This is a genomic window from Plantactinospora sp. CA-294935, from assembly GCF_050936445.1.
Taxonomy (GTDB): Bacteria; Actinomycetota; Actinomycetes; order Mycobacteriales; family Micromonosporaceae; genus Plantactinospora.
Map to the genome: position 1 here is coordinate 8,495,053 of NZ_JBNJMU010000001.1, position 57,251 is coordinate 8,552,303.

General features: G+C 72.3%; 52 protein-coding genes and 1 riboswitch (1 of these 53 running past the window's edge). Of the genes, 28 read left to right on the forward strand and 24 right to left on the reverse strand.

What is annotated here, in order from left to right; all coding sequences use genetic code 11:
* A protein-coding gene (locus ACQEVC_RS37270) for a TolB family protein (protein ID WP_432887699.1) crosses the window boundary here: on the forward strand, positions 1–791 show its 3' portion. It extends 445 nt beyond the left edge of the window; the window shows 791 of its 1,236 coding nt (coding positions 446–1,236); the start codon falls outside the window, past its left edge; its stop codon occupies positions 789–791.
* 13 nt (positions 792–804) lie between these two features.
* Here the strand turns inward: ACQEVC_RS37270 and ACQEVC_RS37275 are convergent, their stop codons facing one another.
* The 3 genes from ACQEVC_RS37275 to ACQEVC_RS37285 are packed head-to-tail and all read right to left on the reverse strand — an operon-like array spanning position 805 to position 1,774.
* Positions 805–1,236 (reverse strand): Imm1 family immunity protein, encoded by a 432-nt coding sequence (locus ACQEVC_RS37275; RefSeq protein WP_432887702.1) that lies wholly within the window; start codon positions 1,234–1,236, stop codon positions 805–807.
* Positions 1,233–1,490: a hypothetical protein gene (locus ACQEVC_RS37280; RefSeq protein ID WP_432887704.1), complete on the reverse strand. Its 258-nt coding sequence runs from the start codon at positions 1,488–1,490 to the stop codon at positions 1,233–1,235. Before ACQEVC_RS37280 ends, ACQEVC_RS37275 begins: the two co-directional genes overlap by 4 nt.
* Positions 1,487–1,774, reverse strand: coding sequence for a DivIVA domain-containing protein (locus tag ACQEVC_RS37285; protein WP_432887707.1), 288 nt, complete (start codon positions 1,772–1,774; stop codon positions 1,487–1,489). Before ACQEVC_RS37285 ends, ACQEVC_RS37280 begins: the two co-directional genes overlap by 4 nt.
* 324 nt (positions 1,775–2,098) lie before the next feature.
* Here ACQEVC_RS37285 and ACQEVC_RS37290 point away from each other — a divergent pair, with 324 nt between their 5' ends.
* Together ACQEVC_RS37290 and ACQEVC_RS37295 are read left to right on the forward strand one after the other, a co-directional pair.
* Positions 2,099–3,265: a helix-turn-helix transcriptional regulator gene (locus ACQEVC_RS37290; protein ID WP_432887710.1), complete on the forward strand. Its 1,167-nt coding sequence runs from the start codon at positions 2,099–2,101 to the stop codon at positions 3,263–3,265.
* A gap of 8 nt (positions 3,266–3,273) precedes the next feature.
* A complete protein-coding gene (locus ACQEVC_RS37295) occupies positions 3,274–3,996 on the forward strand; it encodes a 5-formyltetrahydrofolate cyclo-ligase (RefSeq protein WP_432887712.1) in 723 nt (240 codons plus the stop codon).
* Between the two features lie 318 nt (positions 3,997–4,314).
* Here the strand turns inward: ACQEVC_RS37295 and ACQEVC_RS37300 are convergent, their stop codons facing one another.
* Positions 4,315–4,893 carry a helix-turn-helix domain-containing protein gene (locus ACQEVC_RS37300; RefSeq protein ID WP_432887715.1) on the reverse strand — a complete coding sequence of 193 codons (579 nt, stop codon included), beginning with the start codon at positions 4,891–4,893 and terminating at the stop codon, positions 4,315–4,317.
* A 317-nt stretch (positions 4,894–5,210) separates the two neighbouring features.
* Between ACQEVC_RS37300 and ACQEVC_RS37305 the strand changes: the two genes are divergently transcribed.
* The 4 genes from ACQEVC_RS37305 to ACQEVC_RS37320 all read left to right on the forward strand — a co-directional run bounded on the left by ACQEVC_RS37305 (position 5,211) and on the right by ACQEVC_RS37320 (position 7,625).
* The gene (locus ACQEVC_RS37305) at positions 5,211–5,882 is read left to right on the forward strand and encodes an alpha/beta fold hydrolase (RefSeq protein WP_432891918.1); all 672 of its coding nucleotides are present in this window, start codon (positions 5,211–5,213) and stop codon (positions 5,880–5,882) included.
* Entirely contained in the window at positions 5,879–6,529 is a 651-nt protein-coding gene (locus tag ACQEVC_RS37310; RefSeq protein ID WP_432887717.1) for a class I SAM-dependent methyltransferase, read from the forward strand. The genes ACQEVC_RS37305 and ACQEVC_RS37310 overlap by 4 nt, the downstream gene beginning before the upstream one ends.
* Before the next feature lie 32 nt (positions 6,530–6,561).
* Complete coding sequence (locus ACQEVC_RS37315) at positions 6,562–7,071, forward strand: DinB family protein (RefSeq protein WP_432887720.1); 510 nt, start codon at positions 6,562–6,564, stop codon at positions 7,069–7,071.
* 203 nt (positions 7,072–7,274) lie between these two features.
* Positions 7,275–7,625 carry a hypothetical protein gene (locus ACQEVC_RS37320; RefSeq protein WP_432887722.1) on the forward strand — a complete coding sequence of 117 codons (351 nt, stop codon included), beginning with the start codon at positions 7,275–7,277 and terminating at the stop codon, positions 7,623–7,625.
* A gap of 70 nt (positions 7,626–7,695) precedes the next feature.
* Here the strand turns inward: ACQEVC_RS37320 and ACQEVC_RS37325 are convergent, their stop codons facing one another.
* Positions 7,696–10,029 (reverse strand): serine/threonine-protein kinase, encoded by a 2,334-nt coding sequence (locus ACQEVC_RS37325; RefSeq protein WP_432887725.1) that lies wholly within the window; start codon positions 10,027–10,029, stop codon positions 7,696–7,698.
* Between the two features lie 212 nt (positions 10,030–10,241).
* Entirely contained in the window at positions 10,242–10,769 is a 528-nt protein-coding gene (locus ACQEVC_RS37330) for a hypothetical protein (RefSeq protein WP_432887728.1), read from the reverse strand.
* Between the two features lie 229 nt (positions 10,770–10,998).
* Between ACQEVC_RS37330 and ACQEVC_RS37335 the strand changes: the two genes are divergently transcribed.
* The gene (locus ACQEVC_RS37335; protein WP_432887731.1) at positions 10,999–14,376 is read left to right on the forward strand and encodes an NACHT domain-containing protein; all 3,378 of its coding nucleotides are present in this window, start codon (positions 10,999–11,001) and stop codon (positions 14,374–14,376) included.
* A gap of 11 nt (positions 14,377–14,387) precedes the next feature.
* Here the strand turns inward: ACQEVC_RS37335 and ACQEVC_RS37340 are convergent, their stop codons facing one another.
* The 5 genes from ACQEVC_RS37340 to ACQEVC_RS37360 all read right to left on the reverse strand — a co-directional run bounded on the left by ACQEVC_RS37340 (position 14,388) and on the right by ACQEVC_RS37360 (position 18,377).
* Positions 14,388–15,278, reverse strand: coding sequence for an ABC transporter ATP-binding protein (locus ACQEVC_RS37340; protein ID WP_432887733.1), 891 nt, complete (start codon positions 15,276–15,278; stop codon positions 14,388–14,390).
* A 26-nt stretch (positions 15,279–15,304) separates the two neighbouring features.
* Positions 15,305–16,105 (reverse strand): ABC transporter permease, encoded by an 801-nt coding sequence (locus tag ACQEVC_RS37345; RefSeq protein WP_432887736.1) that lies wholly within the window; start codon positions 16,103–16,105, stop codon positions 15,305–15,307.
* Positions 16,102–16,827 carry a hypothetical protein gene (locus ACQEVC_RS37350; RefSeq protein ID WP_432887738.1) on the reverse strand — a complete coding sequence of 242 codons (726 nt, stop codon included), beginning with the start codon at positions 16,825–16,827 and terminating at the stop codon, positions 16,102–16,104. The genes ACQEVC_RS37345 and ACQEVC_RS37350 overlap by 4 nt, the downstream gene beginning before the upstream one ends.
* Before the next feature lie 75 nt (positions 16,828–16,902).
* Entirely contained in the window at positions 16,903–17,808 is a 906-nt protein-coding gene (locus ACQEVC_RS37355; protein ID WP_432887741.1) for a hypothetical protein, read from the reverse strand.
* On the reverse strand, positions 17,805–18,377 hold the full coding sequence (locus ACQEVC_RS37360; protein ID WP_432887744.1) for an RNA polymerase sigma factor: 573 nt from the start codon (positions 18,375–18,377) through the stop codon (positions 17,805–17,807). Before ACQEVC_RS37360 ends, ACQEVC_RS37355 begins: the two co-directional genes overlap by 4 nt.
* A 218-nt stretch (positions 18,378–18,595) precedes the next feature.
* Between ACQEVC_RS37360 and ACQEVC_RS37365 the strand changes: the two genes are divergently transcribed.
* From ACQEVC_RS37365 to ACQEVC_RS37380, 4 genes are all read left to right on the forward strand, one after another.
* Positions 18,596–19,933 (forward strand): asparaginase, encoded by a 1,338-nt coding sequence (locus ACQEVC_RS37365; RefSeq protein WP_432887747.1) that lies wholly within the window; start codon positions 18,596–18,598, stop codon positions 19,931–19,933.
* Positions 19,934–20,068: 135 nt separating this feature from the next.
* Complete coding sequence (locus ACQEVC_RS37370; RefSeq protein ID WP_432887750.1) at positions 20,069–20,944, forward strand: AfsR/SARP family transcriptional regulator; 876 nt, start codon at positions 20,069–20,071, stop codon at positions 20,942–20,944.
* Between the two features lie 791 nt (positions 20,945–21,735).
* Entirely contained in the window at positions 21,736–24,582 is a 2,847-nt protein-coding gene (locus ACQEVC_RS37375) for a BTAD domain-containing putative transcriptional regulator (RefSeq protein ID WP_432887753.1), read from the forward strand.
* Between the two features lie 200 nt (positions 24,583–24,782).
* The gene (locus ACQEVC_RS37380) at positions 24,783–26,156 is read left to right on the forward strand and encodes a TrpB-like pyridoxal phosphate-dependent enzyme (protein WP_432887756.1); all 1,374 of its coding nucleotides are present in this window, start codon (positions 24,783–24,785) and stop codon (positions 26,154–26,156) included.
* A 113-nt stretch (positions 26,157–26,269) separates the two neighbouring features.
* Here the strand turns inward: ACQEVC_RS37380 and ACQEVC_RS37385 are convergent, their stop codons facing one another.
* From ACQEVC_RS37385 to ACQEVC_RS37405, 5 genes are all read right to left on the reverse strand, one after another.
* The gene (locus ACQEVC_RS37385; RefSeq protein ID WP_432887759.1) at positions 26,270–28,831 is read right to left on the reverse strand and encodes a hypothetical protein; all 2,562 of its coding nucleotides are present in this window, start codon (positions 28,829–28,831) and stop codon (positions 26,270–26,272) included.
* Positions 28,828–30,162 (reverse strand): SWIM zinc finger family protein, encoded by a 1,335-nt coding sequence (locus tag ACQEVC_RS37390; protein ID WP_432887762.1) that lies wholly within the window; start codon positions 30,160–30,162, stop codon positions 28,828–28,830. The genes ACQEVC_RS37385 and ACQEVC_RS37390 overlap by 4 nt, the downstream gene beginning before the upstream one ends.
* Before the next feature lie 46 nt (positions 30,163–30,208).
* Positions 30,209–30,616, reverse strand: coding sequence for a VOC family protein (locus ACQEVC_RS37395; RefSeq protein WP_432887765.1), 408 nt, complete (start codon positions 30,614–30,616; stop codon positions 30,209–30,211).
* Between the two features lie 68 nt (positions 30,617–30,684).
* Entirely contained in the window at positions 30,685–31,179 is a 495-nt protein-coding gene (locus ACQEVC_RS37400; RefSeq protein ID WP_432887768.1) for an SRPBCC family protein, read from the reverse strand.
* Complete coding sequence (locus ACQEVC_RS37405) at positions 31,176–31,517, reverse strand: ArsR/SmtB family transcription factor (protein ID WP_432887771.1); 342 nt, start codon at positions 31,515–31,517, stop codon at positions 31,176–31,178. Before ACQEVC_RS37405 ends, ACQEVC_RS37400 begins: the two co-directional genes overlap by 4 nt.
* A 140-nt stretch (positions 31,518–31,657) precedes the next feature.
* Here ACQEVC_RS37405 and ACQEVC_RS37410 point away from each other — a divergent pair, with 140 nt between their 5' ends.
* The 9 genes from ACQEVC_RS37410 to ACQEVC_RS37450 all read left to right on the forward strand — a co-directional run bounded on the left by ACQEVC_RS37410 (position 31,658) and on the right by ACQEVC_RS37450 (position 42,591).
* Complete coding sequence (locus ACQEVC_RS37410) at positions 31,658–32,680, forward strand: SMP-30/gluconolactonase/LRE family protein (RefSeq protein WP_432887774.1); 1,023 nt, start codon at positions 31,658–31,660, stop codon at positions 32,678–32,680.
* Positions 32,681–32,741: 61 nt separating this feature from the next.
* Positions 32,742–33,929, forward strand: coding sequence for a sensor histidine kinase (locus ACQEVC_RS37415; protein WP_432887777.1), 1,188 nt, complete (start codon positions 32,742–32,744; stop codon positions 33,927–33,929).
* Positions 33,914–34,552, forward strand: a complete 639-nt coding sequence (locus tag ACQEVC_RS37420) for a LuxR C-terminal-related transcriptional regulator (RefSeq protein WP_432887780.1) — start codon at positions 33,914–33,916, stop codon at positions 34,550–34,552. The genes ACQEVC_RS37415 and ACQEVC_RS37420 overlap by 16 nt, the downstream gene beginning before the upstream one ends.
* A 109-nt stretch (positions 34,553–34,661) precedes the next feature.
* Positions 34,662–36,806 (forward strand): hypothetical protein, encoded by a 2,145-nt coding sequence (locus tag ACQEVC_RS37425; protein ID WP_432887783.1) that lies wholly within the window; start codon positions 34,662–34,664, stop codon positions 36,804–36,806.
* A gap of 33 nt (positions 36,807–36,839) precedes the next feature.
* On the forward strand, positions 36,840–37,622 hold the full coding sequence (locus tag ACQEVC_RS37430; RefSeq protein WP_432887786.1) for an FHA domain-containing protein: 783 nt from the start codon (positions 36,840–36,842) through the stop codon (positions 37,620–37,622).
* Positions 37,619–38,662, forward strand: coding sequence for a serine/threonine-protein kinase (locus ACQEVC_RS37435; RefSeq protein WP_432887789.1), 1,044 nt, complete (start codon positions 37,619–37,621; stop codon positions 38,660–38,662). The genes ACQEVC_RS37430 and ACQEVC_RS37435 overlap by 4 nt, the downstream gene beginning before the upstream one ends.
* Positions 38,659–39,195 carry a hypothetical protein gene (locus ACQEVC_RS37440; RefSeq protein ID WP_432887792.1) on the forward strand — a complete coding sequence of 179 codons (537 nt, stop codon included), beginning with the start codon at positions 38,659–38,661 and terminating at the stop codon, positions 39,193–39,195. The genes ACQEVC_RS37435 and ACQEVC_RS37440 overlap by 4 nt, the downstream gene beginning before the upstream one ends.
* Entirely contained in the window at positions 39,188–41,674 is a 2,487-nt protein-coding gene (locus tag ACQEVC_RS37445) for an Hsp70 family protein (RefSeq protein ID WP_432887795.1), read from the forward strand. Before ACQEVC_RS37440 ends, ACQEVC_RS37445 begins: the two co-directional genes overlap by 8 nt.
* Positions 41,671–42,591, forward strand: a complete 921-nt coding sequence (locus tag ACQEVC_RS37450) for a tetratricopeptide repeat protein (protein WP_432887798.1) — start codon at positions 41,671–41,673, stop codon at positions 42,589–42,591. Before ACQEVC_RS37445 ends, ACQEVC_RS37450 begins: the two co-directional genes overlap by 4 nt.
* Before the next feature lie 17 nt (positions 42,592–42,608).
* On the opposite strand, the gene ACQEVC_RS37455 is transcribed toward ACQEVC_RS37450, so the two are convergent.
* From ACQEVC_RS37455 to ACQEVC_RS37470, 4 genes are read right to left on the reverse strand one after another with little or no spacing between them, the layout of a single operon-like run.
* Entirely contained in the window at positions 42,609–43,382 is a 774-nt protein-coding gene (locus ACQEVC_RS37455; protein ID WP_432887801.1) for an ABC transporter ATP-binding protein, read from the reverse strand.
* Positions 43,379–44,269: an ABC transporter permease gene (locus ACQEVC_RS37460; RefSeq protein WP_432887804.1), complete on the reverse strand. Its 891-nt coding sequence runs from the start codon at positions 44,267–44,269 to the stop codon at positions 43,379–43,381. The genes ACQEVC_RS37455 and ACQEVC_RS37460 overlap by 4 nt, the downstream gene beginning before the upstream one ends.
* Positions 44,269–45,276 (reverse strand): ABC transporter substrate-binding protein, encoded by a 1,008-nt coding sequence (locus ACQEVC_RS37465; protein ID WP_432887807.1) that lies wholly within the window; start codon positions 45,274–45,276, stop codon positions 44,269–44,271. Before ACQEVC_RS37465 ends, ACQEVC_RS37460 begins: the two co-directional genes overlap by 1 nt.
* Positions 45,273–46,448 carry an agmatinase family protein gene (locus ACQEVC_RS37470; RefSeq protein ID WP_432887810.1) on the reverse strand — a complete coding sequence of 392 codons (1,176 nt, stop codon included), beginning with the start codon at positions 46,446–46,448 and terminating at the stop codon, positions 45,273–45,275. The genes ACQEVC_RS37465 and ACQEVC_RS37470 overlap by 4 nt, the downstream gene beginning before the upstream one ends.
* Positions 46,449–46,497: 49 nt before the next feature.
* Positions 46,498–46,613: riboswitch (guanidine-I (ykkC/yxkD leader) on the reverse strand.
* 237 nt (positions 46,614–46,850) lie between these two features.
* On the opposite strand from ACQEVC_RS37470, the gene ACQEVC_RS37475 reads away from it, so the two are divergent.
* The 3 genes from ACQEVC_RS37475 (at position 46,851) to ACQEVC_RS37485 (ending at position 48,772) form a co-directional block, all read left to right on the forward strand.
* Positions 46,851–47,306, forward strand: a complete 456-nt coding sequence (locus tag ACQEVC_RS37475; protein ID WP_432887813.1) for a helix-turn-helix domain-containing protein — start codon at positions 46,851–46,853, stop codon at positions 47,304–47,306.
* Positions 47,299–47,691: a DUF4180 domain-containing protein gene (locus ACQEVC_RS37480; RefSeq protein WP_432887816.1), complete on the forward strand. Its 393-nt coding sequence runs from the start codon at positions 47,299–47,301 to the stop codon at positions 47,689–47,691. Before ACQEVC_RS37475 ends, ACQEVC_RS37480 begins: the two co-directional genes overlap by 8 nt.
* Before the next feature lie 64 nt (positions 47,692–47,755).
* Entirely contained in the window at positions 47,756–48,772 is a 1,017-nt protein-coding gene (locus ACQEVC_RS37485) for a nucleotidyl transferase AbiEii/AbiGii toxin family protein (protein ID WP_432887819.1), read from the forward strand.
* Positions 48,773–48,811: 39 nt separating this feature from the next.
* Here the strand turns inward: ACQEVC_RS37485 and ACQEVC_RS37490 are convergent, their stop codons facing one another.
* From ACQEVC_RS37490 to nhaA, 3 genes are all read right to left on the reverse strand, one after another.
* Entirely contained in the window at positions 48,812–50,449 is a 1,638-nt protein-coding gene (locus ACQEVC_RS37490; protein ID WP_432887822.1) for an ABC transporter permease, read from the reverse strand.
* Positions 50,446–51,336 (reverse strand): ATP-binding cassette domain-containing protein, encoded by an 891-nt coding sequence (locus ACQEVC_RS37495; protein ID WP_432887825.1) that lies wholly within the window; start codon positions 51,334–51,336, stop codon positions 50,446–50,448. Before ACQEVC_RS37495 ends, ACQEVC_RS37490 begins: the two co-directional genes overlap by 4 nt.
* A 160-nt stretch (positions 51,337–51,496) precedes the next feature.
* Positions 51,497–52,816, reverse strand: a complete 1,320-nt coding sequence (nhaA, locus tag ACQEVC_RS37500) for a Na+/H+ antiporter NhaA (protein ID WP_432891921.1) — start codon at positions 52,814–52,816, stop codon at positions 51,497–51,499.
* A gap of 299 nt (positions 52,817–53,115) precedes the next feature.
* Here nhaA and ACQEVC_RS37505 point away from each other — a divergent pair, with 299 nt between their 5' ends.
* Genes ACQEVC_RS37505 through ACQEVC_RS37520 form a run of 4 tightly spaced genes read left to right on the forward strand, consistent with a single transcriptional unit; the run spans position 53,116 to position 55,873 of the window.
* Positions 53,116–53,514 carry a VOC family protein gene (locus tag ACQEVC_RS37505; RefSeq protein WP_432887828.1) on the forward strand — a complete coding sequence of 133 codons (399 nt, stop codon included), beginning with the start codon at positions 53,116–53,118 and terminating at the stop codon, positions 53,512–53,514.
* A 14-nt stretch (positions 53,515–53,528) separates the two neighbouring features.
* Positions 53,529–53,870: a YciI family protein gene (locus tag ACQEVC_RS37510; RefSeq protein WP_432887831.1), complete on the forward strand. Its 342-nt coding sequence runs from the start codon at positions 53,529–53,531 to the stop codon at positions 53,868–53,870.
* Complete coding sequence (locus ACQEVC_RS37515; RefSeq protein WP_432887834.1) at positions 53,867–55,060, forward strand: RNA polymerase sigma factor; 1,194 nt, start codon at positions 53,867–53,869, stop codon at positions 55,058–55,060. Before ACQEVC_RS37510 ends, ACQEVC_RS37515 begins: the two co-directional genes overlap by 4 nt.
* A 51-nt stretch (positions 55,061–55,111) precedes the next feature.
* Entirely contained in the window at positions 55,112–55,873 is a 762-nt protein-coding gene (locus ACQEVC_RS37520) for an FkbM family methyltransferase (protein ID WP_432887837.1), read from the forward strand.
* A 144-nt stretch (positions 55,874–56,017) separates the two neighbouring features.
* Here the strand turns inward: ACQEVC_RS37520 and ACQEVC_RS37525 are convergent, their stop codons facing one another.
* Positions 56,018–56,989 (reverse strand): sugar phosphate isomerase/epimerase family protein, encoded by a 972-nt coding sequence (locus tag ACQEVC_RS37525; RefSeq protein WP_432887840.1) that lies wholly within the window; start codon positions 56,987–56,989, stop codon positions 56,018–56,020.
* Positions 56,990–57,251 lie beyond the last annotated feature (262 nt).

Consider the following 57,251-nt stretch of genomic DNA (forward strand, 5'->3'; position numbering starts at 1 on the left):
GGGGCAACGACGACCAGGTGATCACGTACGGGCCGGACAACCAGCAGCTCAACGACCCGGCGAGGCCGGACGACCTGCTCATCGTCGACCCGTGGAGCGGGGCGGAGCGGGTGCTGCCGGTCGGCGTCTTCGACAGTCACAGCGCGGCCGCCTGGTCTCCGGACGGCTCGCTACTGGCCGCGAGCGGCCCGGTGGACCCGGCCGCGCAGCTCGCCGAACGCGAACGGCTGGTGCTGGCCGACCCGGTCACCGGGGCGGTGCGCTGGCAGGTCGAGTTGGGCGACCGGCGGCGGCTGGCCGGGCGGGCCGCCTGGAGCACGGACGGCCGGCGGATCGCCCTGCTGACCCACGACGGCTGCACGACCGGCTGCGCCGACATCGCCGGAACACTCCGGCGCTCCTGGCGGATCGAGTTCCTCGACGCGGCCACCGGTCGCCCAACGGGAGCCCCGGTCCCGGTCCCCGGCTCCGCCACCGAACTGGTCTCCTGGCGGGGCGGGGACCCGGTGGTGGAGCGGCAGTCGCCGGAGGCGGAGGACGGGAAACGGCGGACGGCCCTCGCGGCGATCTCCGCAGACGGTCGGGAACAGGTGCTACTGACCGCCCCGACCGGTGTCAGTGACCTGGAAGTGCCCGGGGACCTGCTGGGCCGTGCCGCGTTCGGCGGTCCGGATCCGCAGCCCTCCCCGTTCGCCGCGCCGCCGTGGTTGGCCGCCACTCTCGCCGTGGCGGTGCTGCTCGCCGTACTGCTGCTGATGCGCTGGCGGCGCCGACGCGCCAGACTCCGCTGATTCCACGCCTCGGCTAACCGTCGCGCCAGCAGACCCGGGTCGGGCGCTTCCCCGTCGCGGCGTACTCCAAGGCGGCGTCCCGGACGGCGCCCGGTGTCACGCAGGCCAGGTTCGGACCGCAACCGATCCGATCGTCACCGTAGTCGAACTCGATCTCCGGAATGCCGTCCGGCCAGGGCGGCAGGTCCGCCTCGTAGCCGAGGACGCTGGCCGGACCGGTCCAGTAGAGGAACCCGCGCGCCGGATGCCCGAGCCCGAGCTGCAACGACGGCGACGTCAGCAGCTCACCCGGTCGAAGATCCGGCTTCAGGAACCTGGGTGGATACACCCCGACCACGTGCGGCCCGATCGAGATCGTCGCCAGGCCGGCCAGCAGGGCATCCAGTTCGGCGATACCGTCCACCGCGCGCCATCTCCCCCGACCCCACACCAGCGCCACGATCACCCGGCTGCTCCGGGTGCCGCCGTGGACCCGGCGCCGCCGTGCCAGACGGGTCCTGGCAGGTCGTCGCGCCGGCCGGCCAGGACCAGGCGTTCGTAGGCCCATCGCCACTCGTCGCAGCGGCTCCGCCCGCACCGGACGCACACCCCCGTCACCGGATCGTCGGCGTGGGTCAGCATCGTGTCCCGGAAGTGCGCGGCCATCTCCTCGGACACCTCGACCGCCGCCGACGGCCGGTCACCCGGTCGCCCCGTCACCGTCGATCACTCGGCCAGCGGGCGTCGGCAACCCGGGCGTTGCGGGTCTGCCAGGGCCGCAGCGCCGCCTTGATCCGATCAGCGTCCCCGCGAGCAACCTGGACATCGCGCCGCAGCAGGTCCACCTCGTCGGCCAGCCGGGCGAGGAACCCGTACACCTCGTCCGGGTCCAGCCCGCGCCGCCACGAACCCCGCCCGAACCGTACGGACCGAATCTCCGCCGAGGTCAGCCTCGGACAGACCGCACCCGCCGCCGAACCACCATCCGATCCGGGTACGCCCACCAGCTCCCCAGGCGCACCGTCACCCCACCCCGCCCTCCGGGCGGCTCCCGCAGCCGAAGACACCTCTGCCCCTTCCGACGTTCCGAACCCTGTCGACTGGATCGGCACCGAGGCGGGCGGGGTCGGCATCCCGCCACGCCGACCTGGCGGAAACCGTTGGCCACAGCACCCGCCCCGGGCCGTACCACCAGCCTCTCGAGCAGTGGTACGACGGCACAGCGTGCGACTTCCGCAAAAGGGAAGCAGAAATGTTGCATCCCGCTACTGCATGTGGATGACTGTTCAGGTCGGGTTCGGACAGAGTCACGACGGGAGGCATTCGCAATGGCCCTGAGAAGACGGCGGCTGGCCAGCCGGCGGAAGTCGACCGGGCACACGCAGGAAAGCCTCGCCGAAAAGCTGAACGTCGATCGCACTACTGTCGTCCGCTGGGAGCGCGCCGAGTCGGAGCCTCAGCCGTGGGTCCGACCTGGCCTGGCCAACGCGCTCCAGGTGACGCTGGAGGAACTCACTCAACTGCTAGACGACGTCGAGGAGGCGAATACGCGCCAGGGTGATCGTCTCGCGTACGTGTTGAAAAATCCACGGACAGCCGACCTCGCCACCGTTGCCTACCTTCGCCACGAGCTTGACGCACTCACCGAGACCTACGACACCACACCGTCCACGTCGCTGCTTCCGACCGTAGGACGCCTGCACGGCGAAATCGCTCTTCTCCATTCTTCGGCCTCGATCGGTGGGGTTCGGCAAGCATTGGCCACCCTACATGCGGCATCGGCGACGCTCATGGGGCAACTCGTCTGGGATGCTTCGCAGCGTCGAGACCGCAGGACGGCCATCAGGTACTACGAACAGGCAGTCGCCGTCGCCAGGCAGAGCAATGAAATCCTCCACGAGGCGCATGCACGACTTCGCACCGGCTTTGTTGCGCTCTACGCCGACCGCGACCCGAAGCGTGGCCTGTCTCAGGCTGCGCACGCCGCTCATCTGGCAGCCGACTTCGGCAGCGGCGCCCTGGCCGGCCTGGCCATGCTGCACGTCGCTGAGGCCTACGCCATGGTGGGCGAGCGGTCTGCGTGTCACCACGCACTCGGCCAAGCAGGAGATCGAATCGACAGCGTAGACACAACCGACCCGGCTCACCGGCTCGTGACGGCCGGCCAGTTCGACCGGGTAGTGGGCTCCTGCTACCTGGCGCTGGGCGACCCTCGGAAGGCACAGCCCGTACTCGAAGCCACATCGTCCGTCCTGCGTACGCGAGAGAAGTCCCGATCTATCGTTCTCGGGAATCTCGCCCTGGCTCATATTCGACAGCGCCACGTTGCGGAGGCCACCGCCGTCCTGCACGAGGCGATCGATGTCGTCGAACGGACCCGGGCCGGGGGCGGCCTGAACGTCCTGTTCAGAGCGAGCCGTGAACTACATCGCTGGCGCAACCGCCATGAGGTCTACCAGGTCACCGACCGGATACTTTCGCTTATCGCCAGGTGAGGCACAGCATGGATATCGATCACGAGAAACAGAAGGTACGGGTGGAGGTCTGGGACCGGTTGGAGCGAGCCGGTGCCACAGGCTCCCACGGTGCACACGGTCGGATTCCGAACTTCATCGGCGCCGAGCTGACCGCCACACGACTCGCAGGCATCTCCGCGTGGCGACAAGCCGAGGTCGTCAAGTCCAATCCCGACAAGGCCCAACTTCCGGTCAGGGTGCAGGCACTCGACGAGGGAAAGCTGCTGTACATGGCGGTTCCCCAGCTCGCCGACGTCCGACCGTTCTACCTACTGGAGGCTGTCAAGCTCGCGGCTCCGCCCGCTGAGGTCGCGACCGGTTCCGGGGCTGCCGCACACGCCGGCAAGGTTGGGACCGACGAGATGCAGGCGATCGACCTGGTGGTCTGCGGTAGCGTCGCGGTCAACCGCGACGGTGTGAGAGTGGGTAAGGGGGCAGGCTACTCGGACCTGGAGGTCGCCCTCCTGACCGAGGCCGGTCTGATCGGCCCGTCCACCGTGCTTGTGACGACGGTCCACCAGCTTCAGGTCCTTGACAGGCCCCTACCGGAGTCACCGCACGACTTCAGTGTCGACCTGATTGTCACCCCCGAGGAGGTCATCTGGTGCGCTCCGCCTCGGCGTCCTCGTGGAATCTACTGGGACGTGCTCAGCGAACAGAAGATCGGCGCAATTCCAGCTCTTTCCCTCAATGCCGGGCGCCCGAGGTGATCGGCTAACTGTTCACCTGGGACCCAGGACCGAGATCGACCGAGCCGCGGGCGGCGTAAGGGCGTCGCCCACAGCCCGCACGACGCATTACTTGCCGACCGCCCCGAGCCACGGGCAACCCTTCTTGCCGAGCCCCATAATCAGCCGACCCAAGCCGCGTACGCCTCCTGGGGTTGGACCAAAGTTGCCGAGCTACGTCCGGGTTGGGATAACGCGCCTCTCTACGACGTACCCATGAAAGAGAGCGTAGGCTCTGATTCCAGCCGATCAGCGCGACGTAACGGACTACCTGGGATGGTCGCATTGCGGTCAAGCGGGTTAGTGCTTTTGTGGTGACAAGTGGGCGCGTTCGCCTTGTGGGCCGAAGAGGGTGAGCAGTTCTGCGGGTTGGGTGTCGGCGCTGCCGATCCAGTGGGGTGTTCGGGTGTCGAATTCGGCGGCTTCGCCGGGGCCGAGGTGGAACTCCTGTTCGTCGAGTACGAACCGGACGCGCCCGTTGAGGACGTAGAACCATTCGTACCCGTCGTGGGTCTGTAGGTTCATCGTGGGCGCCCGGCCGGCGGGCGGATAGATCACCTTGTACGCCTGGATTCCCCCGGCCCGCCTGGTCAGGGGCACCACTGTCAATCCGGACCGGCGCACGGGCCGCAGGTGGATGCGGGGGTCGCCGGTGGGCGGTGCGGCGACCAGATCGTCGAGCGGGACGCCGTGCGCTCGGGCCAGCGGGAGTAGCTGCTCCAGGGTGGGGCGGAGTTTGCCGTTCTCGAGGCGCGACAGGGTGCTGGCCGTCAGGCCGGTCTCGGCTGCCAGGTCTGCCAACGTGGCGCCACGGGCCCGGCGCAGCGCATGCAGCCGCGGCCCGACCCCGGCGAGCACGTCCTCTTCCGCTCTACCCATGCAACCATGATGCGGATCGGCAACTTTTCTTGCAAGTGCGGAACGACTGCGGCGACGCTGGTCGCGGAGGTGACAAGCCGATGGCCACAACGACCGGAACTTCGACGACCGGACCACGGTGGTTGCGCAGCGCGGCAACGCTCGCGGCCGCACTCACTTTGACCACCGCTTGTACGGCGGGAGACGGGCAGGCGCCGCATGCGACACCGGGTCGAACGGTCGCCGCGGCTTCCTCGGCCCTTGATTCCGCCACCCGTGACGACCCCGAGTTCAACCGCCAGTTCCGCCACGAGACGGCCGAGGTCGACGGCGTGACGATGCACTACGTCACCGGCGGGACCGGTGCGCCGCTCGTCCTGCTGCACTGGCCGCAGTCCTGGTACCAGTGGCGCCGGATCATGCCGTCGCTCGCGCAGCGATACACGGTGTATGCGGTGGATCTGCCGGGACTCGGCGACAGCCGTGGAGCGCCGCCCAGCTACGACAAGGCCACCCTCGCCCGATTCGTCCATGCCCTGCTCGCGGACCGGCTCGGACTGCGCGCCATCAACCTCGTCGGGCACGACCTGGGCGCGGGCGTCGGATTCCAGTACGCCGTGCAGTTCCCCGACGAGGTCGTCAGGTACGCCCATCTGGACTACCCCCTGCCGGGTCCTGCCCTTACCGCCGACAAGTACCGGTCACTGAGCTGGCACGAGTTCGCCCGCACCAACCGCCGCCCGCAGGTGCTGACCGGCGGATTCGAGCTGTACCGAACCCTGGAACAGGACGAGCGTGACAATCTGGCTGCCGCACCGATCACCATGCCGGTGATGCTCATGACCGCTGAGGGACTGCTCGACTTCACCCGGTCGACGGTCGACCCCCGGATGACCCGCATCACCCGGGCCGTCGAAGTACCCGGGTCCGGCCACTGGCTGCCCCAGGAGAACCCGGCGTTCGCCACCGCTCGGCTGCTGGACTTCCTCGCCGCCGGAGGAACCCGGTGACCGCGCGCGAACCCGTTCGGCAGCCGCACACCGAAGCCGAGTCGTTCTGGGAGAAGCACTACCGCAGCCGGCGGACCTGGGGTGGGCGCGCCAACCCCCTGCTCGTCGAGACCGCCGCGGCACTACGCCCCGGCACAGCCCTGGACCTGGGCTGCGGTGCCGGCGGCGACACCCTCTGGCTCGCCCAGCACGGCTGGCAGGTCACCGCCGTGGACATCTCCCATACCGCCGTCGAACAGGTGCGTGCACGCGCCGAGAATCTCGGTGTCGGCAGCTACGTCACCGCCGAACAGCACGATCTGGCCCGGAGCTTCCCGACCGGAACATTCGACCTCATCTCCGCGCAGTACTTCCACACCCCCTTTCCGCTGGACCGCAGCCGGATACTGCGCACCGCCACACACGCCCTGCGCCCCGGTGGTCTGCTCCTGGTCGTCGACCATGGCTCCACCGCGCCCTGGTCGTGGAACCAGGACCCCCACGCTCACTACCCCACCCCCGGTGAGATCGCCGCCGACCTCGACCTCGATCCCGAGCAGTGGCCCGCCCTCCGCGCCGACATGCCTCGACGCCGGGCCACCGGCCCCGGCGGCCAGACCGCCACAGTCACCGACAACGTCCTGCTCATCCAGCGGACCGGCAGTTGAACACCCACCGGAAGCCGGTACCGGAGAACTCGATGCCACCCGACCGACCGCACAGACGCAGGCCACGGGCGAAGGACACCGGACCGCCATGGACCGGCGCCGACGAGAAGGCCACCCTGCTGGGATTCCTCGACTACCTCCGAAACGCGATCGTGGACAAGGTCGTCGACGTGCCCGAACCACAGGTCCGCACCAGCGGCGTACCCTCCGGCACCAACCTCCTCGGGCTGATCAAGCACCTGACCTGCGTCGAGCGGTTCTATTTCCTCGGCGAACAGATCGACAACCTGCGTCGCACGATGCAACCCACCTCCGACGAGACGGTCGACGGCCTGGTCGCCGAATACCGGAAAACCGTCGAACGGGCGAACAAGATAATCGCCACCTGCCCGGACCTGGCCCTCCCTGCGCCCCGGCCGCCGGGCCGCGGACTCGCGCCGTCGATGCGGTGGGTCCTGACACACATGATCGAAGAAACCGGGCGGCACGCCGGCCACGCCGACATCCTCCGCGAACAGATCGACGGCTCCACCGGCCGCTGACCACTTAGGACGATCTCGGCGACACCTGCCCTCGGGCGCCCTGTGCCGCCGGCCTCGGCACGTCTCGGCCTGGGCCCCGGGGTCTTCGCACCAATGGAATGGTGGTTATCGGTTCGACCGGATGGCAGTGATAAGGTCGGATTCCCAGTGACCGGCCCTAGGATCAGGCCGCCCGGACGCGCGTCTGGTATCGGAGGAAAGCCGTGGGCTACAAGGAACGACGGGTCAAGATCATCGCCACCCGGGCGGCGCCGTATCTGGAGCCCGGCGAGCAGATCCAGACCGGATTCATCACGGTGACCGGCTCGGGGATCTTCACGGTGCCGGCCGAGACGTTCGTGGTCACCGACCGCGCGATCCTCATCGTGGGCCGGGCCGAGGCACAGCGCCTCCCGCGCGACTTCTGGTTCGGCAAGCCGACCGGGATATACCACAAAATCGAGCTCGACCGCACATACAAGGTGCACCGGCAGTGGTACCAGGAAGTCATCGCGGCCGACGACGCACTGCGCGACATGCAGACCCCCGACGATCCGGCGGCCGGCCAGCACTGAACCGGGAACCCGGACTGGCTTCCTACCGGTAGTCATGACCGCGCGAAGGGCCTGGCCTGGGCCCTGGACATCACTTGAAGAGACCGACCGTCTCTGCCCCGCTCGCGGCGACGATCCCGCCACCGACGTATTCGGGGCGATCCTTCAGCGGCAACTCCCAGGCCTTCTTCCCTGACGCCATGTCGTATCCAACCGTGAGATAGGGCAATTGCGGAGTGTCCTCGATATAGGTGTAGACGAGCCGCAGGCCGTCCGACTCGATCCAATACGGTTCCACCGCAGTCTTCCTCGTCATGTCGATCGGCGGCGACATGGGTTCGCCGGTGATGCAGTTGTACACGCGGACGAATTGCCGGCCGGTCGGTTCGGGCAGGCTCGTGGAGTCACGAGGCATGTCCGGGTCGGCGACCTCCACGATGAGTTGTTCGCCCACCGTCGCCATCTGCGTGGACAACTCCGGCCCGGACAGCCGCCACAGCAGGTGTCCGGTCTGTGGATTCACTCCGGCGACCGTGTTCCTCTCCGGATAGTGCGGAGCCCTGTCGCCGAGTCGGGCGAGCAGTGGCAGCGGCGAGGCCGAGGCGTAGCGGTTTTGGTAACGTGCCGGCTCCCAGCCCGCCACGGACGACATCTTCGCCCCGTTGAGATCGTAGATGTCGGTACCCGTCCAATCCTGGTTCTGGATCGCGATGCCGCCACGAAAAATGTTCCAGTTCAGATCGCGTTTCGCGCTGACCCGAGCGGACCGGAGGACTTCACGGCCATCCGCCGTACTGACGAACACGACCTCGTCGGCGTCGTAGGCGGTGTCGACCAGTATCCCCTGACCGGCCGCCACGTACATGTCGTTGTGCCCCTCGCGCGCCCACACCTGGTCACCTTCGGTGGTGTATCCGACGGCGAACCCGCCCTCCTTGTCGAGGGTTCCCGTCGTGGCGACGAAGCGATCGCCGGCGACCACCATCGAACGCAGCTCCTGATTGGGCACCTTCACGGTTTTCAGGATCCTGCCGCTGCCGGTGTCCAGGATGAAGACCGTGGAGTCCGACCCGCTGCCGGCGGGTGCCACACACCCGATCCGGTCATCCCGGACAGCGCACGAGGCGGCGGCGTCGGGCAGGTCGACGTAGGGCCAGCGTTGCCCGCCCGTACGCATGTCGAGGCCCAGCAGGTAGGTCCCGGACTGAAGCATGACGATGCTGGAGTCGCCGCCGACGATGTTGGTGCTGCCGCCCCTGATCGGGGTCGTCCACACCGGCTTCGGCGTACCGGCCGTCAGCTCAAGAAGCTCGTCGCGCAACGACACCCGGAAAATCGACGGGATCTCCTGTGGATACACGGTGTCATCCCGTGCCGCCAGATCCTGCGGACCGGCCAACCTGGCGGTGACGAAGACCGCCGCCACAACCAGGACTACGCAAGCCACCAGCGCCGCAGCGATTATCGCCCACCGGGTACGTCCCGAAGAACTCGGCGGGCCCGGCTGACCCGGCTGGTAAGCGGGAACGGGTTGGGGCGCGACCGGCACCGGTGCGGCTGGCCGTTGTTGCGCGGCAGCGGCAGGGGCGGGAATACTGGCGGCGAGGCTCGCCGAGAGGGCGTTGGCAAACTCGCCGCAGGACGAGTAGCGATACCGCGGGTCTTTGGCCATGGCGCGCCCGATGACCGCGTCGACCCCTGGAGCCAGATGCGGATGAAACCGTCGAACGGACGGCACCGGTTGCCCCAGATGTGCGGCGATGACGGCCACCGGATTGGCGTTCTCGTACGGATCATGACCGGTGAGCAGGCGAAAGACCGTACATGCCAGGGAGTACTGGTCAGAGCGCCCGTCGAGGTGGCCACCCTGAAGCTGCTCGGGAGAGGAGTACCGCACCGTATCCAGCGTCACCCCGGCGCCCGCCGGGCTCGCCTGGTCGTGCGCCAACCGCGAGATACCGAAACCGGTCACCGCGACCTGCCCCTGGGAGCTGGTCAGAATACTGGCGGGTGTGACGTCCCGATGGAGCACACCACAACTGTTGGCATAGTCCAGCGCGCCGGCCACCGCGACGGCGGTGTGGCTGACCTGCGCGGCGGGAAGTCCCGCAGGCGAACTGCGGAGTGTCTCCGCCAGCGACGGACCGTCGACGAGATCCATCGCGAGCCACAGTCGGCCGTCGAACTCGCCACGGTCGTGCACTGCCACGATGTTCGGATGCCGCAGTCGGGCGATCGCGTCCACCGTCTGCTCGAACCGCTGCCGGTAACCCGACCCACCATCGCGGTCCGCAGCCAGCACCTTGAGCGCGTCGCTGCGCGACAGCCGTGGGTGCCGCGCCGCGTACACCTCGCCGGTGCCACCTGACCCGATGAGCCGCTCGATGGAGTACCCGGCGAAGACCGACCCCTGTTCCAGCGTCACAGACCCTCCCTTCGGGGAACCACTCGGGCGAGCGTCCCGACGGTAACGCACGGCCTCGCCGGCAGAGCACAGCAGCGAGCCCTCGAACGCGGCTGCCGGGCATGCCACCCCTGACGAGCGGACCCACCCCGTCGCAAGATCACCCTCAATGACCTTATGCCGGTGGGAGAGCTTCGGGGCGTGCCGCCCGAGCAGGTCGGGAAGAGGTACGGCTATCGGACGCCCAGGGTGTCCGCGATCGCGGCCGCGATCTGCTCCGCATCCAGCTCTTCCGAGTTGAAGGTCCGGTCAGCGGGAATCGTTGGCAACATCTCCCGAAAGCGGCGGTGTGCGCGGTGGTGGAACCCCGGGTCGCGCGAGAGTCCGCGTCCCGGATCGGCCTGCGCGCGTGCGAACGTCACGGATACCGCAGCGTCGATGACGATCCACAGCACGGCCGCGTCGTCCGGGAGCATGCGGGTGAGCGCCGCCTGTTCCTGGTCCGTGTGGAATGGTCCGACCGCCACGACGTACTCGACGTTCGAGCGCATCCACTGGCCGACGAGCGCACCGTGTGCCTCGTGGGCCGCGAACCACAGGCCGACCCGGCCCGCGCCGGGCGGGCCCACCATCGCCGCCACCTCGTCCACGTCGGCGACCACGACGGTACGGCCACACCGGGTCAGGTGTTCGGTGAGCCTGTCCGCGACGGTGTTCTTGCCCGCCGCGATCGGGCCGGTGAGGATCACGAGCTGGGGCACGGCCCTGATCCTATGGCGACACGTCGCCGCCTCGGTATCGACACAGGTTCACCTCGGTCAGCGCGTGCCGGCGGGTCTGCGGCACGTCCTCCACGACGTGCGTGTTCAGCAGCACCGTGCGGTGCCCGGCCAGCCCGGCCAGCCGGGTCCGGAAGCGGCCGCGTCGGCTGACGGTTTCATGACACGTCGGCGATACCCGTCCGGCCGTCGGTTCGACGATGATGGCCCGGTGGCTGACACGTTCTCGTACGCCGATGCCGTACGTCTGCTCGGCGGTGGGAACAGCCCGGTCGTCACCGCCCTGGACAACCTGGCCGGCGGGGTGCTGCTCGGCGGGTCGCTGCTGGTGCCCGGCATGCTCGCGCTCTTCGATGCCAAGGCGGAATTCGCCCGGCTGAGCCGGGAACTGGTCGGCAAGGCCAACGAGCAGTGGCACCGGTTGGGCCGGTACGACCGTACCGAACGGCTCGCCGCCGCGCACTCCGTGCTCGTGGTGACCGCCTTCTTCGAGGCACTGGCCGAATCCGATCTGCCGTTCTCCTTCGCCGAGCTGAAGCTGACCCGCGACGAACAGCTACTCCTCAGCGGTCACGAGTTCCAGGGCGCCGTACGGTCTCCGCTCACGGCGCTGTTCGCCTCCCCGGTGCCCCGGCCGGCGCCGCACGAGCCGTACGACGATTTCCGCGCCCGGCTCGGTCTGATGTACGGCACGGTCACGGGGCGGCTGTGGAACTTCGTGCCCGGCCTTGCCGTCTGGGAAAAGCTTCGGCTCCCGGAACGGGCCGCCTTCGCCAAGCTCCGAGAGCCGCTGCCCGAGCGGGCGATGCGCCGGTACGACGAGCTGTTCGGGCGACTTGCCGCTGACTTCCCCGAGGTGGCCTTCTGGGCGCAGGTCCGCGAGCACGAGGGCACCCGAGCCGACGTTCGCGAGGTCCTGACGGTGCTGCGCGACGCGCAGACCGGCGTACGCGATCTGGGTACCTCGCTGGCCGGCTTGGAGCGGGTGCTGGCCCGCGTCGCGGCCGGCCGGGACGCCGCCGACCTGCCGGACGCCCTGCGTCGCGCCTACACCGACACCCTCAACGACCCGGTCGTCGAGTCCGGCGAAGTGCCGGACTGGCTTTCCGTGCCCGCCCTCGGCCAGGCGTACGTCCCGCCGCTGTGTCGAATCGCGGAATTGACCGGGGACGACTCCAAGCCCAGCGACGAGTCGTGGTGGATGCGTGCGCCGGTCCGTGCCGACCTGCCGGAGTTCCTGCTGGGCTACCTCACCTCGCCGCGCGCCACCCGGGCGCCGCTGCTGGTGCTGGGCCAGCCCGGCTCCGGCAAGTCTGTGCTGACCCGCACGCTCGCGGCACGGCTGCCGGCCGCCGACTTCCTGGTGGTGCGGGTCGAGCTGCGGAACGTATCAGCCCTCACCGACCTCCAGGACCAGATCGAGACTGCGGTCCGGGACGTCACCGGTGAGCGGATGGACTGGCCGGCGCTGGCCGGAGCGGCCGGCGGCGCCCTGCCGGTGATCCTGCTGGACGGCTTCGACGAACTGTTGCAGGCCACCGGGATCAGCCAGTCCGACTATCTGGACCGGGTGGCCCGGTTCCAGCGCCGCGAGGGCGTCCAGGGCCGGCCCGCAGTGGTCGTGGTGACCAGCCGGACCAGCGTGGCCGACCGGGCGGTGCCGCCGGACGGGACGGTCGCGGTACGCCTGGAACCGTTCGACGCGGAACGGGTGGGGGCCTGGCTGGACGTGTGGAACGCCGTGAACGCCGAGAACTTCGCCCGGCGCGACGTGGCACCGCTGGCCCCCGACACCGTGCTCGCGCACGGGAAGCTGGCCGAGCAACCCCTACTCCTGCTCATGCTCGCGCTCTATGACGCGGACGGCAACGCGCTGCGCGACGCGGGCCAGCTACGCCGCGACGAGTTGTACGAGCGGCTGCTGGACCGGTTCGCCCGCCGCGAGGTGAGCAAGCACCGGGCCGGACTGGACCGGTCGGAGTTGGACGCGGCGATCGCAGCCGAGCTGTACCGGCTGTCGGTGGTCGCGTTCGCACTCTTCAACCGGGGTGCGCAGTGGGTCACCAAGAAGGAGTTGGACGACGACCTGGTCGCGCTGCTCGGCCCGGATCCCTCCGGTCGGCCCGCCGACGACCGTCGCCCGGCGCTGCGCCCCGCGGAGGTCGTGCTCGGCCGGTTCTTCTTCGTCCACCGCTCCCGGGTGACCGACAACGCCGCATCCAGCGACGACGATCTGGAGACGTACGAGTTCCTGCACGCGACCTTCGGCGAGTACCTGGTGGCTCGCCTCGTCTGGCACGTCCTGAGCGGCATGGTGGCCGCTCGGCAGGCGGCGGCCGGCGCACCCTTCGGGATGCCGTTCGGCGACCCGCAGCCGGTGGACGACGGCCGGCTGCACGCGCTCACCTCGTGGGCCGCGCTGTGCGGCCGGGCACCGGTGGTCGAGTTCCTGACCGGGATGATGTCCACGCTGAACCAGGAGCGCCGGGACTTCCTGGTCGAGCTGCTGATCGGGCTGTTCCGGGCGGCCAGCTGGCCACGCACCGAGCACCGGTACGACCGGTACCAGCCCCGCCCGCTGCCGGTGCCGGCCCGGCATGCGGCGTACTCGGTCAACCTGTTGCTGCTCGCCGTCTGCGCCGCCGGAACGCTACCCGGCAGCACCCTGTACGGCGCCGGCGTCGACGTCGTGCCGTCCTGGCACCGGCACGTGTTGCTGTGGCGCTCCCAACTACTCTCGGCCGACTGGACCAGCTTCGTCCGGACCATGGCGCTCGACCGGATCGGTATGGGCGAGAGCCGGGACATCCACCTGCGGCTGGCCGGGCCGGACGAGACGCCGCCACCGATCGACCTGGCCTGGACGATGGGCCCCGCCTGGCCCGACCAGCAGCCGGACCATGTGCCACGCGTTGTCAGCTTCCGGTGGGGTGCCCGCGAGGTCAACATCCTCTGCGGTGTGGGCGAGGACATGACCCAACACGCGCTCGACCCGCTGGTCGCGCGCCAGCCCGACGCCGTCAAGGTGGCTCGCGTCGGGCCCGCATCGCCGTTGCGTTCCGAGGCGCACGAGCTGATCGCGCTCCTGCTGACACCGCTCTCCGAAACCAGCCCGACAGAGCGTCTCTCCGTTTACCAGCGGTGGCTCCGCGTGTGCGACTTCCGCCTCCATGAACCGCTGCCGCTGACCCTGTTGCTGGAGCGGCTCGCTGCCGACACCGACCTGCCGGCACCCGTCGCGGTCGCCTTCCTCTCCGGCGTCACGGGACGGGCACGGCAGGGGTTCGCCACGGTGCGCCGGCTGCCGCCCGAGCCGTACCTGCGCTGTGTCCGGGCCTGGCTGGGTCGGGACGAGGACGCCGACCGGGAGCTGGCCCGGCTGGTACGGCCCTTGCTGTCGGATCTGCTGCACGAGCCGGATCGCCCGCAGCCGGGAGCGCCGGTGGCCGTACACCTCAGGGCAGTCCTCGACGAGTTGGAACGACTCGACCTGCTCGACGAGGCCGGCGTGGACGCGACCATCCCACCGATCCAGCGGCTCATCGACACGATGGCCGTCGGCGCGACCGAGCCCACCCCGCCCGGGTGACCAGGCTGTGGTCAGCCCGTCCGGGTCGTGGCCGGCGAGGTGGTGGCCCGCTGCATCAGGGCGACGTAGCCGTCCTCCAGTGACGGTGGCACCGGCACCGCGTCCGGGCTCGGCCGGGTCGGGCTGACCACCCGGTAGTGGGTACCGTCGGTCCGGCTGATCGCCGATACCACCACCCCGGTCGTCGGCGCCGGGCCGGAGCTGGTCACCTCCCAGGTGGCGCCCTCGCCGACCCGGACCAGGTCGGTGACCATCCCGGTGTAGACCACCCGGCCGCCCGCCATCACCGCCGCGTGCTGGCAGGTCTGCGCCACGTCCTCCACGATGTGCGTACTCAGCAGCACCGTACGGTTCCCGGCCAGCCCGGCCAGCAGGGTCCGGAAGCGTACCCGCTCCTCGGGGTCCAGCCCGGCGGTCGGCTCGTCCACCACGATCAGCGCAGGATCACCGAGCAACGCCTGCGCGATGCCGACCCGCCGCCGCATCCCACCGGAGAAGCCCTTCATCCGCCGCCCGGCCACCTCGGTCAACGCCACCAGCTCCAGCAACTCGTCGACCTGCCGCCGACGGGCCCCCGTGTCGTCGAGCCCCTTGAGCAGACCCACGTAGTCCAGGAACTCCCGGGGCGACAGGTCGGGATAGAGGCCGAGGTCCTGCGGCAGGTACCCGAGCCGGCGCTGCACGGCCAGCCGACCCGCCCCGGTGGTCAGGTCGTGGCCGCCGACCCGCACCTGCCCGCCGCTGGGCGGCAGCACGCCGGCGAGGATCCGCATCAGTGTGGTCTTGCCGGCACCGTTCGCGCCGAGCAGGCCGTACATGCCGCCGGGGATGGCCAGGTCGACCGAGTGCAGCGCGGTGACCTTGCCGAACCGGCGGGTCAGACCCGTGGTCTGGATGTCCATGCGAGGTGAGCCTTTCTCAAGACGCGTCAGGCGGCGTGCCGGCGACGGGACAGGACGGTGTGCGCGACCAGCAGGGGCAGCAGGCCGAGCAGGAGGAGCAGGGCGACGCTGAGCAGCGCGCTGCCGGCGCCGGGTTCGGGGCGCAGGAAGGAGAGCCAGCCGGGTACGCCGGCAAAGAACGCCAGCTCGCCCGAGAGCCAGCTCGCCGGATAGTCGCCGATCGGCGTGACCAGCGTGCCGGACAGCGACGGCAGGAAGTCCGGGGGAAGCATGTTGCCCCAGAACCAGTACCCGACGAAGAGCACCCGGAACAGCGGCGCGGAGATGGCCAGCGGGCAGGTCAGGGCGAACCCGGCGACGAAGACGAGCCCGGGCAGCGTGACAACGGCGAACGCCAGTACCGCCCAGCCGAGCATCAGCGGCTCGCCCCGGTGCACGGTCTCGTAGCCACCGGCGACCAGCATCGCCAGCAGCACCGGCAGCCCGGTCGCGGTGAGCCCGCCGAGGTACTTCCCGGCCAGCAGCAGACCCGGCCGGACCGGCAGGCTCTCCAGCAGCGGGGCGGTGCCGAGCCGGCGGTCCCGGACCAGCCGGTCCGCCAGCACCATGCCGAAGCCGAGCGGCACCAGGATGCCGAAGAGCAGCGCCCAGCCGGCCATCACCTCCGGCGCCGTCGCGTCCGCCGGCAGGTAGCGGGGCCCGCGCGGGCCCTGGAACACCCCGACCACCGTCGCCAGGACCAGCATCGTCAGCCACAGCGACCGTTTCCGGGCCTGCATCCGGAACTCGTACCGGCCGACCGCGAGCAGTTCCGACATGCCGCTCACTCCTCCTCCTCGGACAACAGCAGATGGGGCCGGCGCAGCAGCAGCGCGACCGTGCCGGCGAGCAGCAACCCGGTGAGGGTCAGCACCAGCCGGTTCGTCAGCCAGCCCTCCCCGGTCCCGATCCGGGTGGTGGCGAACAGGTAGAGCGGGCGGGTCCAGTCGTGGCCGGCCAGTAGGGCCGCGAAGGCCTGCTCGCACAGCCACAGCCCGGCGACCGCGCTGGTGGCCATCACGACGCTGCGACCGAGTACGGCCAGCAGCACCGCCAGGGCGGTGAGCCAGATCGTCGGTGGCGCCCAGACCAGCGGTGAGGCGAGCGGGCCCGGCCCGGTCCACCAGCCGGTGAGCCCGAGCCCGGCCGAGTAGACCAGCGCGGAGAGCGCGGCGGCCAGCGCCAGCACTCCGAGCCGGCGACCGAGCGTGCGGGTGTACCGGGTGGGGAGGGCGAGTTGCAGCTCCCGGCAGCCGTCCCGGGCCACCAGGGTCACCGCAGTCATCGCCACCGCCAGCGGCAGCAGGGCTTCCAGTCCGGTGAGCAGCAGGTCGCCGACCTGCCGCCGCCCGGCACCGTTGTTGCCGGCGAGCAGGGCCATCGCGACCGCGACCAGCAGCGTCGCCGGTGGCGCGAGACCGGCCGCCCAGCCGGCGCGCCGCGCCTCGTACCGCCACAGTTGGCGGGACCCGGCCCGCAGCAGTGGAATGTGCCAGGAATATTGGGCCATCACGCAACTGGGTGGGCCGGCGAGCCGGCGGGGTTCACCGGCACGCGGGTGACCCGGGCCACATTCCGGCGCCGGTCACCGGCCGTAGGCGCGGCTTCCGGCTCCGGCCGGCAGGTGCGGCAGCAGTACGACCGTGCCGGCCATCAGCAGCGCCGCCACCAGCAGCAGCGGTCCACTGGTCCGCCACAGCGGCTCGACCAGCCGGTCCACCGTGCCGTCCAGGGCGTTGGAGCCGGCGAGCAGCCGGAGCACCCAGAGGCCCATCGCGACCCCGATCCCTACCGCCGGCCGCCACAGCACCGACAGCGCGAAGCTGACCGCCGAGAGCAGCGCCATCGGCCCGAGCCAGGCGGCGAAGAGGCCCACCGGCGCACCGGCGTCGAACCAGACCAGCCCGAGGGAGGCGGCCGAGGCGGCGCCGAAGATCGCGCCGAGTACCAGGGTGAGCCGGGCCAGCAGCACCGCGCGTACCCCGGTGAGGCTCGCCGCGACCAGCTCGCCGGCCTCGTCCGTGCCGCTGCCGCAGGCACCGGCCACGCCCAGCGCCGCGACCAGGGGTACCACGATGGCCAGGACCTGCTCGGAGAGTCCCGGCGGCGCCCAGCCGGCGAGAGCGGTGCCGGCCGCCAGCACCACGGCGGCGACCGGCCAGACCCGCCGGTCGACCAGGCGCCGCTGGGCGGCCAGGATCCGCACCGCCCGGCGCGCGGCGGCGCCGCCGAGCGGAGCCGCATACCGGGGTACGACCGGCGTGCCGTCCCGGGACGGCGCCAGCCGGGACAGCACGGCGCCGAGCAGTCCGGGCGGCGGCGGGGCGACCGCCGCGACCCGGTCACCGACGGCGCCGGCCACCCGCCGCCAGGCGGTCAGTTCGGCGGCGCAGCCGGGGCAGTCGGCGACGTGCCGGGCCACCTGGCCGGCCCGGTCGTCCGGCAGGGTGCCGGCGGCGAACCCTGCCAGCAGGTCACTCGGGTGGGTCATCGTCCCGCCTCCCGTCCGGAAACCCCGACCGCCGCCGCGTCGGGCAGTGCCCGGGCCAGCCCGGCCCGGGCGTGGAACAGCCGGCTCTTCACGGTGCCGACCGGAATGCCGAGCACCTCGGCGATCTCGGCGTGCGCGAGACCGGCGCCGAACGCCAGGTCCAGCACCTCCCGGTGCGCCGGAGCCAGCTCGGCCAGGGCGGCGGCCACCGCCCGGGCGTCGGCCCGGGCCAGGGCCACCGCCTCCGGGCCGGGCTCACCGGCCGGCACCTCGGCGGCGGCCTCCATCGGCAGTGGCGCCGGCCGGCGTCCGGCCATCCGGCTCAGCGCCTGCCGCCGGCAGATGCCGAACAGCCAGGTACGCACCGTGGATCGCCCCTCGAACGAGGCTGCGCCCCGCCAGGTGGCCAGGAAGGTGTCCTGGAGCGCCTCCTCGGCCCGGCCACGGTCGCCGAGCAGCCCTTCGGCGTACGCCAGCAGCGGCTGGCCGTGCCGGGCGTACAGCTCCTCGAAGGCGCGCTGGTCCCCGGCGGCCACCCGGTGCAGCAGCCCGTGGTCGACGTCATCCATCCCGTCCTGGGTAGCCCGCCGGGCCGCCCGGGTTCACCTACCGGCGGTGAATGTGCCGATCGTCACAGCCGGATGTGCCGTACCTCAGACCGAAGGCGGCCAAACCGGTAGCTTCCACCCCCGGAAATAGATCGAATAGCGGCTATGGATCGGGCGCGTTCCGAACGGTGACGACGGGAAATGATCTTGTAACGCCGAGGAAAACCGGAGCTCGCACGATGCCCGTTACCCCCATCCCCCAACTGGAGGTCGCATTGTCCAGCCTTCCGGGTCGGCTCCGGCCGACACCTCGGCGCCTGGCCGCCGTACTGGTTCCGGTCCTCACCGCGGCACTCACCGCCACGCTCGTCTCGGTCGTCAACCGCTCCCCCGAACCGGCGGCGGTGGCGCTGCCCCCGACCAGTGGCGTCGTCTCCGGAGTCACCGGACCGACCGAGATCCGCAGCGTCGCGTACGCCCAGGCGGTGGCTGCGGCGAAGGCGAAGAAGCCCAAGGTCACCGTGATCGGCACCGGCGGCACGATCTCCGGCGTCGCCACCTCCCGGAGCAGCTTCACCGACTACCAGTCCGGCCGGATCGCCATCGGCGACATGGTGGCCCGGCTCCAGCCGGAGATCGGCCAGGTCGCCGACGTCTCGACGGTGCAGTTCGGCAACAAGGGCTCCGGCGGCTACACCATCGCCGAGTTCCACGCCCTCACCCTGGCCGTCGAGACGGCACTGAAGAAGTCCGACGCGGTGGTGGTGACCAGCGGCACCGACACCATGGAGGAGTTCGCGTACTGGCTGGACCTGACCGTGCAGAGCCGCAAGCCGGTGGTACTCACCGGCGCGATGCGGCCGTGGGCGGCGGTCACCCCGGACGGGCCGCAGGTGATCGGCGCCGACGGTCCCGCCAACCTGTACAACTCGATCGTGCTGGCGGCCAGCCAGTCCACCTACTGCTACGGCACGGTGCTGCTGCTCGGCGACGAGTTCCACGCCGCCCGGGACGTCACCAAGACCAGCTCCTACCGGATGGACACCTTCCAGTCCCGGGAACTGGGCGTACTGGGCTGGGTCGACGGGCCGAACATCAAGGTCGGCCGGGCGCCGGCCCGGGTCGAGGAGTGCGACGCGAAGAAGCGCTGGCTGACCCCGTTCGACCTGTCGAAGGTCGCCCCCACCGCAGTGCCCCGGGTCGAGGTGGTCTACGGCTACCAGCAGGCCGGTGGGGAGGCGATCACCGCCTTCGCCGACGCCGGGGTGAAGGGCATCGTCACCGCCGGCACCGGTGCCGGCGGCATCTCCTCGGCGCAGAGCAGCGCCCGGAGCGCCGCCGCGGCGTTGGGAGTCGTCTTCGTCAGCACCACCCGGACCGGCTCCGGCTCCGTCTACGGCGGCAGCACCACCTCGCCGATCATCGCCGGGGACGACCTGCTGCCGCAGAAGGCACGACTGCTGCTGATGCTCAGCCTCGCCTTCGCACCGGCCGACGTGGCCAAGGTACGGACCTGGGTCACCACGCTGGGCAACCCGGAGTGGAACACCGCCCCCAAGGGCAGCCCGAAGAACTGACCAGCGTACCGGCGGTGCCGGGCGGACGACCGGATGCCCGGAGTCCGCCCGGCCCGCCGTCGCCCGGGGCTCGGCAGTACGGCCGGAAGGCTGGCGGAAGGTGGGCGGAAAGTCCGGTGGCTCAGGCTGGTCGGCATGTCACCGCCACCCAGGGGCCGCCTTCGGCTGCGCTTCGCCCTACTCGGTCCCGTCCGCGTGTGGCGGGACGGCCGGCCGGTACGGGTGAACGGCGTCCGGCCACGAACACTGCTCACCGCCCTGCTGCTGGAGCCGAACCGACCGGTCTCCCTCGACCACCTCATCGAACTGATCTGGGAGGGTCCGCCGCCGGTGTCGGCCGTCGCCAACCTGCGTACCTACGCGACCCGACTCCGTACCTCGCTGGGCGGCTCGCCGGAGGCCGGCCGGAGCCGGCTGGCCACCACCAGCGGCGGTTACCTGCTCCGGGTCGGCCCGGAGGAGCTGGATCTACAGGTGTTCGCCGACCGGCTACGGCTGGGGCGTACGGCGCTCGCCGCCGGTGACCCGGCCCGGGCCGCGACGCAGTTGGCGGCGGCGCTGGCGCTGTGGCGCGGTGACGCCGCCAGCGACGTACCCCGCAGCCCGGCCCTGGCCGCCCGGCTCAGCGCCCTCGACGAGTCGCGGCAGCTCGCGATCGAGTGCCATCTGCGGGCGCGTCTCGGCCTCGGCGGCAGCGAGGACCTCGTCGGCGACCTGCGCCGGCTGACCCTGGTCTATCCCACCCGGGAGACCCTGTGGGGACAGCTCATGGTGGCGCTGTACCGGCGCGGTGACGTGGCACCGGCGCTGGCCGCGTACGGACGGGCTCGCGAGGCCCTGCGCGAGCAACTGGGCGTGGAGCCCGGACCGGAGCTGATCGCCCTGCACCGGGCGATCCTCAACCGCGATCCCCGGCTCGGCTCGGCACCGCAGTGGCTGCCCTCGGTGATGGCGGACGGCCGGCACTGCGCACACTGCCAGCGGCCCGAACAGCCCGCCCGACCCGGCTGACCGCCGGGACCGGAGCACGGACCCCGAACGCCGGACCGGACCCGGAACGCCGGACCCGGAACGCCGGACGCCGAACCGGACCCTGAACGCCGGACCCGAGCACGGATCCCCGAACGCCGGACGCCGAACCGGCTCCGGAACGCCGGACCCGAGCACGGACACCGGACCGGAGCATGTTCGGCGAACTTGCCGACCGCGATCAGGTCCGCCGGTCCTGCCCCGGCCTTCGCAGCGCGGGCACCTGCCGCCGGTGCGGGTGTAGCTCCCCCAACGGTCGGCGGCTGATCGACCCGGCCTGGCCGCGCGGCTGATCTGCCGACCCCGCCGGGACGGACCGGCGGGACCCGAGCTGCCGTCGCCCGGGGCGGGCGCGAACCCCGCCGACCGGGCTAGAGCCGATTCCCACGGCGTGGCCCGACCTCCGACCGGCCCGGCGCACCTCTGCCGGACGCGCCGCGCGAGCGCCCCGGTGGCCGCCAGCTCGCCTCCGGAGAATGCGCGTCAACCCGTCGGCCCGTTCCCGCTGCCAACCGGCACCGCGCCGGACCGCCGGACACGGCGAAGACCCGGACTCCACCACCGGCCGGGCGGCGTTGCCCCGCATCCGCTCCAGGCCTCCGGTGCGGCCGGTGACGCCGTCCGTCCGGAAAGTAGTCGGGACGTGCAGGCAACCAACGGATCCCGCCAGTTGTCAACCCTGTAGATCCTAGGGGGACGACCTACACCGGACACTTCTGTCTGGTACACAGGGATTGTTGATCACAATGATGAATTTTCGGATCCTCGGTCCTGTGCGGGCCGAACATCGCGGGACGCCGGTGGCCGTGGGTCGGCGCCGGGAACGCTGCCTGCTCGGACTGCTGCTCCTGGAGGCGGGCCGCCCGGTGCCGATCCACCGCCTGGTCGACCTGCTGTGGGACGGAGACCCGCCCGACACCGCTCCGGCCGTGCTGAGCACCTACGTCTCCCGGCTGCGCACCGCACTCAACGCGCCCGGAGACGGCAGCGGCGAGGCACTGGTCCGGCGCGGCGACGGGTACGCGATCGAGGTCGACGCCGAGGCGGTGGACGCGCACCGGTTCACCCGGCTGGTCGAGCGGGCGCGTTCGTTGACCGGGGTCGGCCGGGCCGACCTGCTCCGCGAGGCGCTCGACCTCTGGCGCGGTACACCGCTGGCCGACGCACCGGAACCGCTGCGGGAGCGGGTCTGCGCCGGACTGGAGCGGCTGCGCGGCTCGGCGATGCTGCTGCGGATCGAGACGGACCTGGCGCTCGGCGCTCACGAGGAACTGCTCGGCGAGCTGACCGAGCTGGTGGAACGCGACCCGTCGGACGAGACCCTCGCCGGTCACCTGATGGTCGCGCTCTACCGCACCGGGCGACGCCAGGACGCGCTCCAGACGTACCACCGGACCCGGCGGCGGCTCGCGGACGAGTTGGGCCTGGACCCGGGGGCCCAGCTCAGCGGACTGGCCCGGGCCGTCCTGCGGGGTGATCCGGTGCTGGACCTCGAGCACGGCAGCGACGACCAGGCGGAGCCGCCGGCCGACGACCAGCTCGGGACGAAAGCCGACATCCCGCCGGCCCAGCCGGTGGTGCCGGCGCAACTGCCGCTCAACCTGCCGGTCTTCGTCGGCCGGACCGCCGAACTCGACCGGCTAGACGCCATCCTGTTGCCGACCGGCGACTCGCCGCCGGGGTCTCCGGTCGCGGTGATCTCCGGAACCGCAGGGGTCGGCAAGACCGCCGTGGCGGTGCGGTGGGCACACCTCCGGGCCGCACGCTTCCCCGACGGCCAGTTGTACGTCGACCTGCGCGGCTTCGATCCGGCCGGATCGGCGCCACCACGGCCGGACCAGGCGATCCGCGGCTTCCTGGGCGCGCTCGGGGTTCCACCGCAGCACGTACCGGCGGATCTGGCCGAGCAGGCGGCGCTGTACCGCAGCCTGCTCGCCGGCCGGCGGATGCTGGTACTGCTGGACAACGCCGCCGACACCGCACAGGTCCAGCCGCTGCTGCCCGGCTCCCCCGGCTGCGGCGTCATAGTGACCAGCCGGAACTGGTTGTCCGGTCTGGTGGCTGGGGTGGGCGCCGAGCCGCTCGCCCTCGACCTGCCGCCGGTCGTCGACGCCCGGCACCTGCTGGCCCGGCGGATCGGTGCGGACCGGGTGGCCGCCGAGTCGGACTCGGTCGACGAGATCATCTCCCGGTGCTCCCGGCTGCCGCTGGCGCTCGCCCTGGTGGCCGCCCGGAGCGCCGCCCGGCCCGGGTTTCCACTTCGGGCCCTGGCCCAGGAACTGCGCCGGCCCGACGACCGGCTCGACGGGTTCGGCGACGGTGATCCGGGTACGGACGTGCGGTCTGTCTTCGCCGGCTCCTACCACACCCTGTCGGCGGGGGCGGCGCGCCTGTTCCAGCTATTCGGACTGCACCCGGGGCCGGAGATCGGTGTCGCCGCCGCAGCCAGCCTGCTCGGGGTGCCACTCGGGCAGGCACGCCCGGCCCTGGCCGAGCTGGCCCGGGCGAGTCTGCTTGTCGAACGCTCCCCCGGCCGGTACGGCTGCCACGACCTGCTCCGTGCCTACGCCGGCGAACTGGCGCGCGATCGGGAGCCCCAGCCGGGACGGCAGCAGGCCGTACGCCGGCTGTTCGACCACTACCTGCACACCGCGTACGCCGCCGCCCGACTGACCCACCCGCACCGGGACGAGATCAGCGCCGCTCCGGCCGAGCCGGGGGTGACCGTCGAGACGTTCCACAGCCCCGAACAGGCGCGGGCCTGGTTCGGCACCGAGCAACCGGTACTGCTCGCCCTGCTCGGCGAGAACTCCCCTGTGGACTTCCCGCACGCCTGGACCCTCGCCTGGACGTTCGCGCCCTTCCTCGACGAGCACGGCCACTGGCCCGACCTGGTGGCCGTACTGGAGGGCGCGTTGGCCGCGGTGCGCCGACTCGGCAACCGGCCCGACCAGGCGTACGCACTGCGCTATCTCGGGATCGCCTACCTGCGGCTCGGCCGGCACGACGACAGTCACTCGCACCTGCGGCAGGCCCTCGCGCTCTTCGCGGAGCTGGACGACCCCGTCGGCCAGGCACAGGTGCAGCACAACCTGGCCCTGGTCGCCGAGCAGCAGTCCCGGTACCGTGACTCGCTGCGGCACGCCGAGCAGGCGCTGGAGCTGTTCCGGGCGGCGGGACACCGAATCGGCCAGGCCCGGGCGCTCAGCTCGGTGGGGTGGTGCCGGGCCCAGCTCGGCGAGTACGAGTCCGCCCTCACCTCCTGCTATCTGGCCCTGGCGGAGCAGCAGGAGCAGGGCGACCGGCCCGCCGAGGCGCACACCTGGAACAGCCTCGGGTACGCCCACCGGCACCTCGGCCAGCTCACCGAGGCGATCGCCTGCTACCGCCGGGCCCTGGAGCTGTTCCGCAGCCTCGGCAACCGTCCCGCCACCGCCGACACGCTCGTCCGGCTCGGCGACGCGCGGTATTCCGCCGGTGGAGTGGAGACCGCCCGCCACACCTGGCGGGAGGCCGTGGAGATCTTCGACGACCTCCACCACCCGGACGCCGACCGGGTGCGCACCCGGCTGCGACGGCTCGGTACCGGACAGGTCCCGTACGGCCCGGCCCGGCTCTGACACCCGGGCACGGTTGGCCAGCGGGATCGACCGCGGTTTCGGCGACGCTTCGTCGGGCCGGCCGTCGTCGCCGGGCCGGCCGTCGTCGCCGGCCGCCGGCGCGGACGTCGAGCCGCGCAGGTACGCCAACCCGCCCGCCCCTGCCGGGACGGCACGGCGATCGTGGACATCACCGCCTCGGGACGGTTCAATTCGTGCCCATGGGTGAGCCGAGCAAGATTCTGCTGGACGAGTCGGAGATGCCGCGTCGCTGGTACAACGTCGTGGCCGACCTGCCCGCCGCACCGCCGCCGGTGCTGCACCCGGGCACGCTGGCGCCGGTCGGTCCGGACGATTTGGCGCCGCTGTTCCCGACGGCACTGATCGAGCAGGAGGTCACCGCCGAGCGCTACGTGGACATACCCGAAGACGTACTGGACGTCTACCGACTCTGGCGGCCGTCCCCGTTGTACCGGGCGCACCGGCTGGAGCGGGCGCTCGGCACCCCAGCCAAGATCTTCTACAAGTACGAGGGCGTGTCGCCGGCCGGGTCGCACAAGCCGAACACGGCGGTGCCGCAGGCGTACTACAACGCGGCGGCGGGAATCCGCCGGCTGAGTACCGAGACCGGTGCCGGCCAGTGGGGAACCGCGCTCGCCTTCGCCTGCTCGCAGTACGGCCTGGACTGCGAGGTGTGGCAGGTGCGGGCCTCGTACGACCAGAAGCCGTACCGGAAGATCATGATCGAGACGTTCGGCGGGGTCATCCACCCGTCGCCGTCCGAGCTGACCGCGGCCGGCCGGGCCGTGCTGGCCAAGCAGCCCGACTCACCCGGCTCGCTGGGCATCGCGATCTCCGAGGCGGTCGAGGTGGCCGCCGGCAGCTCGGACACCAACTACGCGTTGGGCAGCGTGCTCAACCACGTACTGCTGCACCAGACGGTGATCGGTGAGGAGGCGATCGCCCAGTTCGGCAAGGTCGGGTTGACGCCGGACCTGATCGTCGGCTGCACCGGCGGCGGCTCCAACTTCGGCGGACTCGCGTTCCCGTTCCTCCGGGAGAAGCTGGCCGGCCGGATGGAGGTGACCATCCGGGCCGTCGAGCCGGCGAGCTGTCCGTCGTTGACCCGGGGCGTCTACGCGTACGACTTCGGCGACACCGCCGGGATGACCCCGCTGATGAAGATGCACACTCTCGGACACGACTTCATCCCCGACCCGATCCACGCCGGCGGGCTGCGCTACCACGGGATGTCACCACTGATCTCGCACGTCTACGAGCTGGGGCTGATCGAGGCGGTGGCGAAGGGCCAGCGGGAGTGCTTCGAGGCGGGCGTGCGGTTCGCGCGTACCGAAGGGATCGTGCCGGCCCCCGAACCCACCCACGCACTGGCCGCCTGCATCGAGGAGGCGTTGCGGTGCAAGGAGACCGGCGAGGAGAAGGTGATCCTGACCGCGCTGTGCGGGCACGGGCACCTGGACCTCGCCGCCTACGGCGCCTACCTCGCGGGCGACCTCGCCGACCACGAACTCTCCGAGTCGCAGCTACGCACCGCGACCGCCGGGCTGCCGTCGGTACCCGCCGGTCCGGCGTAGCCCGCGTCCGGTGAACCTTTCTCCACCCGCACCGCGCGACGCACGCGCCGGGACCTCCACCTGCGGCCACGACGGACCGCATGGGGTTGAGAGAGGTTCAGCGGTGGCCGGCGCTATCCGGTCGCCGCGGCGGCCGGGTGGCCGAGCGCGGCGACGAGGCGGCGGGCCTCGGTCGAGAGCCGGCTCGCCCCCCGGCGGGCGGCCACCTCGGCCAGCCCGGGGACGGCGATCGGGACACCGGTGGCGGTCGCCGTCTCCGCCGCCAGGGTCAGCAGGTCGGATACGCCCGGGCGTGGCTTCGGCGCGGCCAGCAGGGCCGGCAGGGCGGCGGCGAGCAGTCGCCAGGTGCTGAGTCGGGCACCGGCCAGGGCCAGGTCCCGGAGCGGCTCGACCGTCCGGGTCAGGGTGACCATCCCGCCCGACGCCAGCTCCCCGAGTTGCCGACCCACGGAGGCGGCATCCCACTCACCTGCGGCGGCGAGCACCAGCAGGGCGTCGACGGCGGCAACCCGGTCGGCCCGGTGCCGTGCGGCGAGCCCGTACGCCAGGGCCAGGTCGAGCGCCGTCCCACCGTCCCCGGTGCTCTCGGCGAGCAGCGGCAGTATCTCGGCACCGCCCCGGAGGTCCTGGTCGGCGGCGCCGGCGATGTCGTTCAGCGCGTACGCGGCGACCAGTCCCCGATAGCCGGGCAGCACGTACGGCCAGAGCCGGGACCATCGCGCGCAGTGGTTGTCGAACCGGGCCACCCGACCGGTGAGCAGCCCCAGCGGGTCGTCGAAGTGCTGCGCGCCGGCCTCCTGCGCCGTGCCGACCTCGACCTGCACCCGCTCGACCGGGGTGGCGTGTTTACCCGAGTAGTAGTAGGTGACCGGCTTGAACTTTACCCTGACGGGCCGGAACGTCGGCGGCGGCAGCCCGCCGGAACGCAGCCAGGCGGCGAGCCGGTCCCCGCCCGGGGTGCGCAGTGCCTCGGCGCGTCCCGCCAACGTGTCGTCACCGCCGGGCGGCAGCCGGAGCAGCGCCTGGGTCAGGTCCCAGCGCCACGGCTGTGCCTCGCCGAGCGCGGCCAGCCGGTCGTACAGCGCGGACGGGTCGAGCGCGCCGTTCGTCGAGGTGGGCGTGGCGAGCAGGACCACACCTGGGGACCGGCCGAGGTAGGTGCCGATCTCGGCGAGCCGGACCCGGAGCAGCCGGTGCGGCGGGGCGATCCGCGGGTCACCGGCCAGTTGGGACCTGTACGCGGCCGAGAGCAGCCCCACCCACCACCTGCGCAGCGTACTGATCTGGGCCGGGCCGGCCGCCGCGCGCAGCAGATCCTCGACCGGGCCGTGCAGGCAGGACGGCGACCAGCGGTGCTCACCGGAGCCGTGCCGGTCCAGCACCGGCGCCAGCGCCCGGGTCAGGGCCGGCTGGTCGGTCGTGGTCAACCGGACGGCCGCGTCCAGCACCCGCTCCAGCGGCAGCGTGGTGAGCCCGGTGCTGAGCAGCGTCGCGACCTCCTCGGCCAGCTCGTCCGGGTCGGTGATCGGGGGTGGGACCGCCGTCGACGCCGGCGCGGGCGGCAGGTCGTCGCCGGAGCGCGCGACCACGCTGGCCGGTGCCGGTGCCGGTGCCGCGCCGTGCCTGGCGGCCAGTGCCACGGCTCGGTCCCGCAGCTCCACCGCTGGGTGCTCGGCCGCCGCGCCGAGCACGTCGGCGATCTCCGCGGCCCGCTCGGGCCGCTGCCGGGCAAGCTGGTCCAGCCAGCGAAGCTGGGCGCGTACCAGGCCCTTCTCGGGGCGGATCAACACCGCCCGGGACGCGTCGAGCAGCTCCTCCAGCTCGACGTCGGCGGCTCCGCGCAGCGCCTTCTGCGCCATCGACGCTACCGGCCCCGGGCCGTCGGCGAGCAGCCTGAGGTAGTCGCCGGCCCGGTCGGCGCGCTCGGCCGGAGTCGGGGCGAGCAGGTCGTGCAGGACGAGGAAGGGGCGCAGCGCGGCTGCCCGGTCGCCCCGGACCAGCCGGTCGACGCAGCCGCCGAGCAGCACCGCCCGGTCCACCCGGCCCTCGGCGGTGAGCTGGACGAGGGCGTGCGGCAGGGCCATCGCCGCCCCGGTGTGGTAGTCCTCGAAGCCGAGCCGGCCGCCCAGCCCGTCCACCTCGAAGAGCCGGGGCAGCAGCGGGTCGAGGAAGGGGTCGGCGCGCAACCGGTCGGGCAACGGGGGTGCCTCTCGCCCGCCGCTTGGCCAGGACATCTCGTCGAGCCAGCCCTCGACGAACCGGTCCCCGGTCGGCGGGGTCAGCTTCTCCTCGACGAAGAGGTAGGCGACCAGACCCCAGCTACCCGGCGGGGTCCCGGTGAGCCGGCCCGCGAGCCGCCGGGCGAGGTCGGGCAGCCAGTCGATGCCCCGGTCCCGGGCCGCCGCCACCACCGGCGGACCGGCCGCCATGTCCAGCTCGACCGCGCGCCGCCCGAGGATCTCGGCCGCCTTCGCCGCGCTGGGCAGGCAGCCGACGGCCGCCACCGCGAGCGCCGCCGCCTCCCGGCCGACCCACCAGTTGTCCCTGAGCCGGCGGACGAAGGCGACCAGTTCGACACCGAGCTGCCGGCGGTCCGGCTCGGACAGCCCGGCGAGCGCGTCGGCGACCGCCTCGACCGCGCGCTGGTGGATGAGGTCGAAGATGCTCTCGGTCACGCCGGGTCCTGCGCCGGTGCGCCGACCATCGACACGGCGAGGGCGTGCTTGCACGGCCCGCGCTGCCCCCGGTGCCGGGCCCACCAGGGACAGGAGCAGGTGTACCGGCCGTCCGGGTGGCTGCGCACCCGGTAGACGTCGGCACCGTTGCGTACCGTCGCGGTGGCGCCGTCGACCTGCACCGCGCCCGCCTCGACCAGGGCCCGGGCGCCGAGCAGCCGGGGGTTGTCCCGCTCGGCCCGGCCGGCGTCGTACGGCAGCACCCGGTGGAAGTACGCCGCCTGCGACACGTCGAAACCGACCCGGCCGGCGGTGCCGAGCTGCGCCAGCGCGGCACGGACCCGGTCGGTGCCGATCCCGGCCCCCTCGGCGAGCGTGTCGACGTCGATCGTCGGATCCCAGGAGAGCAGCGCACCGACCAGCTCGGCGTCGTCCACGACGTCGTCTCCGGCCAGCGCGGCGAGGCTCGCCCCCTCCCCCGAGAAACCCCGGTACGGCTCGGGCGAGAGGGTGAGCGACAGCCGCAGTTCGCCGGTGTCCAGTTCCCAGCCGCTCGGCAACGGCGGGGAGCCGGCCGCGACGGTCGGGCCGTACACCCGGAGGGTTTTCGCGTGGCGCAGCAGTCCGCGCAGCGTGGCCAGCCGGTCGGCCCCGGCCAGGCAGACCGCGCCCGGCACCGGTCGCCCGGTCAGCCGCAACGACCGCCCGGCCGGCACCGCCCAGAGCACCGACCGGTCTCCGGCGCCGGGCAGCCGGCGCAGGAAGGCGGCCGCCTCGGTGGCCGGTATCTCGGCCCGTGGCTCGAAGGCCGCCGCCAGCACGTGCACCTCGGCGAAGCCGCGCAGCCAGCGCCCCGGCAGCGGGACCTTCTTCTCCATCACCGATCCGTCCAGGGTGGAGACGGTGAGGTCGTCCGGCCCGACCGAGAGGTGCAGCGGGTCGAGCCCGCCGACCCGGGCCAGCGCCGCCCGCAGCGGCGGGTTGACGTCGACGTTGGTGGTGCCGTGCGCGACGATCTCGCCGTCGATCCCGGCCGGCAGCGCGTCGAGCCGGGCGTAGACGCCGCAGCAGCCGGAGAAGGACTCGAAGCGCAGCCGGTCCCGACTGCCGGTCACCACCGGGTCGAGGCTGGCCGGGTCGGCCGGCCGGTAGTAGCGGCTGCGGGCGACCTCGGCCACCGCGAGCAGGCCGGCGGCGGCCGCCCGTGGCATGGTCAGGAACCCGGAGAAGAACCGGGGGTTGGCTACCGGCCCGCCACTGGTCTGTAGGGCCAGACCGTCGGGTCGGAGCGTGGAGGGGCCGAGATACCGGTACGTCTGGACGGCGGTCACGGCAGCGGATGCTACGCGGCCGTACCGACATCCGAGGGCCGGCCGGCTATCCCCGGGAGGAGATCTGCTGCACGGCCCAGCCGTTGCCGTCCGGGTCGCTGAAGAAGACGAATCCGACGTTGTCCAGCGGCTCCGCGACGGCCTCCGGATTCTCGCCGAGGACCTGGATCTCGCTGACCTCGACACCCCGCTCGACGAGTTGGGCGCGCGCCTTGGCCAGGTCGTTGACGACGAGTTGCAGCCCGCGCAGCGAGCCGGGCGGCATGTCCGGCACGGCGCCGGTGCCGATCACGATCGAGCAGCCCGAGCCCGGCGGGGTGAGCTGGACGAGGCGTACCTTGTCGCTGATCCGGGTGTCGTGGTCGACATGGAAGCCGAGCTGGTCGGCGTAGAAGGTCTTGGCCCGGTCCACGTCGGAGACGGGGACGACCACCACTTCCAGGGTCCAGTTCACGGTGAGTGCCTCTCTGTGTGTGTCGACATCGGTGCCCGGCCGGTGCCGGGGACCGGCGGTCCTCGGGGTCAGCGGGCCTCGATCCGCTCCGCGAGCAGGTCGTCGAGCCGGCGGTAGCCCTCGGTCACGCCGCGCCGCATCGGATAGCGGAGCACCCGGTCCCGGCCTTCGGGCGTGGCGTAGCGGATCGTGCTGGTCAGGGTGGTCACTCCGGCCCGTTCGGCGAGCCGGTGGCTGATCAGGGTGTCGCCCGGGTACGACTGGTCGTCGTACCGCTCGGTGTAGACCAGCCGCCGGGCCGGCTCGATCACCTGGTAGATCCCGCCGTGCGCCATCTCCTCGCCGCCCGGGCCCCGGGAGCCGAACCGCCACGCGCCGCCGACCCGCAGGTCCACCTGGCAGTCGACGAGCTGCCAGCCGCGCGCGCCGAACCAGCGGCGGAGCAGGTCGGGGCGGGTCAGCGCGTCGAAGACCAGCCCGGCCGGGGCGTCGAAGGCGCGGCTGAGCACGATCTCCCGGTCGGTCGGGGTGGTCACGGTCAGCTCCCGGTCGCCGCTGGTCACCGCCCCTCGCCGCCCTCGGCCTGGAGTTCGGCGAGCAGGCCGTCGAGCCGCTGGTAGCTCTCGGCCCAGTAGTCGCGGTAGTTCTCCAGCCAGTCCAGGGCGGCCTTGAGCGGCCGGGCCTCCAACCGGCACGGCCGGCGTTGCGCGTCCCGGCCCCGGGAGACGAGCCCGGCCCGTTCCAGCACCTTGAGGTGTTTGGAGACGGCGGGTTGGCTCATCGCGAACGGCGCGGCCAGCTCGGTGACGCTGGCCTCGCCGGTGGCCAGCCGGGCGAGGATCGCCCGCCGGGTCGGGTCGGCCAGGGCCGCGAAGGTCGCGTCGAGCAGATCCGCACTCATCTTTTGTAACCTCTCAGTTCTATAACCAGATGGTTTATATCGTTACCCGGCCGGAGCCGTCAAGCCGACCCGCCCGGGCCTGTCCAGGGTGGACGGAACCGGACCGGCGACGGCAACGATCCGGATGGATACCATGAGCCATGGCCAAGCCCCGGATCGATCCCGTCGTGTGGCGACCGGAGCGGGCACCGGCCCGGGCCCGCCAGGACAGCGGCACCGACCGGATGCCACCGGTACGCCTGCACGCCGTGCCCGGCCAGGGGCCGGAGGACGTCGCGGTCGACTCCGCCGGCCGGGTCCACACCGGGCTCGCCGACGGCCGGCTGGTGCGGCTGTCGACGGACGGCACCGGGCCACGGGTGATCGCCGAGACCGGCGGCCGGCCGCTCGGCGTCGAACTGGACCGCGACGACCGGCTGGTGGTCTGCGACGCGGCACGCGGACTGCTCCGGGTCGACCCCGACACCGCCCGGGTCAGCACCCTGGTGGCCGCCGGGACCGTGGTCGGGTCGGCGCCGCTCCGGCTCTGCAACAACGCGGCGGTGGCCGGCGACGGGTCGATCTGGTTCAGCGACTCGTCGCAGCGCTTCGGGCTGCCGCACTGGAAGGCCGACCTGCTCGAACACTCCGGCACCGGACGCCTGCTCCGGTGGCGTCCGGACGGGCGTACCGAGGAGGTGCTGACCGGGCTCCAGTTCGCCAACGGGGTGGCGCTGGCGGCCGACGAGTCGTACGTGGTGGTGGCCGAGACCGGGGCGTACCGGCTGACCCGGGTGTGGCTGGCCGGGCCGCGTACCGGAGAGGTGGACCGGCTGGCCGACAACCTGCCGGGCTTCCCCGACAACCTCGCCCCCGACGACGACGGGCTGCTCTGGATCGCGATGGGCTCGCCCCGGAACGCACTGCTGGACCGGGTCTCGCCGTGGCACCCCGCCGTGCGGCGGGCGGTCTGGGCGCTGCCGGACTTCCTGCAGCCGAAGCCGGCGGACACCGCCTGGGTGCAGGCGGTGGACGCCGAGGGCCGGGTCCGGTACGACCTCCAGGCATGCGTCCCGGGCTTCTCGATGGTCACCGGGGTACGCCGGCACGGCGACACCGTCTGGCTGGGCAGCCTGCACGGCAGTGCCGTCGCGGCGTTCGACCTGATGACCGCAACGTCTTGATCGTGGGAGTCCGCCGCAGAGCGGACTTCCGCGTACTCCCGGGATTTGAAATCTTGGGAGCGTGGCGGGGGTCGACGGGCGGGAACAAGCCGAGCGCGTGCTGGTGCGCGGGTTCGGGGCGCTCCGGCTCGCGCAGTACGCCACGGCCGGGGCGGCCGCCGTCTCCACCGACCGGTCGGCATACCTGCGGCCGGGCGTCGTGTTCGGCCTCTACGCCGTCGCCGCCGTGTGGTCGCTCGTGCTCTACGGAGCCGCGCTGCGCGGGCGGCGCATCACGTCGCTCGCCGTCGTCGTCGACGTCCTGCTCATCGGGGTCGCGCTCGTCGTGATCGGCCGGTCGACCGCGCCCGGTCACGCGATCGGGTGGGCGAACTGGACCGTCGGGCCGGCGAACGCGGCCGGCGTACTCGCCGTCGTGTTCAGCCCGCGCTGGCTGGCCGCACCGTCGATCCTCCTGCTGTCCGGCTGCTACCTCGCCGGGGTGTGGCGGGATCTCGCCGCCGGCTCCTCGCCCCTCGCGTCCGCGACCGGCAACATCGGCTCGCTGGTCCTGTTCACCGTCGCCGCCGGATTCGCCGCCGCCTGGGTACGCTCGTCGGCGCGCGCCGCGGACGAGGCCCACACGTCCGCGCTGGCGGCCCAGCGCCAGGCCGCCGACGCGGCCGCCCGGATGGCGTCGGTCGAGGCCCGGGACTGGGAGCGACGGCGGCAGTACCGGAACCTGCACGACACGGTGCTGTCCACGCTGACCGTGGGTGCGATGGGGCAGATCGACCTCAACACCGAGCAGTTCCGCAGCCAGTGCGAGCGCGACGCGCGGTACCTGCGCTCCCTGATCACCGGGTCGGACGACGCGATGTCGACGGACCTCAGTACCGGGCTCGGGCGCGTCGTGCGTGACCTGGCGGCGCTCGGGCTGCGGATCGACCACAACTCGGCGGAACTGCCGACGGGCGTGCCCGGGCACGTCACCGAGGCGCTACTGGGGGCCACCCGGGAGGCGCTCAACAACGCCCGCAAGCACGCGGGCACCGGGCAGGCGTGGCTGACGACCCGAGGCGACGGCACCGGCGGGGTGCGCGTCACGGTCGTCGACCGGGGCGCCGGCTTCGTGCCCGCGACAGCGCGGAGCGGGTACGGCCTGCTGGGCTCGATCCGGCACCGCGTGGTCGAGGCCGGCGGCCAGTGCGACATCACCAGTACGCCCGGCGAGGGCACCACCGTGGAGATCACATGGAAACCGTCATAACCATCGGCGCGATCGACGACGAGAAGATGCTGCTCCAGTCGTTCGCGAACTGGTTCGGCAGCACGCCCGACATCCGTTTGACGGCGGTGGCCGCGTCCGTCGACGAGTACCTTGCCGGAGCCGACGCTCCGGCGATCGTGCTACTCGATCTCGACCTGGGCAACTTCACCGACCCGGCGCACAACGTGGCGCAACTGACCGCCACCGGCCGCCAGGTGATCGTCATTTCGGTGGTGAAGGACCGCCGCTGGGTGGTCTCCGCGACCGAGGCCGGCGCGGTGGCCTACATCCCCAAGGAACGCGATCTCCACGATCTGGCGGACGCGATTCGGGCCGTGCACCGCGGCGAGACGCCGACGTCGCCCGAGCACGCGTTCCTGCTGAGCGACGACGACCGCCGCGGTCCGTCGCTGACACCCCGGGAACGGCAGATCCTGCTGGGGGTGGCGGAGGGCATGACGCACATCGCCATCGCGCGGCGGCTCGGCATCGAGAGGAGCACGGTGAAGACCCACCTGGAACGGGTCCGACAGAAGTACCGGGACCAGGGGCGACCCATCACCAATCCGGGTGACTACCTCAAGCGCGTCGGCGAGGACCCGATCCGCGGTGATCTGTCCTAGGCCGTACATCTAGTTTCCAACTGTCTTCTGTAGTGTGCGGCGCACGCCGCGACGATCCTGGAAAGCAGATTGATCCGAGTTCGCACTCATGTCGTCCTGGGGAGCCCGAGTGAGTGAGGTGGCGATCGCCAGCCTGCGGGAGCTGGCCGGGCCGGAGCTGTACCGGCGCAACGCCTTCCGGGTCACCGGCCTGCCGGTGGACGTGGACCGGCGCACCGCGCGAGCGCGGCAGCAGCAGTTGACGGCGGCGTTGCGGGTCGGTGCCGACGTGGACTGGCAGGGAACCTCGGCCACCACCGAGGATGTGCGCGCCGCGTTCGACGTGTTGGGCGATCCGCGCCGCCGCCTGGTGCACGAGGTGTTCGCCGTGTGGGGTCCGCCGGACGGCTGCGAATGTCCGGCGGGTGTGCACTACGACCACGACGCCGCGGTGCGCGCACACGCAGCGGCGCTCGACATCGGCCCGTCCGACCTGCTGGCCTCGACCATCTCCGGCGCGCTGCCGGGCCAGTGGACGGCGGCGGCGACGGCCTGGACGAAAACGCTGCGATCGGCGTCCTTCTGGCGGCACCTGCACCACCGTGTGCAGCGGCTGGACGACCGGCAGCTCGACGCGTCCGCCGTGGACGCGCTGCGCGCGGAACTGCCGGTGGCGTTGGTACGCCCACTGCTGCGGCTGGCGGTCTCCGCGGCCTACCCCGCGCCGATCCGGAAGAACCTGGCCGAGTGGCCCGTGCCGGCCCGGGATCGCGACCGGCTGATCGAGGAGGCCGCCGAGCCGCTGTACACGGAGCTGGAGTCCGTCGTGCGCGACCTGCACACCCGGCTGGACTCCGGCGACGCCGACGAGATCGTGACCGAGATGCGCGCCCGGCTGAATCCGCTGCTGGCCCGGCTGGAAGGGTTGGCGCCGCGTGACCGGCACCGCCGAACGGACGCCGCCCGCGACAAGGTCGCGGTGCTGCTCAACAACTGCGCCCTCGCCCGGAACCGGGCCACCGGGCAGTACGAGGGCAAGGTCAAGGGCTGGCTGGCGGAGGCGGAGAAGCTCGCCACCGATCCGGAGACCCGGCGTCGGGTCCGGGAGAACCTGCGCGGCTTCGACGAGGCGGACGAGGCGCTCAACCAGCTCCGGTTCACGGTCGACGAGATCCGGCGGAACCGCGGGCGGTACGAGGCCGCGAGCTTCCTGCGCGGCATCCTCGCCGAGGCCACCGACGAGGCGCTGCTGGCGGCCGTCCGCGAGATGCTCTCCGATCTGGACGAGGGCGCGCCGATCTCGTACCGCCCACCCAACCGGTCGGTCCGGTACGGCTCACGGATGGAGCTGTCCGACTGGGACGTTCAGGTCAGGCGGCAGCGCCGTCGGGCGGTGGCCACCCTCGTCGCCTGCGCGGTAGTGGTCGTGGCGCTCGTGATGATAATCAACGCCGCGACCGGCCCGGACGAGAGCGGGGTCGACATCCACCCGGCCGACTACAACGACGTCCCGCAGGAGATCATCTGCGTCCAGGACGCGGACGACTGGCGCGACGGCGATTCGACGGTGGTGAAGGTGGCCTGCGGGCAGGAGCACGCCGCCGAGGTGTTCGCCTATGTGACGCTGCAGGGCGCGGTCGCCTCCTGGCCCACCGCGGACTACGACTACCTGGCCGGCCTCGCCCGCTTCAGTTGCGGCGAGCAGGCGAACCACTTCGGTCTGTCGGCGGGCAGCGGATACACGACCGACGTCGTCCTGCCCGCCCCGGGCGTCATCACCCAGGCGGACTCACCGTCCAACTACGCGACATGCCTGGTTATGCGTACCGACGTCGAGCGTTGGTCGTTCCGGGCGGCCTCCCAGCAGACCGGGGCCCAGCTCGCCGTACCGCGACCGCTGACGTCCCGGGAAGGCCGGGACCACAACGCACCGGCCGGATACTGTGTGGAACTCAAGCAGGAGCACGACGGTGTGGACAACGTGTGGCCGATCGTGCGCTGCGACGGCCCGCACTGGGCCGAGATTCTCGGCTACGAGATCCTGGCCTGGCCGCCGCCCGGTGCGTCACTCACGGCGGACACGACCCGGGCGCGGCTCGTGCAGGAGGCCGACCGGACGTGCCGGCGGATGGCGAACGAGCTACGGGTGCCCGACACGTTCTCGATCTCGGCGATCCCGTCGGAATGGTGGACCGAGCAGAGTCAGGAGCGGATGTACGCGGCCTGCCTGGCACACCGCAAGGACCACCAGCCCTTTGACGGGCGAGCCCGGTAGCCCGGCAGATGGCGCCCGGACAAGGAGTCGACGGTGGGTGAGAAGACGCGTGCCGACGGGAGCGTGACGTTACGCATCACCTCGCCCGAGGGGAAGACCCGGGGCGTCGAGCTGACGGACGGGCCCGTCACGGTCGGGCGGACCGCGCCGGACCACGCGCCGCACGTGGCGCTGGAGCCGGACCCGCAGCGCTGGGTCGGTCGCCTGCACTGCACACTCGACCTGAGTGACGGCGGCTGGACGGTCACCGACAACGCGAGCGTCAACGGCACCCTGCTGCGCTGCCTGGACGGGCGCACCCAACGCCTGGTGGGAAGCCGCCGCCTGCGGCACGGCGACGCGCTGCTGATCCTCGGCGACATGTCCCCGGACGGTGAACCGCTGTACTGGGAACTGACGCTGCTCGACCCGCACACCACCCAGGCCGCGCCGTTCGAGCCGCCACCGCCGGTGCCGACGCGCGGGCCGGGCCTGCGGTACGACTGGGTGGCCGCGCGGGCGTACCGCAGCGACGAGAAGGGTGAGACCCCGGTCAGCGGGCTGCGACCGCAGGGCCACCAGCTTCTGCGGTACATGGTGGGCCGCAGCAGCGCCGGCGCGGCCGTCGCGTGCGGACACGAGGAACTCGTCACCGCGCTCTGGGGCCCGCGAGAGGAGTGGCCGCCGGGCCGCGCCTACACCCGCGCCGACCTGGCCGGCGTCGTACGCGCGGTGCGTCGCGCCATCGAGGCGGACCCGTCCGCGCCGCGCATCCTGGAGACCATCACCGGCATCGGGTACCGGCTCAACGTCACCGATCCTGAGGAAGACCCGTGAGCCTGCTGGAGAGCGGTGACCGCGTCACCGAGACGCTCGTGGTGGACCGGCTGCTCGGCGAGGGCGCGTTCGCCGAGGTACACCGGGTGCGCCACGAGTACCTCGGCTGGCAGGCCATGAAGGTCTTCAAGCGGGTCGCCTCGCTCGACGAGACCCGCACCCTGCTGGAGGAGGCCCGACTGCTGTCCACGCTGGGCCATCCGAACATCGTGCGGGTGTTCGACGCCGGTACCGTGCGCACGCCGAAGGGCGTCCGGGGGTTCTTCACCATGGAGTACGTGGCCGGGGGCAGCCTGGAGCGGCTGATCCGCGCACACTCGCCCACGATGCCGGTCGGGCTGGCGGTCGAGGCGGCCGAGCAGATCGCCGCCGGCCTGACCGCCGCGCACGAGCAGGAGCCACCGATCCTGCACCGCGACCTCACCCTGGCGAACATCCTCGTCGGCTACGACGGCAGCAACCTGCGGATCCGGATCAGCGACTTCGGGCTCGCCAAGCGCGCCGACCCGTTCACGATGCTGGCCAGCGCCCAGGGCACCTTCGCCTTCATGGCCCCGGAGGTGCTGCGCCGCGAGGGGTACTCGCGGGCGAGCGACGTGTGGTCGGTGGGCACCATCGTGTACCTGCTGCTGACCAGCCGCCTCCCCTACGACGACGGCGGACCCCTGTCGTCGTACTCGCCGGGTCGGTTCGCGCGGGCGCCGCTGCCGCCGAGCCGGTACCACCCGGAGGTGGATCCGGAGCTGGACCGGATCCTGCTGTCCACGTTGGAGGTCGACCCGGCCAACCGGCCGGCCTCCGCCGGTGTCCTGACCGCCGAACTGCGCAACCGGCGGCTCGGCGGCGGCGCTCCCCGCCAGGAAGTCCCGCCCCACCCGCGGGCCCTGCGGCTCGCCGCGGAGGCGCTTGCGCTGGCCCAGCGCGCCGGCCACCTCGACCGCGCGGCGGACCTCATGGCGGAGGCGCTCGACCTGTCGCCGGACCTGCGCGCCCGCTACCTGCCCAAGTTGGCCCTGTGGCGACGAGGAGTGACGATGTGAGACGCCTGAACAGACTGCGCGAGGAGCTTCGCCAGCGCCGGCATCATCGCGAGTTCCGGATTTCCCCTCCGATGTGGACGGAGCGGCAGCGGGCCCGCCTGGAGGATCTGCTGACGGCGGTCCGGGACGCGAAGCCCGATGAAAAGCCCGATGAGGTGGAGACGCCGCCGGCGGGGCCGGACGAGGGGGCCCTCGCGACGGCCGTCACCAACCTGTGGCGGGCCCAGCGGAAGCTCACCGCGGTCGGCGAACGGACCTCGCCCCGCGACCGCCAGGCCGGCCGGTATCTGCGCACGTGTTCCGAGGCGCTGACCGACGCCGGCCTGGTCGTCCAGGACCACGACGGCGACGCCTTCAACGCGGGGCGGGAACTCGAGGTCCTGGTGTACCAGGAGGACCCCGCCCTGACCACCGAGATCGTCATCGAGACCGTACGGCCGTCGGTCTACCTGCACGGCCGGCTCGTCCAGGTGGGCCAGGTCATCGTCGGCACCCCGGCCCCGCCCATCGACGGAAGGAACGACCATGCGTGACACCATCGACTTCGGCATCGACCTGGGCACCACCAACAGCGCGATCGCGGTGGTGGAAGAGGACGGCGACGTCGTCATCATCAAGAGCAACGACGGCTGGGACATCACCCCGTCGGCGGTGTGGATCCCGAAGCCCGGCGTCGTCCATGTCGGGCGGCGGGCGCGCGAGCGGGTGCAGAGCGACCCGGACAACGCGGCTGCCGAGTTCAAGCTGGAGATGGGACTGGCGGACGCCGGCAAGCGGTTCGTCAAGGCCGGCACCACGCTGACACCGCCGCAGCTCTCCGCCGAGGTGCTCAAGTCGCTGCGGGTGGACGCCGCGCACCACAGCGGAAGTGCACCTGAGGCGGCGGTCATCACCGTGCCGGCCGCGTTCTCGCTCAACCAGAACAAGGCCACCCTGGAGGCGGCCTCGCTCGCCGGGCTCAGCGCCGCGTGCCCGCTCGTCCAGGAACCCACCGCGGCGGCCTTCGCGTACGGCTTCCACGACGCCGACGACCGGGCGTACTGGATGGTGTTCGACTTCGGCGGCGGTACCTTCGACGCGGCGGTGGTGAGCAAGCGGGACGGCGACCTGCGGGTGCTGAACCACGCCGGTGACCCGTACCTGGGCGGCAAGCTCATCGACTGGGCGGTGGTGGAGCGGATCCTGGCCCCGGCCGCCGCGTCCGCGTTCGGTCTCGCCGACTTCCGTCGCGACAACCCGGCGTGGGTGCGGAACTTCGCCAAGCTGAAGGGGCTCGCCGAGGAGGGCAAGATCCAGCTCTCCCGCCGGGACACGATCGACCTGACGGAGGAGTTGACGGTCAACGGTGGTGACACCGAGACGTTCGAATACACGCTCCGGCGGGACGAGCTCGACCGGGTCGCCGAGCCGTTCTACGCGCGGGCGATAAACCTGTGCCGCACCGCGCTCGCCGACGGCGGGCTGCGCGCGGAGGACATCGACAAGCTGCTGCTCGTCGGCGGCACCACCCTCGCGCCCGGGCTGCGGGAGCGCCTCGCCGACAGCCGCGACGGCCTCGGCATCGCGCTCGACACCAGCCTCGACCCGACCACCGTGGTCGCCCGTGGCGCCGCTATCTTCGCCAGCACCGTCCGGCGCCCCGATCCGCCGTCCTTCCAGCCGGCCGCCGGGGAGTTCGCGCTGCAGCTCGCGTACGAGCCGAGTGTCACGACGACCACGCCCGTGGTCGCCGGCAAGGTGCACGCCGGCACGCCGGTGGACTGGACCGGGTACGGCGTGACGCTCAGCAATCCGGACGGGCAGCCGCCGTTCCGCACCGGCCGGGTGGCGCTGAACGCCGAGGGCGCCTTCCTCACCGAGGTCGCCATCGATCCGCACAGGACGTCGCGGTTCGCGGTGGAACTCACCGACGGGTTCGGCGCGCCGCAGAAGGTGTCGCCCGACTCGCTGTCCATCACGCACCGGGAGGTCGAGTTCGGCGGTGCCCGGCTGACCCACTCGCTCGGCATCCAGCTCGCCGACCGCGCGTTCGCGCCGCTGCTGCGCAAGGGCGCGACGCTGCCGACCCGGGCGCGCGACGTGTTCCGCACCGCTGCGGCGCTGCGCCGCTCGGACACCGAGTCCGTGATCCGGATCCCGGTCGTGCAGGGCGAACGGGACCGCGCCGACCGCAACCGCCCGGTCGGCATGCTCGAGATCCGCCCGCTGGACGTGCGGATCGACCTGCCCGCCGGCACCGAGGTCGAGGTGACGTTCGAGGTGGACGCCTCCAGTCTCGTGACCGTGGTCGCCGACGTACCGCTGATCCAGGCCCAGTTCGAGGCGGAGATCAACCTCGACGAGGTCCGTACGCCGCAGGCGGACGAACTGGCGAGCGCGCTCGCCGAGGCCGAGCAGCGGATGGCCGCGCTGCACGAGTCGCGCGCGTCGGACGTACCGGAGGTGCGCGACCGGCTGCGGCGGCTCGACGACGAGGGCACTCTGACCACCGCGCGGGAGCAGGTCCGGGCCGCCGCCGTGGACGCGGGCGCTGCCGCCACGGCCGAGGACCGGCTGCGTGAGGTGCAGGCGCAGCTCGACGACATCGAGGAGGCGGCCGACCAACCAGCGCTGGTACGGGAACTGCGTGACCTGCTCACCGAGGCCGGCCGCCTGGTATCCGAGGTGGGGCACCCCGCCGACCGGACGGCGCTGGCCGAGCTCGAGCAGCGTGCGGACGAGGCCATCGGAAGCGGCAGCTCGGCGCGGATCAGGGCGGAGACCGAGCGGGTCACCGAGTTCCTGATCGAACTCGAACGGCGGCAGCCGGGCTGGTCGGTACGCCTCTTCTACGCGCTCTGCGAGCAGCAGGGCCGGATGCAGCCGTCCGGTGAGGCCCGGACGCTCGTCCGGGAGGGCAAGGACGCGCTGGCCGCCGGCGACGAACGCGCGCTCGACGCGGTCAACTCCCGGCTCGTCCGGCTGCTGCCGCGCGACGAACAGCCGAAGATCATCGGGCTGGTCGGCCGGTGACCGCGCCAGCCCTGGGTACCGACCTGGCGGTGAGCCGGGCCACGGCCGCCGCCCGGCGCGGCGACCTGGACGGTGCCGCCCAGATCCTCGCCGCGCTGGAGAGCGACGAGCCGGTCACCCTCGACCTGCTCGCCCGGATCCGTGCCCAGCAGGGGCGCTGGCGGGAGGCGGACGAGTGCTGGGCGACGGTCCAGGCGATCGACCCGGGCCACGAGGGCGCCGCCGCGGGCCGGCGGGCGGTCGCCGCCATCCTCGCCGGTGACCGCCGGCCGCGCCCGGTCGCGCCGCCGGTGCGTCTCGCGGCGGCCGGGGCCGTGGTGACGGTCGCGCTCGCCGCCGGTACGGTGGTCGTGCTCTCGTCGCTGCCGGCCTCGCCGCCCACGAAGCCCGCCGCGTCGACGGGCACCCCGACGCCGGACACCGCGGCGTTGGACGCGGAGCGGCGCCGTGCCGCGGAGTTGCAGGGCCGGCTCCAGCAGATCGAGGCGGATCGGGCGGCGGCCGCCCAGGCGTTGTCCGCCCGGCTCGACGCCATCGCCCGGGGCGTCACCCTGCCCGGCGTGGTGGTGAAGCGCCGCCCGGACACGGTGGAGGTCTATTTCCGGAAGGGCCTGTTCAGCCGCGACGCCTGGCTGACCACGAACGGTGCCGAGATGCTCGCCGTCGTCGGACGCCGCCTGCCCGACCTCGACGTGGCGGTCACCGTGGTCGGACACAGCGTGCCGGTGCCGGGCGGACGCACCAGCGGCGGCTCGGGTACCGCGCTCACCCGGGCCCGGGTCGCGGCGCGGGAGCTGGCGGAGGCCGGCGACCTGCCGCTGACCGCTTTCACCCTGCGCTCCGCCGACCAGTCCCAGGGCCCGTTCCGGGAGCCGGCCCGCAACCGCACCGCGAGCCTCGTCCTCACCCCCTCATGATCAGGAGTAGTCGAGCTTCATGGTGTGTGGTGGAACGTCCGGACCAGGTCCTCGACCCGGGCCCGCAGGGTCAGGAACTCCGGCGTCCGCTTGAGGCCGAGATCCCGATCGTCCGGCAGGTCCAGCGTGATGTCGGCGGCGACCCGGCCCGGGTCGCTGGCCAGCACCACCACCCGCTGCCCGAGGAAGACCGCCTCCTCCACATCGTGCGTGACCATCAGCACGGTGGTGCCGGTGTCCCGCCACACCCGCCGGGTGAAGAGCTGCATGTCCTCCTTCGTCTGCACGTCCAGCGCGCCGAACGGCTCGTCGAGCAGCAGCACGTCCGGCTCGCAGGCCAGTGCCCGGGCGATGGCCACCCGCTGCCGCTGCCCGCCGGAGAGCTGCTTCGGCAGCGCCGAGCGGAGTGCGGTCAGGCCGGTCTCCTCCAGATACCAGGCGACCCGGCGGGCCCGCTCCGCCCGGTCGATCCGGAGCAGTTCCAGGCCGAAGGCGACGTTGCGCTCGACCGTCCGCCACGGATAGACCGCACCGCCCTGGGACACCAGGCCCCGGTCCGGGCCGGGCCCGCGCACCGGGTTGCCGTCGAGCAGGATCTCCCCGCTCGACGGCCGGTCGAGGCCGGCGACCAGGGAGAGCAGGGTGGACTTGCCGGAGCCGCTGGCACCGACGACGCAGACGAAGGACGTACGGGCGATCCGCAGGTGGACGTCGGCCAGCGCGGGGACGTCCCGGCCGTGCCGCCGGAACACCCGGTTGACGCCGACGAGTTCGAGCAGCCCGGTGGTCACGGCACCCACCGCCCGAGCCGGTCCCGGGTGATCCGGAGTATGACGTCGGCGGTCACCCCGATCAGCCCGATCACCACCAGGATGGCGAAGATCTTGTCGGTCTGGGTGAACCGCTGGGCGAGCAGGATCCGCTTGCCCAGACCCTCCTGGCTGTTCACCAGCTCGGCGACCACCACCAGGCCCCAGGCGGCGGCGAAGTTCACCCGTACCGCGTCGACGATCCCGGGCAGCGCGTACGGCAGGATCACCTTGCGCAGCACCTCACCGCCCCGGGCACCGAGCGTGTACGAGACGTTGACCAGGTCGATCGGCACCTGCCGCACCGCGTCGGCGACCATCAGCATGTTGAAGAAGACGGTGCCGATGAAGATCAGCGCGATCTTCGGCGCCTCGCCGATGCCGAGCCAGATCAGCAGCAGCGGGGTGAACGCGGCCGCCGGCAGGTAGCGCAGCAGTCCACTGACCGGCTCCAGGGCGGACCGGGCCGCCGCGAAGCTGCCCATCGCCACCCCGAGCGGTACCGCCACGGCCACGCCGAGCCCGTACCCGTAGAGGATCCGCCGGACGGTCGCCCAGGCATCGGTGAACAGCTCCCCGCTGCCGGCCATCTCGACCCCGGCCGACCAGACCGCGCCCGGCGGCGGCAGGAACCGGGGGTCGACCGCCCCGGTCGCGCCGAGCAGCAGCCAGGTCAGCAGGGGCAGGGCGACCGAGGCGAGCACCAGGACGGTCCGGGTCCGGCCCGACAGCGGGGTACGCAACGCCAGCACCGTGCCCGGTGGTCGGGCCGGGCGGCGCCGGGGCAGCGATCCGAAGAGTTGCCGGGCGGTCGCCGGGCGCTGTGCCGTCGTCCGCTCGGGGGTGTCGGGGCTGACCAGGCGCTCCATCAGGTCACCGCGTGCACGAACTTCGGTTCGAGCAGCCCGTCCAGTGACGGCTTGCCCGGAGCCAGCTCGGTACGGACCAGGAACTCGGCGATCCGGTCGGCCTGGAAGTCCAGGTGGGTCGGGTCCCCGCCCGGGGTGAACGCGGCGATGTTCTGCTCCCGGGTGAAGATCGTGGTGCCGGCGTTGTACGTCCGGTAGTCGGCTTCGCTCACCCCGCCCCGACGGGACATGATCGCCACCGCCTCGGCCTCGTTGGCCGCGATCCACTCCAGGGTGTCGAACCAGGTCTGCACCACCTTCTGCACCTGCTCCGGATGCTCCCGCAGATAGCCGCTGTCGAAGGCGAGGTGGTCCGGGATCGCCCCCGGGAAGTCCTTCGAGGTGGCGATGGCCCGGCTGCCCGCCCGGCCCAGCGCGGTGGTGGTGAACGGCGCGAACACCCCGACCGCGTCGACCTGCCCGGCCACGAAGGCCGCCGCTGCGGCATCGGTGAGCAGCGGGGTCAGGACGATGTCCTTTTCGGACAGCCCGGCTTTTTCCAGGGCCAGGAGCAGTAGGTAGTGGTCGACGGTGCCCTGCTCCACCGCGACCTTCCTGCCGCGCAGCCCGGCCACGTCGTCGATGCCGGGCGCCGCGATGATCTGGTCGTTGCCCGTCGAGTTGTCGTTGACCAGCACGATGGTCTGCTTCGCCCCGCCACTGACCGAGGTGAGGGTGTCGTTCAGGGTCTGGCTGTTGGCGTCGAGGTTGCCGGTGCTCAGCGCCTGGAGACTGTCGGTGTAGCTGTCGAACCAGGTCAGTTCGACGTCGACGCCGTTCGCCTCGAACAGCCCCTTCTCCTGGGCGACCTGCCAGGGAAACCAGCCCGGCCAGGCGCTGAAGCCGAGCCGTACCGTCGTCGACCCGGCGGCGCCGGAGTCACCGCCGTCGCCGCAGCCGGCTGCGGCGCCGAGCAGGGCGGCGCAGGCGGCCACCGCCAACAGCCGGGTCAGCGGGGGTCTTCTCATGACTTCCTCCCGGGGAGGTGGCCGGCGCGCACGAGGCAGCCCAGGGTGTCGCAGATGACCCGGGTGGCGATGAGCGAGGTGATCTCCGCGTTGTCGTACGGCGGGGAGCACTCGACCACCTCGATGCCGGCGAGCGGCCGCTCGGCGATGAGTTGGATGAACTTGAGCACCTCGCGGGGCAGGAAGCCGCCCGGTTCGGGCCAGCCGGTGCCGGGCACGAACGCCGCGTCGAGGCAGTCGACGTCGAAGGAGAGCCAGACCGCCTCCGCGCCGTCCCAGGCGACCTCCAGGGCCTTCTCGGCGGCGGCCTCGATCCCCATCTCGACGCAGTCGGTGACGGTCATGATGGTGGTGCCGCGCTCCCGGCCGACCTTCACCCCGGGCCGGGGCGCCTGCCAGCCGCCGATGCCGATCTGCACCAGGTTCTTCGGCGGCACGTTCGGGATGTCGGTGGCGTGGAACCACGGGGTGGTGTGCATCCGCTCGTCGAGATCGGTCTCCTGGGTGTCGACGTGCCGGTCGAAGTGGATGATGCCCAGGTTGCCGTCCAGGTGCTCGGCGACACCGCGTACGGTCGGGTAGCCGATCGAGTGGTCGCCGCCGAGCACCACCGGGAAGGCGCCCGAGGCGTAGACGTGGCTGACCGCCTTGGAGATCTGGTCGAAGGTCTTCTCGATGTTGCCGGGGATGGTGAAGACGTCACCGAGGTCGGCGATCGTGATCGACTCCCGCAGGTCGACGCCGAGTTCGAAGCTGTACGGCCCGTACAGCGCGGAGATCTTCCGGATGCCCTGCGGACCGAACCGGGTCCCGGGCCGGTACGTCGTACCGCCGTCGAACGGGGCGCCGAGCACGGCCACGTCGTACTCGCCGCAGGTGGTGACGTCCTCGACGTACGGCGCCTTGAGGAAGGTGTTGATGCCGGCGAAGTGCGGTAGCTCGCCACGGGAGAAGGTGGGGATCCGGCGGTCCACGATGGAGTCGGCGCCGGGCAGCCCGAGCCGGAGGCCGCGCTCGACCTCGGCCTCCCAGCGGGTGGTCGGCAACTCCGCCTCCCGCCGCACCGCGTAGCGGGCCTCCGGACCGTAGTTGTCGTGCAGCAGCGGGTCCGGTTCGTCGGGGTGGGCGTGCCGGTGCTGCGGCCGACCGGGATGATCGTGTGCGAAACCCATGGGCACCTCCGGGAAAGGTCGCCCGGCCGGGAACAGCCGGGTGCTGGCTGTCTCCCGGGCTTTTGTCCCGCCGTGGAACGGCGCCGACCGCGCCGCCGGCCCCGCCTGCGCCTCTCGGACCAGTCCCGCCCCGGTCGGGGCGGCGGAACCCTAGGCGCGCCTCAGTGGATGAGTCGCATCGAAACGTAAGGGCCGCGGGTTTCCCGCGTTTTGCCCGCCCGTTGCCGGCAGGTATCGGCCGCGATCGACATCACGCCCGGGTGCCGCCGCGCCGCGCCCCGGCTCCCCGTCGCCGGTGCGGCGCCGACGCCTGCCGTCCGAGCACCCGACGGAACGCGCCGTACGAGTGATGGCGCCAACAAACTTCCCTATCCTGCCCTATCCCAGGTAGGTTAGGTGCTGATGAGTAACGAGATGTACTCGGTCGAGCAGGTAGCCGACCGACTCGGCCTGCACGTCCGGACCGTGCGTGGCTACATCCGCTCGGGCCGGCTCCGGGCGGTACGGATCGGCAAGCAGTACCGGATCGCCCGGGCCGACCTCGACGCGCTGACCGGCGGCGCCGGCCCGACCCGGCCCGGCGGCCCCGCCGCGGTGGAGGTGTCGAGCATCGTGCAGGTCGACGGCATCGACCGGTCCGGAGCCGACCGGCTCGGCACCTTCCTGCTGGCCGGGGCGAACACCAACCACGACCCCGGGCGTCCGCTGCGGGTGCAGACCGTCCACGACGAGGAACGAGGCCGCATGAAGATCGTGATACTCGGTGACGCCGCCGCCACCGCCGAACTGCTGCACCTGCTCGACGCCGTGCTGCGCGGCGACAACGGCCTGCTCAGCGGGGAGGTGGCGGATGCCTGACGAGATCCAGGACCGGGCCGGGGCGTCGGTGCTGCTCTGCGACCCGGGCGGCCCGCCGATCGCCACCGAGCAGGACGCGCTGGACCTGATCGGCGCGGCCTTCCTCGGCGCCACGGTGGTGGCGGTGCCGGCGAGCCGGCTGGACCCGAGCTTCTTCGCCCTCGGCACCCGCTTCGCCGGCGAGGTCATGCAGAAGTTCGTCAACTACCGGCTGCGGCTGGTGGTGGTCGGCGACATCTCCGGGCACCTCGCGACCAGTTCGGCGTTGCGCGCCCTGGTCGAGGAGTCCAACAAGGCCGACCACGTCTGGTTCGTACCGGACCTCGACGCCCTCGACGACCGGCTCCGCGCCCTGACCGACCGGCCGGGTCGCCGCCCGGCCTGACGCCGCCCGCCGACCTTGCCGGGGCGGGACGTGCCCGTCGTACCGGACCGGTAGCCTGCCCGGCGTGGACAGCCCAGCGGGGAGCGGACTCGGGTTGACCGACGAGCGCTCGGCCCGGCGTGCCGTGCTCGACCACATACTCGCGCTGGTCGCGGAGGCACCCTGCGGCGACGCCCTGGTGCTGCGCGGCAGCATGACCATGCGGTCCTGGGTCGGTGACCGGGCCCGCGAGCCCGGCGACCTCGACTGGGTGGTCCGGCCGGGCGCACCGGTCCCGCTCGACGACCTGCACCCGCACCCCTACGTCGACCGCCTCGACCCGGTCCGGCTCTGGCCGGAGGCGGTGCACGGGGTACCCCGGGACGAGCCCTGGATGTTCGAGGACTTCGACACCGGCGGGCTGCCGGCGCGGCTGCCTCCGGAGGGGCTGCACTGGGTCGAGGCCGCCGAGACCGCGCTGCTGTCCAGTCCGCACCAGGACGTCGTCGAACTGCTGCGCCGGCATCCCACGGCCGCCGGCGACCTCCGCGTCGACCCGGACGCGATCATCGAGGACAACACCTGGGGCTACTCGTACGACTCGGGGTACCGCGCCTGCGCCGAGGAGTGCGGCGGCGGCAGTCGGCTCGTCGTGCCCTGGCGGGTCGGCGACGCGCTCTCCGGCACGGTCCAGCTCGATTTCGCGTACGACGAGCGGCTGCCCGAGCCGCCCCGGCTGCTCGCGGTGCCCCGGCAGGACCGGACCGACCCGCCGACGGTGGTCTGGGCGGCGACGCCGGAGCTCTCGCTGGCCTGGAAACTCCAGTGGCTCTGCACCGACCAGGCGACCGACGGGCTGTCGGCCGGAAAGGACCTCTACGACGCGGTGCTGCTCGCCGAACTGCCCGGGGTACGCCTGCCGGCCCGGTTGCTCCGTACGCTGCTGCGCCGGATCCCCGACCCGGACCTGCTGCGGCCGGCGGCGGTCCGGGGCTGGACGGTCGACTGGTCGGCCCTGTCCGGCGCGCATCCGCCGGCCGGGGGCGATCCGGCGCCCTGGCTCGACCGGCTCGCCGCCGCACTGGCGCCGGACCCCCCGTAGTCAGCGTTGTCCGGTGGTCCGGAGACGCCGGGCCGGGGGTCAGCCGCGCAGGTCCCGACGGCGGTAGCCGACCGCGCCGAGCATGGCGAGCACCGCGCCGAGAGTCAGCATGACGATGCCGGCGGAGAGGTTCGGCGGCAGGTCGGGCACCGGGGCGAGGTGGGCGAACGGGGAGAGCTGACCGACCCAGGCCGGCGCGCCGCTGCTCTCGGCCGCGACGTGCAGGAGGAACCCGCCGACCACCGGCAGGGAACCGACCAGCCCGACCGTGTCGGGCAGCCAGCCGAGCGCCAGCACGGCCGCGCCGAGGCAGAGCAGCGCGACCGGCAACACGTTGGCCGTACCGGCGAGGGCGGCGCCGACGCCGAGCGGCGCGTCGACCACCACGGCGCCGGCCCAGGTGGCGAGCCCGGCTGCCAGGGCGAGCACCACCGCGCCACCGGCGGTGACGGCCAGCTCGACGCCGAGGAGCCGGATCCGGGTGACGGGTTGCGCGCAGAGCAGGACGAGCCGGCGGTCCGCCTCGTCGGCGGCGGTGGCGGCGACCCGTGCGGCGGCGAAGACGCCGATCGGAATCGCCGAGAGCGCGAACAGCGCGGCCACGTAGCCCTCGACCGAGCCGAGGCCGACGAAGCCGGCCCCGGCGGCGAGGTCGGCGAACCGGGGGTTCTCGGTGAGGAACCCCGTCATCGACACCGCGAGCAGCCCGATGAGCAGGTAGTACCCGCTCATCCCGGCAACCCATCCGAGCAGCGGACGGCTCAGGCGCCGGGCGGCGAACCCGGTCACCGAGCCGAGCAGCCGGAGCCGGGGCCGGCGGCCTGCCGGCGTACGGAGCAACCCGCCCCGCAGGTCGCGGCGCCGGGCCGCCAGCAGCGCCGCGCCGAGCAGGCCGGCGACGGCCGCCGCGAGCACGGCCAGCGGCAGCGGGCGGTTCGCCGCGTACGGCTGCGCGAGCGCGACCAGACCGAACGGCGACAGCCAGCGCAGCCAGCCGGCCGGTTCGACGCCGTCACCGAGCATCCGGGCCAGCAGCCCGGCACCGAGCAACGCCACGGCTGCCCCGGTCGCCGCCCCACGGCTCGGCAGGAGCTGCGCCGCGAGGGTGCCGACGGCGGCGAAGTACCCGCCGACGAGGGCGAGGCCGGCGCCGTGCAGCAGCGCCCCGGCGGGTGCGGTGCCGACGGCGGCGAGCGCGGCGGCGGTCGAGAGCCCCGCGACCAGTGGCACGCCGAACAGCACGGCGGCGTGCCGGATCACGATCGCGGCGACCGGAATCCGGCCGGCGGCCAGCAGGTCCCAGCGGCCGGCGTCCTCCTCGCCCCGAGTGGTCCGGGTGGCGGCGAGCAGTGCCCACGTCCCGATCAGTATCCCGAGCACGGTCCCGGTGCGCCAGACCGTGAACCCGCCCGGATCATCGAGCGCGACCGGGGCGCCGAAGAGCGTACGGATGGCCGGGTTCTCGGCCAGTGCGGCGAGTGCCGTGGCGTCGAGCGCGTCGCCGACGGTGCTGGCATAGGTGGCGGCCACCATCGCGGACATCCCGGCGGCCGCCACGACGACGATCGTGGCACCGCGCCACACCTGCCGCAGGGCCAGTCCGAGGATCGCCCGACCGGCGTGGTGCCCGGCGAGATCCGCCGCGCCGCGCCCGGGGCGGATGTCGACGGCGGTCACCGGGACACCTGCGGGTAGTAGTCGAGGAAGATCTCCTCCAGGGTCGGTTCGTGGACCTCCAGCGCGGTCACCTCGGCGGCGGCCAGGGCGCGCAGCGCCGGCCCCGGCGGGCCGGTCAGGGTGAACCGCAGCCGGCCGGGACCGGCGGGCTGCACCGTCTCGACCCCGGCCACCCCGGCCAGGTCCGGCGGCGTACCGGTGAAGGTGGCCTCGACCTGGCTGCGGTGTAGCTGCCGCAGGTCGGCCATCCCGGCGATCTCGACCAGGCGACCGGCGCGCAGGATCGCGACCTGGTCGCACACCGCCTCGACCTCGGATAGCTGATGGGAGCTGAGGAACACCGTCTGCCCGCGCTCGCGGGCCTGCGCGACCGCCGTGCGGAACTCCCGTTCCATCAGCGGATCCAGCCCACTGGTCGGCTCGTCGAGCACCAGCAGCGGCGCCCGGGTCGCGAACGCGGCCACCAGCGCCACCTTCTGGCGGTTACCCGTCGAGTAGGCCCGCCCCGGCTTGGACAGGTCCAGCACGAAGCGCTGCACCAGCTCGTCGCGGTAGGCCCGGTCGAACCCGGGGCCGATCCGGCCCAGCAACTCGAGGATCTCGGCACCGGTCAGGCCGGGCCAGAGCGCGACGTCCGCCGGGACGTACGCGATCGAACGGTGCGCCACCGCGACGTCGGTCGCCTCGGTGTCGAAGATCCACGCGTGGCCGGCGGTGGGTCGGGCCAGCCCGAGCAGCAGCCGGATCGTGGTCGACTTGCCCGCGCCGTTCGGCCCCAGGAAGCCGAAGACCTGGCCGGCCGGCACGGTCAGGTCCAGCTCGTCCACGGCGCGGAGGGACCCGTAGTGTTTGGTCAGGGCGGCGGTGCGGATGGCGGCAACGGTCACGGAAGTCTCCCGGGTCGGCGACGGACACGACAGCCGACCAGACTTCCCGGCACACCACGGCGGAGCGTACCTCGTCGATGTGGACTACCGGAAGAGTCGACCGACGACGGTGGCCCGGCCAGCGGAATCGAACGATCCGATCGGGTCAGCCGGCCCCGGCTCATCCCCGGGCGCTCTGGTCCTCTTCCTCTTCCTCGTAGACGTCCGGCACCCCGTCGGCGTCGCTGTCGCGCTCCTCGACCGTGCAGATCCCCTGGTAGTGCCGGTTGCGGGCGCGCAGTACGACCGCGGCGAGCAGTGCCGAGAGCAGCGAGCCGAGCAGTACGCCGATCTTGGTGTGGTCGTCGCGTTCGGTGCCGGCGCCGAACGCCAGCTCGCCGATCAGCAGTGACACGGTGAAGCCGATCCCGGCCAGCAGCGCCAGCCCGAACACGTCCCACCAGCCGAGCCCTTCGGCGAGCCGGGCCCGGGTGAACCGCTGCACCAGCCAGGTCGCCCCGAAGACCCCGACCGCCTTGCCCACGACCAGCCCGACCACCACCCCGATGGCGACCGAGTCGGTGAGCGACGCACCCAGGCCGCCCGCGCCGACCACCGACACCCCGGCGGCGAAGAACGCGAAGACCGGCACCGCGACCCCGGCGGACAGCGGCCGGAACCGGTGCTCGAAGTGCTCGGCCAGCCCTGGGCCGGGCCCCGGCCTGCGCCGGGACACCGGCACGGCGAACGCGAGCGCGACCCCGGCGACCGTGGCGTGCACCCCGGAGGCGTGCACCAGTGCCCACGCCACCGCGGCCAGCGGCAGCAGCAGCCACCAGGACCGCACCCGCCGCTGGACCAGCAGGCCGAACAGTGCCAGCGGGACCAGCGCCAGCAGCAGCCAGCCGAAGTGCAGGGCGCTGGTGTAGAACACCGCGATGATCACGATTGCCAGCAGGTCGTCGACGACCGCGAGGGTGAGCAGGAACGTCCGCATCGCCGCCGGCAGGTGGGTGTTGATCACTCCGAGTACGGCGAGGGCGAACGCGATGTCGGTGGCGGTCGGGATCGCCCAACCGGCCAGCGCCCCGTCCCCGGCCCGGAGGTTGAACGCCGTGTAGATCAGGGCCGGCACCGCCATGCCGCCGAGGGCGGCCGCGACCGGCAGCATCGCCCGGCGGGGTTCCCGCAGGTCCCCGGCGACGAACTCGCGTTTGAGCTCCAGCCCGGCGACGAAGAAGAAGATCGCCAGCAGGCCGTCGGCCGCCCAGGTCGCCAGGGAGAGGTCCAGGTGCAGGGCGGCCGGGCCGATCCGGAAGTCGCCGAGCGACCGGTACGCCTCGGACCACGGCGAATTCGCCCAGGCCAGCGCGAGTACGGCGGCGATCAGCAGCAACACCCCGCCGACGGTCTCGGTACGCAGGATGTCGCCGATCCGGCGGACCTCGGGCCAACTCCCCCGGGAGAACAGGCTCGGCATGCGGCTGCCAGGGGTGGCCATCACGGTGCCTCCGGTGGGGTCGACGAATGAACCGCCGACCAGACTTCCCGGCACACCGGCTCCCACCCTACCGAACCCGCGATCATCACCCCAACCGAAAGCCGGGAGGTGCTGCCTCGGCTGCCGTACCCCGCCGAACAGGGCGGACGACTCTCCGCCTTCGGCGCCGGGCGCGCCGGGTGGCCGAATTTTCCTCGAAAGAATCCCGGCCGGGTGTCGGATCCCCGGTGCTGCCGATCGTCTACCGGGTGATGCTGCCGCCCGCCCCGGGCGGCGCGACGGAGTCGAGGAGCCGACCAGTGAAACCGACGATGAACACGATCGACCTGATCGTGTCCGATCTTGACGCCTCCATCACCTTCTACCGGATGCTCGGCCTGGAGTTCCAGATCGACGAGCGGACACCCGGACACGCCGGCTGCGACCTGCCGGGCGGGCCGCACCTGATGCTGGACACCGAGAAGCTGACCGGGACGGTCCGGCCGGGCTGGACCCGAGCCGTCGGCAGCCCGCCGGTCTTCCTCGCCTTCGAGTTGCCGGAGCCGGCCGCGGTGGACGCCGCCTACGCTGAACTGACCGGCGCCGGGCACCGGGGCTCGCGGGAGCCCTGGAACACCTTCTGGGGCATGCGGTACGCCACCGTCCTCGACCCGGACGGCAACGGCATCGACCTCTACGCGGCACTGCCGAGCGCCTGAAAGGAGGGCGGGAGATGAAGTACGTGATGATGTTCATCGACACCGAGCAGTTCGCGGCCGATCTGGCCGCGATGGACGAGGCTGAGCGGGCCCGCGCGTCCGCAGGTGTGTACCGGTGGCTGGACGACCACAGCGACAGGATCACGCACAGCACCTACCTGATGCCGGCCGACACCGCGACCACCGTCCGGCTGGAGGGCGGCGAACCGCTGATCTCCGACGGCCCGTTCGTGGAGGGCAAGGAGATCATCAGCGGTTACGTGGAGGTCGAGGTCGCCGACCTGGACGAGGCGCTCGCGATGGCACGGACCTGGCCGGCCTGCCCGGTGGTGGAGATCAGGCCCATCGCCGGATGACGGTGCCGCACGGCGAGCTGTCCCGGGTGGTACGCGCCCACGCGGGTCAGCTCGCCGCGTCGCTGGTGCACCTGACCGGGGACTTCAGCACGGCCGAGGACCTGGTCCAGGACGCGGTGGAGGCGGCACTGCGGCACTGGCCCGCCGAGGGGATCCCGGAGCGGCCGGACGCCTGGCTCTACACGGTCGCCCGGCGGCGGGGCCTCGACGCGCTGCGCCGGGACACCCGGTACCGGGACAAACTCGGGCTGATGCTGTGGCCGGCGCAGCCGGACCCCGGCGACCGGCTCAGGCTGATCTTCACCTGCTGCCATCCCGCCCTGCCGCGTGCCGCACAGGTCGCGCTGACCCTGCGGGTGGTCTGCGGGCTGACCACCGCACAGATCGCCCGGGCGTTCCTCGTCCCGGAGAGTACGGTGGGCCAGCGGATCACCCGGGCGAAACGCAAGATCGCCGAAGCGGGCATCCCGTACCGGATTCCGGCCGACGACGAACTCGGCGAGCGCCTCGCCGAGGTCCTGGCCGTGGTGTACCTGCTGTTCAACGAGGCGTACCTGCCGAGCGCCGCCAACCCCGCGCAGGCCCGCGACCTGGCCGACGACGCCGAGTTCCTGGCCGCGACCCTGCACACCCTGATGCCCGGCGAGCCGGAGGTGACCGGGCTGCTCGCGCTGATCAGGCTGCACCGGGCCCGGGCCGCCACCCGGTACGACGCGCACGGCGGCCTCGTCCAACTACCCGACCAGGACCGGAGCCGGTGGAACCGGACGGCGATCGCGGACGCGGCCCGACTCATCGCCAGCGCCGCCGCCCGGCGCCGTCCCGGCCCCTATCAGCTCCAGGCCGCGATCGTCGCCTGTCACGCCGAGGCGGCCCGCTGGGAGGAGACCGACTGGGCGCAGATCCTCGTCCTCTACGACATGCTGCTCCGCCTCGCGCCGTCGCCGGTGACCCGGCTGCACCGGGCGGTCGCCAACCGCTACGTCGGCGGCCCCGCCGCCGCGCTCGCCGAGGTCGACGCCCTCGCCGGCCCGCTGGACGGCTACCACCTGCTGCACGCCACCCGGGCCGAGTTGCTGCGCGACCTGGGCCGTCCGGACGAGGCCCGCGCCGCCGACGAGCGCGCCCTGGCGCTGACCGCCAACCCCGCCGAGCAGTCGCTGCTGCGCCAGCGCCTCAACTGGGCCTGACCGACGTCCCGTCGGCCGGCGCGGAGCAATCGCCGCTGTTACGTTGGGACCATGTTCACCCGGGCCAGAGGTATCGCCCGGTCCCTGCTGCTCTACCACTGCCGACCGGTCACCCAGCGCCGGGCCGCACGACTCTACGGCCAGTTCCTCCGGCCGGGGGATGTCGGATTCGACATCGGTGCGCACGTGGGCGGTCGGGTACGCATCTGGCGGCGGCTGGGCGCCCGGGTTGTCGCCGTCGAGCCGCAGCCGGACTGCCTGCGCGTCCTGCGCTGGGGCTTCCGGCGGGACCGGAGGGTCAGCATCGTGCCGGCGGCGCTCGGCGCTCGACCGGGTCGGGCGACGATGGCACTCTCCACCGCCACCCCGACGGTCTCGACGATGTCGGCCGACTGGATCCGGTCGGTGACGGCGGACCGCAGCTTCGAGCAGGTGCGCTGGGACCGTGCGGTGAAGGTCGACGTGACGACCCTCGACGACCTCATCGCGGCGTACGGGGTACCGGCGTTCTGCAAGATCGACGTCGAGGGTTTCGAGTCGAACGTGCTCGCCGGGCTCAGCCGACCGTTGCCCGCGCTGTCGTTCGAGTACCTCCCGTCGGCACACGACGCCGCGCTCACCGCACTCGACATCGTGGACCGGCTGGGTGCGACGGCCGGCGGATACCGCTACAACTACTCGCCCATCGAAACGATGCGGTTCGCCAGCGAACGCTGGCTGGACGCCGCCGAACTGACAGGACTGCTCGAACGCTTCCGCCCGCTGGGCCGGTCCGGCGACGTCTACGCCGTTCTGCCCCGAACATCGCGCTGAGCCGGGGCCACGGGGGCATCCCCCGGTCAGCTCGGCCCGGCACCGCGCCAGCACCGGTCCGTCGCCCCGACCGGATCGACCGCCGGAGCCGGACCCGCCGGAACCGGTGCGGCGCACCGACCCCGGCGGCGTCCACCAACTCGCTCAGCGCTTCCTGCGCAGCTCACGCATGCGCCGGTAGCTGCGTTCGGCCGCGCCGAGTGAGCCGGGCGGATTCGGCTGTACGTCCGGCGCGGTGTCCTGCTCCCAGAGGTATCCGTGCCGGCCGTGCCCGCGCAGCGCCGCGAAGAACTCGGCGAACGGGATCTCGCCGAGCCCGAACTCCACGTCCGCGTACGAGTTGCCCTGCTGCGGGTCCGGCAGCGGCACCCCGTCCTTGACGTGGAAGAGCGGATAGCGGTGCGGGTGGGCGTTCACGTAGTCGATCGGCCGGAACCCGGGGTACTTGCGCGCCCCGCCGTACGCCCACAGGATGTCCATCTCCAGCGCCACCACTCGGGGGTCGGTGTGCTCCAGGAAGACGTCGTACAGGCGTACCGACGGCTGGTCGGTGGCGAAACTGAACTCGATGGTGTGGTTGTGCTGGTACATGGTGATGCCCCAACGGGCGGCCCGCGCACCCCAGCCGTTGAACTCCTCGGCCGCCGCCTTGTAACCGTCGACCGTGCGGTCCTCGGTCGGTGCCTGCGCGGTGCCGAGATAGCGCATGCCGAGGGTACGGGCGATGTCCAACTCCTGGTCGAGGTTGTTCCGGAAGTCGCCCAGCCCCCGGTGGCTGCCGGAGGCGCGCAACCCGTTGCAGTCGAGCAGCCGCCGGATCTGCTGCGGGGTGATGGCGCCCACGCTGCCCTGGGTGTAACCGGCGAACTCGACCTCGCGGTAGCCGATCCGGGACAGTTCCTCGAAGACCCGGGCGAAGCCGTACTCGGCGATCTTGTCCCGCACGCTGTAGAGCTGGATGCCGGTCCGTTCCTTCGGGATGAGCCGACCGCCGCCACCCCGACCACCGGGGGCGGCCGTGGCCGGCACCTCGGTCAGGGTCGCGGCGCCGACCGCGACGGTGGTGCCGGCGAGCCCGCGCAGGAACGCGCGGCGGTCGATGCTGTGCTTAGCCATTGTTCCGATCTCCCATCGGTCTACCCGGCGCAGGCCAGAGCGACGGGCCCGGCGAGGAGTCGCTGAGCGCCGTCCCGACCTCGCCCGAACTGCCTGCTGGCAACTTTTGGCCGCCGAACCGAAAGTTATGATCAAGCTATCGAAGCTTTTCGAAGCTGTAAACCTCCTTCCAATCCAGGCCACTGAATGTTCTGCTTCACGGCCGCGAATGTCGGCGAAGGTGCCCGCGTGACCACATCCGGCTTCGTACCGCACCGGGCCG

What these genes read in the sequence shown, in the direction of transcription:
- ACQEVC_RS37290 (WP_432887710.1), top strand. Translation starts at nt 2,099, where the DNA reads ATGGCCCTGAGAAGACGGCGGCTGGCCAGCCGGCGGAAGTCGACCGGG.
- ACQEVC_RS37295 (WP_432887712.1), top strand. Translation starts at nt 3,274, where the DNA reads ATGGATATCGATCACGAGAAACAGAAGGTACGGGTGGAGGTCTGGGAC.
- ACQEVC_RS37300 (WP_432887715.1), bottom strand. Translation starts at nt 4,893, where the DNA reads ATGGGTAGAGCGGAAGAGGACGTGCTCGCCGGGGTCGGGCCGCGGCTG.
- ACQEVC_RS37305 (WP_432891918.1), top strand. Translation starts at nt 5,211, where the DNA reads ATGCACTACGTCACCGGCGGGACCGGTGCGCCGCTCGTCCTGCTGCAC.
- ACQEVC_RS37315 (WP_432887720.1), top strand. Translation starts at nt 6,562, where the DNA reads ATGCCACCCGACCGACCGCACAGACGCAGGCCACGGGCGAAGGACACC.
- ACQEVC_RS37340 (WP_432887733.1), bottom strand. Translation starts at nt 15,278, where the DNA reads ATGGACATCCAGACCACGGGTCTGACCCGCCGGTTCGGCAAGGTCACC.
- ACQEVC_RS37350 (WP_432887738.1), bottom strand. Translation starts at nt 16,827, where the DNA reads ATGGCCCAATATTCCTGGCACATTCCACTGCTGCGGGCCGGGTCCCGC.
- ACQEVC_RS37355 (WP_432887741.1), bottom strand. Translation starts at nt 17,808, where the DNA reads ATGACCCACCCGAGTGACCTGCTGGCAGGGTTCGCCGCCGGCACCCTG.
- ACQEVC_RS37360 (WP_432887744.1), bottom strand. Translation starts at nt 18,377, where the DNA reads ATGGATGACGTCGACCACGGGCTGCTGCACCGGGTGGCCGCCGGGGAC.
- ACQEVC_RS37365 (WP_432887747.1), top strand. Translation starts at nt 18,596, where the DNA reads ATGCCCGTTACCCCCATCCCCCAACTGGAGGTCGCATTGTCCAGCCTT.
- ACQEVC_RS37370 (WP_432887750.1), top strand. Translation starts at nt 20,069, where the DNA reads ATGTCACCGCCACCCAGGGGCCGCCTTCGGCTGCGCTTCGCCCTACTC.
- ACQEVC_RS37380 (WP_432887756.1), top strand. Translation starts at nt 24,783, where the DNA reads ATGGGTGAGCCGAGCAAGATTCTGCTGGACGAGTCGGAGATGCCGCGT.
- ACQEVC_RS37405 (WP_432887771.1), bottom strand. Translation starts at nt 31,517, where the DNA reads ATGAGTGCGGATCTGCTCGACGCGACCTTCGCGGCCCTGGCCGACCCG.
- ACQEVC_RS37410 (WP_432887774.1), top strand. Translation starts at nt 31,658, where the DNA reads ATGGCCAAGCCCCGGATCGATCCCGTCGTGTGGCGACCGGAGCGGGCA.
- ACQEVC_RS37420 (WP_432887780.1), top strand. Translation starts at nt 33,914, where the DNA reads ATGGAAACCGTCATAACCATCGGCGCGATCGACGACGAGAAGATGCTG.
- ACQEVC_RS37445 (WP_432887795.1), top strand. Translation starts at nt 39,188, where the DNA reads ATGCGTGACACCATCGACTTCGGCATCGACCTGGGCACCACCAACAGC.
- ACQEVC_RS37460 (WP_432887804.1), bottom strand. Translation starts at nt 44,269, where the DNA reads ATGGAGCGCCTGGTCAGCCCCGACACCCCCGAGCGGACGACGGCACAG.
- ACQEVC_RS37465 (WP_432887807.1), bottom strand. Translation starts at nt 45,276, where the DNA reads ATGAGAAGACCCCCGCTGACCCGGCTGTTGGCGGTGGCCGCCTGCGCC.
- ACQEVC_RS37470 (WP_432887810.1), bottom strand. Translation starts at nt 46,448, where the DNA reads ATGGGTTTCGCACACGATCATCCCGGTCGGCCGCAGCACCGGCACGCC.
- ACQEVC_RS37475 (WP_432887813.1), top strand. Translation starts at nt 46,851, where the DNA reads ATGAGTAACGAGATGTACTCGGTCGAGCAGGTAGCCGACCGACTCGGC.
- ACQEVC_RS37480 (WP_432887816.1), top strand. Translation starts at nt 47,299, where the DNA reads ATGCCTGACGAGATCCAGGACCGGGCCGGGGCGTCGGTGCTGCTCTGC.
- nhaA (WP_432891921.1), bottom strand. Translation starts at nt 52,816, where the DNA reads ATGGCCACCCCTGGCAGCCGCATGCCGAGCCTGTTCTCCCGGGGGAGT.
- ACQEVC_RS37510 (WP_432887831.1), top strand. Translation starts at nt 53,529, where the DNA reads ATGAAGTACGTGATGATGTTCATCGACACCGAGCAGTTCGCGGCCGAT.
- ACQEVC_RS37515 (WP_432887834.1), top strand. Translation starts at nt 53,867, where the DNA reads ATGACGGTGCCGCACGGCGAGCTGTCCCGGGTGGTACGCGCCCACGCG.
- ACQEVC_RS37520 (WP_432887837.1), top strand. Translation starts at nt 55,112, where the DNA reads ATGTTCACCCGGGCCAGAGGTATCGCCCGGTCCCTGCTGCTCTACCAC.
- ACQEVC_RS37525 (WP_432887840.1), bottom strand. Translation starts at nt 56,989, where the DNA reads ATGGCTAAGCACAGCATCGACCGCCGCGCGTTCCTGCGCGGGCTCGCC.